Raw genomic sequence first — 56,399 nt, 5'->3', positions numbered from 1 at the left:
GACAGCCCTTGTGTCTGCCGATTAAAGGGGCTTCTTATTTGTTAGGCCATCTAGATGGCGTCGGGAAATCATTTTCAGATATTGAAGACCTGGAAGATACAATCTCTGAGCATGGGTATTCTGAATATATTTACCGTTTGAAAGTTGAGCTTCGAAAACTTTGGGAAAAACGAGATCAGTGGGAAGGTGAGGAAGAGTTTCAGCCTATTAATTTGATTGCCAAAGATTTATTTGCTGATGTTGGTGTAATCTTCACTAAAATGGAGGATGGGCAATCTCATATTGATGTACCATTTACGCCAGAAACTATGCCGGACCTTTAATTAATGGAAATTTATGAAGCCCATAGGCTTGTCTATCATTATACCTCGATAGAAGGCCTTGAAGGGATTTTAAGCTCAAACTCATTCTGGGCAACACATTACAAAGACCTAAACGACTATACCGAATGCAAATTATTTAAAGACTATGCGGCTCGAAAATTACTGCAGCCATTTTTAAAAGCTATAAAAGAAATTAAGAAAGACCTCACCTTTTCCAAGCAACAATTATTAAAAAGAAAAGGCATTTTTGCCATCGCAAAGCATGAAACAAATGCTCTTGTGAATGCAATTTACAATGTCAGCTTTGAGGGAATAGACGACAAGGGGAAATATGTGGACCCGTTTATTGTTTCATTTTGTTCGCACAAAAATGATGACAATTACACACAACAAAATGGTTTGTTGAGCCAGTGGCGTGGATATGCTGAAGGCGGTGGTGTAGCGATTGTTTTTGATACTAAAAAGCTAACAGAACTGATGTTTGCTGAAATTAGAACTCATGGTTACACCGCACACGGCTTTGGTGACGTTGTGTATCAAGGAGAAGAAGAGAAAGAATGCGAGGAATTTGGATCGTTTATTGAGATAATCGGAAGGCATACTGAATCTTACCTCAGAGGAGAAAACCCAAAGACGGGTCATTATTTTGGAAAATTTGTCGCCAACGCTACCCGTTATAAGCATCGGGCCTTTAAGGAAGAGCGAGAAGTCCGCTTAATGTTTTCACCTGTTACGGAAGATTTTATGAAATTGGAAGGTGAAACTGAAGAAGACTTCCCGTCGGGTTCAATGAAGCCAGTACTCACTCGTGATAGAGCTGGAAAAGAAATCAAATACATTTCAGTCTTTGGAACAAAAAGGCTTCCGGTAAAGAAGGTGATTGTTGGCCCATGTGCTGACCCGAAAGGAAACCTTGAGCGCGTCAAAAAGATCGTTGGAGAAAGGGCTCCCGTGATTCTTTCAGATACGCCTTTTATTCCATAGGTTACTTACCAAGATAGCTTTCAAGTTCTGACAAAACGTCATCAGCTTTTTCAATGGTCCAGTCGTAATTTCGTAGGACTACTTCAAGAAATTCAGCTTTGTCTTTGTTATCTCTGTGATCCCATTTGCCAGCATCCATTGCTTGATAATCAAGAGTGATGGAGTCTGCCATTGAATATAGTTCTGTCAATTTTTCAGGAATTGGCTTGGGTAAGTGTCCAATTGTTGTGATGTTCGCATAATAGACGCTTTTAGCGGGATCGTTGTGAGTATTGTATTTGGGGACTTCGTTAGTGCGACCAGCTTTTAGAGCATCAATAAACTCTTGAAGTGCTTCACGGTATTTATGGTGAATAACCTCGTTTCGTTTTGCTTTGATTTCAGCGTGCAGTGAGGCTGCTAAGCCTTTCAGCATTCGATTATGTTTCTTTGTTTCTCGTCTTGATATGAAGAGATTTGTCATAACGCTGGCGACGACACCACCTCCAAGAATCTTCAAGATATCATCAGATAAAAAGTCCATAACGTCTCCACGGTCCCTGTCTAAACAGTTTTTTCTATTGCTACCTATTTGCTACCTAAAAAGAAAAAGGACTTAACTGAAAATCAGCTAAGTCCTTGATCTATATGGTCGGGACAGCGGGATTCGAACCCACGACCCCTACACCCCCAGTGTAGTGCGCTACCAGACTGCGCTATGTCCCGACGATGTTTGTGGCGGCAATATATAGAGGGCTTTCCGGCGATGCAATGGTTAGTTTGCAAAAGTTTTCACTTTTTATGCCGCGCTCTCAATTTTGTCTTTCAAGGCTTTCAGCTCGTTTAAGACATCTTCAAGTTTGTTGCGCTGTGTGGAGCTGAGGGCGCGTTTGACAATGATCTGAGGTTCCGGGGCATCCGGGGCGAGAATGGGTTCCGGTTCGGGCAGGTCGTTCAGTTCTTCGTAATCATGTGTCGCAAGCGGTTGAAAGTAGGAAGCCCCGCCTGTGCTTTCCTCAATCTCAATCTCATCCTCAGAAATAGCTTCAAGGCTTTGTTCTGCTTCCTGTTCGTCTGGTATTTGCCCCATATTTTCCGCCGGACTATCAAACAGACTGGCTTGTTGGCTGACGGGGGCGACTTGTGCGCGCAACTGTACGGAGACGGATGTCCTTTCCCCTTCAGCAGATGCCGGAGTTTGTGGTTCCGGCGTTTCTGAGGCGTCCTCAGATGTCGTCACGCTGCCTTCGTTGATAAAGCTGCGAGCACCTTCTTCGCGCATGAGTTTTTGGACACCTTTAATGGTGTAGCCTTCATCATGCAACAATGTCTGTAAACGGCGCAGCAATGCGACATCGTCGGGGCGGTAATAACGTCGACCGCCCGCGCGTTTCAGCGGTTTGATTTGTGGAAACTTGCTTTCCCAAAAACGCAACACATGGGTTGCCAATCCGAGTTCCTTGGCGACTTCGCTAATCGTGCGGAACGCATCGTTCGATTTGGTCATCTCTCAACTATGCGCTTTCGGCGGCATTATTGGTTTTCGTTAATACGGGCCTTGAGCACCTGAGAGGGGCGGAAGACGAGTACTTTGCGTGGCAGGATCGGAACTTCTTCACCTGTTTTCGGGTTGCGCCCGATACGTTCACCTTTGGAACGGACGGAAAAGCTGCCGAAGGAGGAGATTTTTACCGTTTCATCGTTCGCCAATGTATCTGCGATCATATCCAGAACAGATTCAAGCAGGTCCGCAGATTCATTACGAGACAAACCAACTTCTTGATAAACAGCCTCGGTCAATTGGGCGCGGGTAATGGTCTTTTCACTCATTGGGGGTCCTCGCAAAGTTGGAATAGACAGACTTAAACGGTACCTTAGGACGATTAATCCGTCAATATCAAAGGTTTGCGTAGTTGATTTTAATTTATGCCGCCTACCAGCGAATGAGGGCGGAACCCCAGGTCAAACCACCGCCCATTGCTTCGATAATCAGCAGATCTCCGCGCTTTATGCGGCCATCACGGACGGCTTCGTCCAGTGCAAGCGGGATGGATGCGGCGGAGGTATTGGCGTGCTTATCAACCGTGACAACCACCTTGTTCGGGTCCACTTTCAGCTTTTTCGCCGTGCCGTCCAAAATACGCTTGTTGGCCTGATGGGGAACAATCCAGTCAATATCATCCGCCGTCAGGTCATTAGCGGCCAGTGCTTCCTTGACGACTTCGGCCAAATTGACAACGGCATGACGAAAGACTTCTTTGCCTGCCATGCGAACATACCCCGTGGTCTGGGTGCTGGACGGTCCGCCATCGACCATCAAAATATCCTGATAACGCCCATCGGAATGCAGGTGCGTAGACAAAATACCGGAAGATTCGGCTGTTTCTTCTTCGGCGCGCAGGATAACAGCCCCTGCCCCATCGCCAAATAAAACGCAGGTGGTGCGGTCTTCCCAATCCAGCAGACGTGTAAAACTTTCAGCCCCAATCACCAGTGCCGTTTTGGCCTGTTTGGTTTTCAGGAAGCTGTCAGCAGTTGCCAGAGCATACATAAAGCCGGAACAAACCGCCTGTACATCCATTGCAAATCCGTGGGTCAGGCCAAGCTGGGCCTGTACTTTGGTCGCGGTTGAAGGAAAGGTATTATCCGGTGTGGTCGTGCCCAGAACGATCAGGTCGATATCTTGAACATCAATCCCGGCATGTTCAATAGCGTTCAGGGCAGCTTTACGGGCGAGATCGGATGTTAGTTCACCATCGGTAACCATGTGACGCTGTTTGATGCCTGTACGTGCGGTAATCCAGTCGTCACTTGTGTCGACAAATTTTGCAAGATCGTCGTTTGTTACGATTTTTTCCGGAAGGTAAGAGCCGCATCCGAGGATTCTAGAACGTAAAGCCATGTGAAAGTCGCCACCAAATGTTATGAATCGTTGCCGCTGTGGGCATCCATGAGACGCTCCAGATCTTCCTTTATCAGGTCGTTGAAGCCGTGATGCACCAGATCATGTGCGACTTGGACGGCATTTGCAAACCCTAAAGCGTCTGTACCGCCATGACTTTTCACGCAAATTCCATTCAAGCCGAGGAACATTGCACCATTATAGCGGCGCGGGTCCATCTTTTTCTTGAAGTTCATAAGCGCAGGTTTTGCGATGGTTGCCCCTAATTTTCCAAGGAAACTACCGGTAAGTGCATCCTTCAGGAAAAAACCGAGAAGTTGGGCCGTGCCTTCAATGGTTTTTAAGGCAACGTTTCCCGTAAAACCGTCTGTCACGATCACGTCAACCGTCCCCAGACCAATGTCGTCACCTTCGACGAAACCGTAAAAATCGATGTTTAATTTGGTGTTTCGCAAAATGGCGTGGGCTTGCTTGACCGAATCATTGCCTTTGAGGTCTTCTTCCCCAATGTTGAGGATACCGACTTTCGGTTTGGCTAATCCCAGCACGTTACGTGCATAGACTTCGCCCATTACGGCAAATTGAGTCAGGTTGTCTGCATCGCATTCAACGTTTGCGCCCAAGTCAAGCATAACCGACCCGCCGGTGCGATGTGGCAAGTACGTTGCAATTGCAGGGCGATCAATACCGGGAAGTGTGCGCAGAACAAATTTTGCCATTGCCATAAGCGCACCGGTGTTGCCAGCAGAAACAATTCCGGCAGCTTCCCCCTTTTTGACGGCATTAATTGCCAGACGCATGGATGAATTGCGGCGGTTACGAAGGGCAACGGCCGGTTTATCATCATTCGTCACGACTTCGTCAGTATGGATCACTGTCGAAATTGCTTTGACGTCAGGGTATTGATTCAACAAAGGCTCCAACTGACGTTCATCACCCACGAGGAGAAAACGAACACCAGGGAGCTTTGTCTTGCAGATGCTTAAGCCTTTGACGACCATATCGGGTGCATCATCGCCGCCCATGGCGTCAATGGCTAGCGTCATTACGTTTGACAAGAGGGTAATCCTTCCTTCGAAGCGTATTATACGGCTTCGACGTCAGTAACCTCACGACCATCGTAGTGGCCGCATTCAGAACAAACGTGGTGTGGGCGTTTCAATTCACCGCAGTTCGGGCATTCGTTGTACACAGATGCTTTGAGAGAATCATGTGAACGACGCATGTTGCGACGGGATGTGGAAACTTTCTTCTTAGGAACAGCCATTATTCTGTACTCTTTAATATAAGCTCGACAACGAGGGAGCGGTTATTTAAACGAAAGTGTCATATAGAGCAAGCCTAAATGGCGCTATTTGTCACTTTTATTTTTCAATTCGGCTAAAACGGCAAAAGGATTGTTCGATTCAATCTCTTCTTCCGTGATTTCAGGCCCGACACCAAATTCGGTATAGGCCGTGCCATCTGCACGGGGAAAGGGATCGATTTCCAAACCCAGTTCCTCTGCCATCGCCGCGCCGAGGTCTATCACACCATCGATGATGGGATCAAGCTCCTCTGTGGCATCAATTTCAATTTCCACCTCTTTTTCTTTATCCGGCGGCGTAATCGAGCTGTCGTAGATACGCTGAAAGTCAAGGTTAATAACGGTTTCAATCGGTGCAAAGGTTGCAACACATTCCTGCGTGATTTTTGCCTGTGCCTGAAAATCGCAGGCAATTTTTTTTCCGCTCAAGCGTTTTAAGGTGGCGGTTCCTTTGAAAAACGCAATATTTTTTAAATCGAAACGTTCTTTAAGACCTGACAATTCATCCGCATTGGCTTCAATGTGAATTTTCTTGGGATTGGGTCCAAGCTTATCAGCTTGAAAGATATAGGTGAAATCTTGCGTATTCATGCGTTTTTATCTCCGACAGGCGCGGGGCCGAAGGATACATTGCCTTTTAAAAGCTCGTCAATGGAGGTATTTTCAAGGTTTTTTGCTTCACAACGCAGGTATTGCGCCATTTTTTCAAGCGATTCGTCACTTACCGGCGTTTTGCGATAAAGGTTGCGATCCAAGGCGGCTTTCAACATGGCGTTATCGTTTTCAGCCAATCCCTCTTCATATACCGTAATGCGACCATAGAAAGCCTCCGCCATCTTGGGGACGCGTCTGGCCAGTCCCATGTCGCCCACGCCTAATTCACGCAGGTTCTGGTCCATATCGGCAAACATGAGATCATATAGGGATTGCAGGAACTTTTCGGTGCGTTCCTGTTCGGTTTTTAATCGCCGCATGACAACGAACGTATGCAGGACGATCATATCGTAGCGCCCTTCCACGGTATCGGCGACTTCGAGATGCAGATAAAAGTCGGGATTGCGCGATTGATTGATAATCGAGACATAAAGCTTTTGTACTTCTTCGGCAAAAGCGGGCTTGGTTTTAAACAGTTTGGAAAAGATCACGATGCGCCGGGCTCCAATAAAACTTGATCATCGGGTTTTATAAGATATTGTAGGGGCTCTTATCAAAGTGAAAATCAAGGTTTGTGAGTTGCGATGTTGAAAAAGGTTCGCTCAAATACTGTTTTTGGTCTAGGTGCCTTGCTGGGGGCAGCGCTTATGCTTAATGCCTGTGGGGCGCAATATGCAACGCGGGGCAACCTTCCGACAGAACAACGCCTGTCTGAAGTGATCCCCGGTGAAGTGCATGCGCGTGATGTTGCTGAAATTCTTGGCACGCCTTCTACCTTTTCTACATTTGGGGGTGAATCCTGGTATTATATCAGCGAACGTGTCGAATATTTCGCCTTTTTAGAACCAAAAATTCTCGACCGGAAAGTGATTCGCGTCCAGTTCAGTAAAGATGGGACTGTTGAAAAAGTTGATGAACGTGACAATCAGCACACGCGCGACATTCAGTTTGTCGAACGTACCACCCCGACAGCGGGCAATGAACTGTCCTTCTTTGAACAGATTTTCGGCAACTTGGGTCGCTTCAATAAAGGTGAATAAAAATGGTATCAGCCGGGGTTATCTGCAACGGACTGGATCAGGACGTCGGAGACAACTTTGCTGTCCTCTTCCCCCAAAACTTTATATGTGATGCGTTTAAGACGTCTTTTCAGGGCCGCGATATCCAATTTATCTTTGTTACGTAATAGACGGGGCATGAAGACATAAAGGTCACGCAGATAAGCATCTTCCAGACGGACCATCTTCGCTTTGACAACTTCTTCTTGCCCCAGGGAGACTTCAAGGGCGAATTGCACTTGAATGCTGCCGGCAACGCGCTCCCCTTGGAACATGGGGATGGTAAACGGTTTAATGGCGACTGTGGTTGTTGTCGTCTTTTTTTCCAGCTCGATCTGTTCTTGCGTTTTTTGTGGCGCGTCCTTTGGTTCAAACGGCCCAAGTTTGAGGAAATAGAGCGCCCCAACGGTGCCCCCGGCCACAACAACTAACAAGACCAAGAAGAGAATAGCTTTTTTCATTCATTTTGCCCAAAATACCCGATTAACAGATTGTTATTATCGTCGTCCGATATGCAGATTGCAAGGTCGGCGCTTAGAAATGACGATATCCTTTTTTCAAATCAGTAAGTTGCGTGCCGTCTTCTTTGATAAGACAGGTCTGTTTTTTATCTGTTATTCTGCCGATCACACTGATTTTTGTGGCACTATTTTGTGCAATTTCGACCAACTCGTTCTGCCTGTTTTGCGCGATGGAAAAAAGGAGTTCATAATCATCCCCGCCATTCAATATGAATGAAAGTAAAGTAGAATCCTTTTGCAAGGCGCTTTGTGCTGCCGTGCTCAGCGGGATATCGTTGATATGAATATCGGCTGTGACGTTCATATGTTCGAAGTCTGTCATCAGGCCATCCGATATATCCAGACAGGTGTGGGCGACTCCGACAAGCTGTTGCCCGAGTTCTACACGCGGCGTTGGGCATAGATATCGTTTATGGAGTATGCCTGTCGGATCCTCCAGCTTACCTTGGGCAACCAAAAGACCGAGGGCGCCATCGCCAATGGTTCCGCTGACACACAACAAATCACCGATGCCTGCGCCTTGTCTGGACAGGGATTTACCCTGCTCTATCTCGCCAATTGCGCTGAGGCTAAGGGTTAAAGGGCCTGTTGTCCGTGTTGTGTCCCCGCCCAGCAGGTGAATACCATAACGGTCTTGCATATCGCCAAGGCCGCCTGCAAAGGCGCGGATCCAATCGGTTTCTATCGTGTCGGGATAAGAGGCATTGAGCGTATAATAACGCGGCGTTGCCCCCATTGCGGCAAGGTCGGATAAATTCACGGCGAGCAGTTTATGGGCAATATCGCGCGGATTGTCATTGGCAAAGAAATGAACACCGGCAATCAACGTGTCCGTTGTAATGACATTTTCATAACCTGCCTGATGGGAGAATACGGCTGCGTCATTTTTTAACGCAAAAGCTCCTTCGACCTTTTCAGCCAAAGGAGCCATAATTTGCGCAATCTGTTCGAATTCACCCAGCACTCTTTAGGCTTTCTTGAAGTCGTCCGGGCGCAATGTTTTTGCCAGACGGTCCAACACGCCATTTACAAAGCCCGGTTCCGGTCCTTCAAAGAAGGCATGGGCGACATCGACATATTGTGTAATGACAACGCGCGGCGGGACATCAAGACGAATATAAAGCTCGTAAATGCCGCTCATCAGGATGATGCGAACAATGGCTTCCAATCGGTCAATGGTCCATTCCTGAGACAAAGCGCCTGAAAGCATTTCTTCCAGTTCATCATGACGTTTGGAGACACCGCGCACAAGATCACTGAATAACTGTTTGTCCGGTTCTGCCAAGGGGCTGGAATCACGATCTTCGTCACCGTCTTCTTGCGGTGTATCCCATCGGGTGCGCAGAAACGCAATGAGGACATCATCGACATTACTGTCGGACAGTTCCACTTCGTAAAGGGCCTGAATGGCGGCCAGTCGTGCGGAACTTCTTTTGACGGATTTATTCTTTTTCATCGGGGACGATGTCCTTATCTGGGCAACAGGTGAAGTTGTTTTTTCAATTCGATCATTTTCAGGCAGGCCCGTGCCGCTTTACCGCCAACATCTTTTTGGTCGCGATACGCGCGTGCGAGGGCCTGATCCCGGTTTTCACAGGTAATCATGCCAAAACCATGTGCGAGGTTATGTTTAACGCTTAAATCCATCAGGGCGCGTGAGGTTTCATCCACCACCACATCATAATGGGTCGTTTCACCACGGATGACGCAGCCTAAGCTGATAAAACCGGTGTAACGGGCACCGGCGGCCCCCATTTCCATTGCACGAATAGCGTAGGAAAACGCGGAAGGAAGTTCAAACACGCCAGGAACCTGATATCGTTTCAGTTCATACCCCTTCCCTTCGAATTCTTTTTCGACGGAGGCATAAAGCGCATCTGCGATATCATCATAGAAACGGGCTTCAGCGACAAAAATACGCGGGGTTTCCATTTAGTCCTCCAATTGCGGGATAGGTTGTTGATCAACGATGGACAGGCCATAACCTTCCAGGCCGATGATGTTTTTGCGGGCAGAGTTACTCAGGAGAATCATATCGCTAATCCCGAGATCGAGCAAGATTTGTGCACCTGTCCCGTAATCACGTAATTGCCCGGCTGATTTACTGCCTGTGGCGTGGGCTTCCACCCGTTCGGAAAGTGAGGCACGTTGGGGTTCACGTAACAAAACAATGACACCGCGCCCAACATCTGAAATATGTTGCATGGCGTTGTGCAGTTCTTTTGCCTTGTTGGCCGCGCAATCACCCAGCACATCATCCAGAACGTTAAGGGCGTGCATGCGAACAAGAACCGGTTCATCCGTTGTAATGTCGCCTTTAATCAGGGCGACGTGTTCGGCATATTCAACGTTGTTTGTGTAAACACACATATCGAACTCGCCGCCGTAGATGCTGTTGAGTTTTGTTTCGTTTTTCTTTTCGATAATGCGATCATGTTTGCGACGATAGGCAATCAGGTCGGCAATCGTTGCAATCTTCAGATCCAATTTTTTGGCATATTCGACCAAATCCGGCATCCGCGCCATTGTACCGTCATCGTTCATAATTTCGCAAATCACACCAGACGGGTTGAGACCTGCCAGACGGGCCACATCGACGGAGGCCTCGGTATGACCGGCACGAACCAGTACGCCGCCATCACGGGCGCGCAACGGAAAGACGTGGCCCGGTGTGGCAATATCGGCACGCGATGATTGTTCGGCAATGGCAACGCCAACAGTTAAGGCACGATCTGCGGCGGAAATACCCGTGGAGACCCCTTCGCGGGCCTCAATCGAAATGGTAAAGGCTGTTTCGTGACGCGATGCATTGTGCGTGGTCATCAACGGCAGGCCGAGATGGTCGATGCGTTCGCCCGTCATGGCAAGGCAAATCAGGCCACGACCATGTTTTGCCATAAAATTAATGGCATCTGCATCGGCTTTTTCCGCCGGAATGACGAGGTCACCTTCATTTTCGCGATCTTCATCATCCACGAGAATGAACATACGTCCATTTTTGGCATCTTCGATAATTTCTTCGATGCTGGACAGGTATTGGCTATATTCGCTCACTTTATTCATCGTCCTTTTCGAGCAAGCGCGCCACGTAGCGAGCCAGCATATCTATTTCCAAATTGACAAAGTCACCGACCTTGGATTTGCCAAAGGTTGTTACTTGCAGGGTATGGGGAATGATATTGATGCCGAAGACGTCATCTTCAACCTCATTTACCGTCAAAGATACGCCGTTTAGCGTAACTGAACCCTTGGGCGCAATGAAATTCTTTAATTCTTTGGGCGCTTTGAACTTAAATCGGTGTGAATCACCTTCTTGTTCAATGGCGATAATTTCAGCAACACCATCAACATGACCGGAGACAATATGCCCCCCTAATTCGTCGCCAACCTTGCAGGCGCGTTCGAAATTGACAGGCATGTCAACGGTCCACGATCCCATCGTGGTTTTGGAAACCGATTCAGCCGAGGCGGTAATGGCAAACCAGTTTGTTCCCTTTTCAATTACCGTCATGCAAGCGCCATTACAGGCGATCGAGGCACCGATATCAACTGTGTTCAGGTCATAAGCCGTTTCAAATTCAAATCGCGTGTCACCGTTTTTTTCAATGGTCTTTACACGACCGAGATCGGTAATAATGCCAGTAAACATGACGTTAAATCTTTCTTTCTTTTTCAGGTAATATCTAAATCGCGACGGCGATACAGTTCAACCAGATCACCGCCGGAGGAAAAACTGTCGGTGCGATCAAAAAAGGGCGTGTCTTCCAAATGATCCACCCCAAAGGCTTGTGTCGCCGGAATACCGTCATGGCCCATAATGCGTGGCGCGTGCATCCATGACAGTCGGTCAATCAAGCGGCGGCGCAACATGGCGGCGGCCAGATGACTGCCGCCTTCGACCAAGACGCGGGTCAGGCCCCGTTTTGCCAGTTCTTCGGCAACCCACGACAAGGTAATGCCGCCGTCCATTTCGCTCACGTCATCCGGTGTAATCATTTCAATCCCGGCTTCACGGTAGGCTTCAGCGCGAATATCATCCTGATCCCCCAGCGTAATCATCCATGTGGGAATGTCCTGAGCCTGTATCACCAGATTGCTGGTCAAAGGCAGACGCATGCGTCGATCTACCACAATGCGGACCGGAGAATGGTTTTCCAGACCGGGTAAACGGCAGGTTAGTTGCGGGTTATCTTCTGTTGCCGTTCCAATGCCGACCATAATGGCATCGTGATTGGCGCGCAAAAGATGGCCTTGCTGGCGTGTCGGCGCTTCGGTAATCCACTGACTTTCCCCGGTATGAACAGCGATGCGACCATCCAGAGATGTCGCCATTTTCATGGTAAAAAGTGGACGGTTTTTGAGGATACGCAGGAAGAAACCTTCGTTGATTTCCAATGCTTCTTGTCGGCAGATGTTTTGCGTAACTTCAATACCTGCGGCTTTCAACATCTTAATACCGTTACCGGATACCCGTTCATCCGGGTCTTCCAGGGCAATAACAACGCGGGCGATACCTGCATCAATTAAAGCCTGTGCACAAGGGGGCGTTTGACCATAATGGGCACAAGGTTCAAGCGTGACATAGGCCGTTGCACCTTGTGCAGAATCACCAGCGCGCGCCAGTGCTTCTGTCTCGGCATGGGGGCGGCCACCGGGTTGTGTCCAGCCGCGTCCAACAACCGTATTGTCTTTGACAATGACGCAACCTACCGCCGGGTTCGGCCAAACATTTCCGAGCCCGCGCGTTGCGAGATTCAATGCGGATTTCATAAAGGCTTCGTCATCGCATCGTGCGATGGGGCCTTTATTTTTTATGTGTTCCCAAATTCTCGACAAAGTCCTCGAAGTCCTTTGCTTCACGGAAATCTTTATAAACGGATGCAAATCTAACGTAGGCTACTTTATCCAATTCCAGCAAAACGTCCATCACCTTTTCACCAATGGCGTTGGATTGGATTTCTGTCTCGCCGGATGTTTCCAACTGACGCTGGATAGAGCTGACAATACGTTCAATTTGATCTTCTTCGACCGGGCGTTTGCGCAATGAAATTCTGATGGAGCTGAGAATCTTCTCGCGATCGAATGGTGTTTTGCTGCCATCACGTTTCACGACCATCAGTTCGCGCAGTTGCACCCGTTCAAAGGTGGTAAAGCGCGATGCACATTCCGGGCAATAACGGCGACGACGGATGGCTGCGCTGTCCTCGGTGGGACGCGAGTCTTTGACTTGAGTATCCTGATTACCGCAAAAAGGACAGCGCATGATCCGTTTTCCTTAGAAGTCTTTGTAGACCGGGAATTTGGCGCAAAGTTCACCGACTTTGGCGCGTACTTCCTGTTCAACACCTTGATTGTTATCTTCACCGTTTGCGGCAAGACCGTCAAGAACATCGCTGATCAGGTTCCCGATCTGCTTGAACTCTTCTTCCTTGAAGCCGCGTGTGGTGCCTGCAGGGGTCCCCAAACGAACACCAGATGTCACCATCGGTTTTTCCGGGTCAAACGGAATGCCGTTTTTGTTACAGGTAATGCCCGCACGTTCCAGTGCCGCATCCGCCATTTTGCCCGTGACGCCTTTGGGGCGCAGGTCAACCAGCATCAAGTGGGTGTCTGTTCCGCCTGTGACGATATCACAGCCACGTTCAACCAATGTTGCCGCCAGAACTTTGGCATTGGCAACCACTTGGGCCGCGTAGTCTTTAAATTCGGGACGCAAAGCTTCACCAAAGGCAACAGCCTTGGCTGCAATCACGTGCATCAACGGGCCGCCTTGCAAGCCGGGGAAAACAGCCGAGTTGATCTTTTTGCCCAGATCGACATTGTTGGACAGGATCATGCCGCCACGCGGACCGCGCAGGGTTTTGTGGGTTGTTGTTGTCACAACATCGGCAAACGGAAGCGGGCTTGGGTGAACGCCACCGGCAACCAGACCGGCAAAGTGCGCCATATCCACCATCAACAAGGCACCGACTTTATCAGCGATTTCGCGGAAACGGGCAAAATTGATTTGGCGCGGAATGGCGGAACCGCCAGCGATAATCAGTTTCGGGTTGTTTTCGATAGCCATTTTTTCAACGGCATCATAATCAATATCTTGCGTTTCGCGTGAGACATCATATTGAACCGCATTGAACCACTTACCGGACTGTGCAGGTGGTGCACCGTGTGTCAAGTGACCGCCGGACGCCAATGTCATGCCCATAATGGTGTCGCCCGGTTGCAGCAAGGCCTGAAATACAGCACCATTTGCCTGCGCACCAGAGTGCGGCTGAACGTTTACATATTCACAGTTAAACAGTTTTTTCGCCCGCTCAATGGCGAGGTCTTCGGAAATATCCACATACTCGCAACCACCATAGTAGCGACGCCCCGGATAACCTTCAGCATATTTGTTTGTCAAAACCGAACCCTGAGCCTCGATCACAGCGCGTGACACGATGTTTTCAGAAGCGATCAATTCGATCTGGTCCTGTTGACGACCCAGTTCTTTACGCATGGAAGCGTAGATTTCAGGGTCCGATTCAGCCAATGTGGCTGTAAAGAAGTTTTCAAAAGACATGGGCATGAGCCTTTCTTGGGAGGGGGCCGTAATTAAACGGGCGGGTTGGATAATTTCTCGACGCGCCGCGCGTGGCGACCGCCTTCAAATTCGGTATTGAGGAAGACATTCATCGCATCCAGTGCCGTTGCAACACCGATCATGCGATCACCAAAGGCAATGACATTGGCATCATTATGTTCGCGGCACATCCGTGCGCCCAATGCATCATGGATCAGGGCACAGCGGACTTCGGGGAAACGATTGACGGCAATTGAAATACCGATGCCGGATCCACACACGACAATACCGCGTTCGGCTTGACCATCCTTGATGGCTTGAGCCAATTTGTAGGCATAATCGGGGTAATCGACAGAATCGGTCGTGTTGCAACCGAGGTCCAGGATATCAAAGCCCTGTTTTTTCAGTTCTTCCACAAGGGTAGATTTCAGTCCAAAACCGCCGTGATCGCAAGCGATTGCAATTATTTTCGATGCCATGATCCGTCATCCTCATCAATGGTCGATAGTTGGGCGATTATGTAGCACAGCCGATATAGCTTAGACAACGAAAAAGCCCGGTGCATTTCAGTTGTTTGCTCGGGGCTTTACGTTGTTTTCGCTCTTTAGGAACGGCCTTCCCGGCGTTTTTTGGTCAGGATATATTCCAGTTTGCGTTTGGCATTGTTTTTAAGGGTGGCTTCACCCATCGAAAGCAGGCCGGTTGCCATTGCTTCCTGACCACTATCGGGATCAATGGCGTGAACACGCAGATATTTGCCGTAAACGCGCATTTCGTAATACACATGGGAAAGCGTAACGCGGTCATTCATTATGTGGATACCATATGAGAACTTAAAGAATGTTATCTCTAATGTAATGATGTTCTGTTTTTACACAATCCCCTTTTGCGCTTAAGCCTGTCTCGCCGTTGGGGAGGATAGACGCGCCCTTTGCCCCAACGGGATGTTTTCGCAGAGCTGTTTGTAAAACAAGGTCATGTCGGCCAGTTTTTCAATTCGTTGCGTGCTGTCTTCGCGTATGGTGTCGATCAGGTGATGCATATTTTTACAAATGGTATTGGCTGGTTTGCTTGGGTCTTGGTCAATCCGTATAGATAAATCCTGTAAGGAGTTTTCAATACAATCCAGCAGGTAGTTAGGGTCATAGCCTTCCGGGTTGTCCGGTGTCAGGCGATCCATAAGCCACGCCAGTTGTACAAGGTGGCGTTCCAGTTTGATTTCGTTGAATTTACAAAGGCTGTCATGGATGGCGTGTTCCAGATCTTCCGGCCTCGCGCCATTTAAAACTTTGGCTGCAAGGGTGTTGGGGACTTCAAAAACAGGGGCGCTTTCACCGTTTGGGTTTTGATAGTTCATCCGGTCGGGGCCGACATAATCGTGGGTGACAATAAACTTGCGCCCGTAATGACACAGGGCTTTTATTGCATTCGAGATTTTTTCGATGGAAATCGGTTTTAAAAGAACATGGTCGCATCCGGCATGTAACAAAGCATCCCGGTTTTGCGGGGATTTATTTTGGGTTAAGACGATGATGGATAAAAATGGATTTTTACAGTCAATTCCATGCCGTATATCATGGATAAAACCTGCGACTTCTCGCCCGCCAAAAGCCGCGTCAAGGATCAGCAGGTCGTATCTGTTCTTTTTAATTTGTTCGCGCAATTGAAAGAGCGTGCTGACATCACAAATTTCCTTGAAGCCCAAACCGAAAAGGCCACCGCGCAAACTGTTTCTTGTTTGCGGGTTCGGGTCTGCAAAAATGAAGTTTACATTGGCAAATTTTTGTTGCGACAGGTCGCTTTTGGGTGAGGCGGATTGTATGGACTTCCCCTGCATCTTCTTGATTTTTTCATAAAGGTTGACCGTATGGTCTGACGTTTGACGCAGGCGGGCAATAACGGTTTTAATCAGCGAGTAAAGGAAAGGGTCAACGGATTGGAGTTTGTTTTCAAAGGATGTCTTGCTAATGGCAAGAACGATTGTTTCTTCTTGTGCGGTGACGGTTGCGGAACGCGGTGCCTCTGACACAATGGCCATTTCACCGACGATACCGCCTTTTTTTACCAATGCGATGGGGATGTCGGCGCCACTTGGGCCGCGTTTTGAGATTTTGACACTGCCTTCACGAATAATATAGGCAAAGTCAGCCTGTTCGCCTTCCTGAAACAAGGTGGTGTTGGGCTTGTATGTTATGGTTTTAAATGATTCCGTACTCATTGACTTATTCCTGTATGCCAATGTGAGATAAATGTTGTTTTAGGCGCAGTTATTTATAAGTATTAATTGTATATATGATTTGTTTTAACAGTTTTAAATACCCCTATTTGGGTGATATGACTCCAAATCTGAGGTTTTGACCGAAAAATTATGAAAAGACATACATCGGTGTGTAAATGAAAAAGGGAGCGTTTGATCAACGCTCCCTTTTTTAGTCGTTAGGCAAAAGTTGTTTTACATGTTACGGCGATATTGACCACCCACTTCAAACAGGGCTTCTGAAATTTGACCCATAGAGCAATAACGCACTGCCTCCATGAGGACTTCAAACATATTGCCGTTGGCACGTGCTGTGTCTTTCAATTTTTCCAGCACTTTCTGACCTTGTTCGGCATTACGGGTCTGGAAGTCTTTCAGACGTGTAATCTGGCTTTCTTTCTCTTCTGTGGTTGAACGGGCCAGATCGGGTGTGACCGGGTCTTGTTCTTGCGGATTAAGAAAAGTGTTCACACCGATGATCGGCAAAGAGCCATCGTGTTTCTTCATTTCGTAATACAAAGATTCATCTTGGATCTTACCGCGCTGATAACCGGTTTCCATCGCACCCAGAACGCCGCCACGCTCGGAAATACGTTCGAATTCACGCAGGACGGCTTCCTCGACCAGATCGGTCAGTTCCTCGATGATGAAGGCCCCTTGGTTCGGGTTCTCGTTTTTCGCAAGACCGAATTCCTGGTTGATGATCATCTGAATGGCCAAAGCCCGACGCACAGACTCTTCTGTCGGTGTGGTGAAGGCTTCGTCATAGGCGTTGGTATGCAGGCTGTTACAGTTATCATAAGTCGCCAGCAAAGCTTGCAGGGTTGTCCGGATATCGTTGAAATCCATTTCCTGTGCGTGCAGCGAACGACCAGACGTCTGAATGTGGTATTTCAGTTTTTGTGAACGTTCGTTTGCCCCGTATTTGAAACGCATGGCCGTTGACCAGATGCGGCGCGCCACACGGCCCAGAACGGTGTATTCCGGATCCATCCCGTTGGAGAAGAAGTAAGACAGGTTCGGTGCGAAATCATCAATGTTCATCCCGCGTGCCAGATAGCTTTCGGCAAAGGTAAAGCCGTTGGACAGCGTAAAGGCCAATTGTGAAATCGGGTTCGCGCCTGCTTCGGCAATATGATAGCCGGAGATGGAGACGGAATAGAAGTTACGCACGTTGTGGTCCACAAAGTACTGCTGAATATCGCCCATCATTTTCAAGGCAAATTCAGTCGAGAAAATACAGGTATTTTGCCCTTGGTCTTCTTTCAAGATATCAGCCTGAACGGTTCCACGGGTATTTGCCAGCGCCCATGTCTTGATCTTTTCAATCTCTTCATCGGTCGGAATGCGACCATTGTCTTTTTCGAATTTTTCAAGTTGTTGATCAATGGCTGTGTTCAGGAACATCGCCAAAATCATCGGGGCAGGACCATTGATGGTCATGGAAACAGACGTGCTCGGGGCCGTCAAATCAAAGCCGCCATAAAGGACTTTCATGTCGTCCAGTGTGGCAACGGAAACGCCGGAGTTACCGATTTTACCGTAAATGTCGGGGCGGTGATCCGGGTCCTGACCATACAGGGTTACAGAGTCAAAAGCCGTGGAAAGGCGTTTTGCATCAGAATGTTGTGAGAGATACTTAAAGCGGCGGTTTGTGCGGAAAGGATCCCCCTCACCTGCGAACATACGGGTCGGGTCTTCGCCTTCACGTTTGAAGGCAAACACACCGGCAGTGTAAGGGAAGCTACCCGGAACGTTTTCTTTCAGCAACCATTTCAGGATTTCGCCTTCATCTTCAAATTGCGGCAAAGAGACCTTCGGTACTTTCAGACCGGACAGGCTTTCGTATTTCAAGGCTGTGCGGATTTCCTTGTCACGAATTTTGACAACATATTCGTCACCGGAATAATTTTCTTTAACAGTCGGCCAGATTTCCAACAGTTTGTGGCAACGTCCGTCCAGTGCTTGATCGCGTTCTTTGATCAGCTTGCGAATGGCTTTTTTGCCTTTTTCACCGGCTTCATCCAGCATGCGTACGGTTTCGCGCAATTGCTGGCGTTCGCGGGCAATTTTGGATTGTTTGGCAATTTCACTGTGATAACCACGCACGGTATCGGCAATCTCTGCCAGATAACGGCGACGTTCCGGCGGAACGATGGCCGTTTTCGGGGAAGAGTGACGAATGCCCGGCGCTTCTTTCAGTGTGGTTTTCAACTTGCCAAGTTTTTTCGCCTGCAACTGGGTGACCAGTTCATAATAAAGGGCGGTCACACCTTCGTCGTTAAAACGCGAGGCAATCGTCCCGATAACCGGCATATCTTCTGGTTTTGAATGGAACTGTTCACGGTTGCGCATGACCTGTTTGGCCACATCGCGCAAGGCATCCATTGCCCCGTTGCGGTCAAACTTGTTGATCGCAATGATTTCAGCAAAATCAAGCATGTCGATTTTTTCAAGCTGGGAGGCGGCACCGAATTCCGGCGTCATCACGTACATGGGGAAATCAACATAAGGCACAATACCTGCATCGCCCTGCCCGATCCCCGGTGTTTCAACGATCACAAGGTCGAAGCCTGCCATTTTACAGGCATTGACGATGGAGGTCATGCTCGGCGGGACTTCTGCTTTGTTGTCGCGGGTTGCGATGGAACGCACATAGATATTGTCGGCGTTGTTTGCGTTCATGCGGATGCGGTCACCCAACAAGGCACCACCGGTTTTGCGGCGTGTCGGATCAATGGCGAGAACGGCGATTTTAGGTTCGCTGGAATACATGCGGAAACGGCGGATCAATTCATCGGTCAAGGATGATTTACCGGCACCGCCCGTTCCTGTAATGCCCAGAACGGGAACCTTACCAGACAGTTTTTCACCGCCTTCGTCGATATCTTTCTTCAATTTCGCGTCAAGTTGATCGTTCTCCAGCGCGGTAATGACACGCGCGAGATCCAGTTTGTCGCCTTTTTTCAATTTTGCGAGACTGTTTGGGCAGGAAATATCTTTTGCCGGTGCATAATCCGCACGCTTGACCATATCCTGGATCATACCTTCAAGGCCCATTTTACGACCATCTTCCGGCGAATAGATTTTTTCAACGCCGTGGCTCATCAAATCCTTGATTTCATCGGTAACGATAACACCGCCGCCGCCGCCAAAGACCTTAATGTGACCAGCGCCGCGTTCTTTGAGCAGATCAATCATATATTTAAAATATTCGACATGCCCGCCCTGATAGGAACTAACCGCAATGCCTTGTACATCTTCCTGAATGGCCGCTGTAACGATTTCGTCCACAGAACGGTTATGCCCCAGATGAATGACTTCTGCCCCGCAAGATTGCAGGATACGGCGCATGATGTTGATTGATGCATCGTGTCCGTCAAACAGACTTGCAGCTGTTACAAAACGGACCGGGTTTTTCAATTTGTAAGCCTTCTTGTTTGTTTTAGCGTTACCGTCTGGCATGCCGTCCTCCAAAATTTGTCGTGAAATAAATCGGTACTCGAATGCCGATTTATTCGTTTTTAAAACGCCCTAACTTCATAAAGGTAGGACGTTGCAAAAAGCCAACAGGTTTTTACCTGTAGGCCTTAATATTCTAATGACGTTTACGTAAACGTAAAGCAAAATTCGTCGCAGGTAAAGAAATAATTTCATTGGAAATCGACGAAGGTGATCTTTGCATATGAATTGTAGGTATAAGTCCCTAAGTTTTTTAATGGAATTGACACACGTCATGTTTATGGACTGTGGGCAACTATAAAGTTATGGGTGGACAAAAATGTTACATGGGGGTTGAGGTATGCGGCTATCGGCTAAATTGCCTAGTGTTATTGTGGGCTTGTCGGTTATTGCGGTCTGCATTGCGGGTGTTATTTCGTTTGTGCGCTCAGAACAGGCGCTGGAAACGGCTGCATTTGAAAAACTGGAAGCGGTGCAGCGGGGGCGCTTCGATGAACTGGAAGCATTTCTGAAATCTGTGGAAGATGATGTCCATATCACGACAGCCAGCGATATGACCATCAAGGCACTGAATAACCTGCAACGCGGTTTTTATGGTTTTGATACCCCTGAAGTCGCCGCAAAGGAATTGGCAAAGTTTTATGTAACGGAAAATCCGCAAACCGACAAAAGTATGCTGGATGATGCCGGTGACGGGTCCAGCTATAGCCGCGCCCATGAACATTATCATCCTTGGTTCCGTGAATTTCAAAAATCACGCGGCTATGAAGATGTCCTTTTGTTAAATGATGAAGGCAGCGTTGTTTATAGCGTCAAAAAAGGCAAGGAGTTTGCAACAAATGTTGTCAAAGGTCCGTGGAAGGGTACGGACCTTGCCACAGCCTTTAATGCCGTAAAAGATAAAGAACGTGGTGTGATTTATTTTTCAGACATTCGTGTATATGAAGCAGCCGATAATACGCCAGCCAGCTTTTTAGCCAGCCCCATGTTTGATAAGCGCAATAACTTTATGGGCGTTATGATCCTGCGCCTGCCGATTTCACGCATTAACGATATTATGCAAGCCTCTGCCGGGATGGGAAAGACGGGTGAAGCCTATCTGGTCGGGAAAGACAAGATGATGCGCAGTGACTCCCGTTTTTCCAAAGACGCAACGATTTTGAAGAAAAAAGTTGATACAGTGGCTGTCGATAAGGCGTTGGCGGGCAAGTCAGGCTTAACGCTGGTCACTTATAATGACGGGCAGCAGGCTTTGTCTGCTTATGGACCGATTGATTTTCAGGGGGTGCGCTGGGCGGCCTTGGCTGAAATCACAATGGCAGAAGTGGATGAACCTGTTGGTGAATTACGCAATATCCTGATGTTGATGGTTTTAGGGTTAGTGGTGGTGGTCGGTGTGGTTGGTATCTTGATTGCCCGTACGATTACCCGCCCGGTGGGGGCGATGACATCGGTGATGCATGAACTGGCCAATGATAACCTGAAAATAGACGTTCCCTTTACCGATAAAACCGATGAAATCGGTGAGATGGCGACATCGGTTAATCATTTTAAAGAGCAAATGATTCGGGTCCGTGAACTGGAACAGGCACAGGAAGAACAGAAAAAGCAAGCTGAAGCCCAACGACGCGCGGCCATGATCCAGATGGCAAATAGCTTTGAAGACAGTGTTGGTTCCATCGTTGAAACCGTTACGGCGGCTGCTACGCAATTACAAGCCTCTGCCAGTCAGATGTCGGCTACGGCCAGTGAAACCAGCGCACAAGCGACAGCCGTTGCCAGCGCGTCTGAAGAAGCCGCTGCCAATGTGGAAACAGTCGCTGCCGCTGCGGAAGAGCTGGCAGCATCCGAAGGTGAAATTTCCAGACACGTTCACCGATCTTCTGAAGTCGCTGATTTTGCAGCCTCTCAAGCAGAGCAAACCAAGAAAACCGTTGAGGATATGGTTGAGGAAGTCGGCAAGATCGGGGCCGTTGTTAAATTGATCTCGGACATTGCCGAACAAACCAATATGTTGGCGTTGAATGCAACGATTGAAGCTGCGCGTGCCGGTGATGCGGGCAAGGGATTTGCGGTGGTGGCGCAAGAAGTCAAAACACTTGCCAATCAAACGGGACAAGCAACAGAAGAAATTGCCAAACAAATTGGTGAAATTCAGAACGTAACTCATAAGGCAGCCGAAGCCATTGAGCAAATTAGCACGACCATTACTGAGATCGATGAAATTGCCAGTGCGATTGAAACCTCTGTAGAAGAACAAAACCGTGCAACGTCTGAAATTGCGGAAAATGTTGATCAGGCATCACGGGGCACTCAAGAAGTATCCTGCAATATCCAGTCTGTGCAACAGGCGGCCAGTGAAACAGGTATGGCGGCGACACAAATTTCGGACTCCTCATCCGATCTTTCGCGACAGGCGGAGTTCTTGCGTGAAGAGGTGAACAAATTTCTCAGTGAAGTTCGTAGTGAAAAAGATGAACGTAAATTAATCCAATGGGATGAGAACCTACGCACCGGTGATGCCGAAATAGATAGTGAACATATCGCCTTTGTCGATTTGTTGAATAACTATTATTCCAAGATGATGACGGGTGATGGTACGCGCGTGGTTGAAGACACAATGGAACGTTTTGCCGCCCTGTCTCGTGATCATATGGAACATGAAGAAGCCATGATGGACAAATACGCATTCCCGAAAGCGGATCAGCATAAAACATCACATCGGGATTTCTTGAATAAGTTTTTGGAGATTAAAGAAGGCCATGAGGCTGGTAAGGATATTAGTATTGATTTCCTTGAATACCTCTCCGGCTGGCTGAAAGACCATTTCCTGAATGCCGATAAGGAGTTGGTCCGCTACGTTCAAAATCATAGTTGAGGCGTGCGAATCAGCTTTCTTCAAGCCGATAAGAATATAATTAAGGCTTTCCTTTCATCGTGTTTTGCCTTTTGGCCCGTTGGAAGGAAAGCCTTATTTCTTTGAACTGTCTTGTATATTCAATAAGTCTAAAACTTATAAAGTTGCGTCTTGTTGGTTGTTTTGCATTCCGGTCTTGACGCTTGATATGTGAAATGGTCTGTTGTTGCCCAATATGTTACCAATTCAAAGGGGAATAACACCAATGACTGATAAGAAACTTCACCCGGAAACACTGGCGCTGCATGCAGGCTATCGTAATGATCCGACTGCCAAATCCGTTGCCGTTCCGATTCATCAGACAACCTCTTATCAGTTTGATAGCGCAGAACATGCTGCCAACCTGTTCGCTTTGAAAGAGTTTGGCAACATCTACACACGGATTATGAACCCGACAACGGACGTGCTGGAACAACGCCTTGCCGCGCTTGAAGGTGGTGTTGCTGCGCTGTGCGTGGCATCCGGGCAATCTGCTGCCACTTTCTCAATCTTTAACCTATGTCAGGCAGGTGACAACTTTGTGACCTCTACCGATCTTTATGGGGGCACGTGGAACCTGTTTGCCAACACGTTTAAGCAAATGGGCATTGAAGCCCGTTTTGTGGACCCGAGTGACCCGGAAGCTTTCCGCAAGGCAACGGATGAAAAAACACGTTGCTATTTCGCAGAAACCCTGCCGAACCCGAAATTGAACGTATTTCCGATTAAGGAAGTGGCTGATATTGGTCGTGAATTGGGTGTACCGTTGATCGTTGATAATACGGCTGCCCCGATGATTTGCCGCCCGCTGGATCATGGTGCGGCGATTGTGATGTATTCCACCACCAAATATATTGCCGGACATGGAACATCTGTTGGCGGGGCGATTATCGATGGCGGTAATTTTGATTGGGAAGCTCAAGGTGATCGTTTCCCTACTCTCAACCAACCTGATGCATCCTACCACGGTGCGATTTGGACGGAAGCTGTTAAGCCGTTGGGGCCGATTGCCTATATCATCCGTGCCCGTGTGACGTTGTTGCGTGATCTTGGTTCGGCTGCCAGCCCGTTCAACGCATGGCAAACCATTCAAGGTTTGGAAACCATGCCGCTGCGTATGCGCCAACATTGTGAAAATGCGTTGAAGGTCGTGGACTTTCTGAAAAAGCATCCGAAGGTCGCAAGCGTCAACCACCCGTCCGTTCAGGAAGGGGAAGCGAAACGCCGGGCAGATACCTATTTGCAAGGTGGTTATAGTTCCCTGATTGGTTTTGAATTGAAAGACGGTCTGGATGCGGGGCGTAACTTTATCGATTCATTGGAGCTTTTGTACCATGTGGCCAATATCGGGGATGCGCGTTCCCTCGCCATTCATCCGGCGTCAACCACACACAGCCAGATGACAGCGGATGAACAGGCAAGCGCAGGTGTGACACCGGGTTATGTGCGTTTGTCTATTGGTATTGAACATGCTGACGATATTATTGCCGATATCGCACAAGCGTTGGATAAAGCGTAACAAAGAGTTACACTTTGCCATAATTTAAGCATAAACGCCGGGCTATATAACGTCCGGCGTTTATGTTATCTGCACAATCTGTAAAAGGATCGGATTGAGTAGACTTTCTTTTAGGGGGAAACCGTTTTGTCACGTCCGCAATTTCTCACTTCTGAATCTTTGCCGCGCACCCGTATGCGCCGCAATCGTCAGTTCGATTGGTCGCGTCGCCTCGTGCGTGAAAATACGCTGAGTGTCGATGATCTGGTTTGGCCTGTATTTGTTCTGGATGGTGAAAAACGCCGCGAGACAGTGGCCTCCATGCCCGGTGTGGAACGTTTGTCGATTGACCTGTTGGTTGATGCGGTTGGTGAGGCCTATGAACTGGGCATTCCCGCTGTGGAACTCTTTCCTTACACGGATGAAAACTTGAAAACGCCCGATGGTAAGGAAGCGGTTAATCCGAATAACCTTGTCTGTCGTGCGGTGCGCGCCATTAAAGCGAAATATCCCGATCTCGGCATTTATACAGATATCGCGCTGGATCCATATAATAGTGACGGCCATGACGGTCTGGTCAAAGACGGTTGCGTGTTAAACGATGAAACCGTTGAAATCCTGTGTCAACAGGCGATCAATCAGGCAATGGCAGGCTGTGATGTTGTCGCCCCGTCCGATATGATGGATGGGCGCATGGGAGCGATCCGTGACGCACTTGATGCGGCTGGTTTCCAAAATGTTATGATGATGTCCTATGCAGCCAAGTATGCCTCAGCCTTTTATGGGCCTTTCCGTGATGCTGTCGGGTCATCCGGTGCGCTGGGCAAAGGGGATAAAAAAACCTATCAGATGGACCCCGCCAATACGGACGAAGCCATTCGGGAAACCGCACTGGATATTGCAGAAGGGTCCGATATGGTGATGGTCAAGCCGGGGATGCCTTATTTGGATATCGTACATCGTATCAAGGAAGCGTTTGGTGTGCCTGTTTCCGTTTATCATGTCAGTGGTGAATATTCGATGATGAAAGCGGCGGTTCAAAATGGCTGGCTGGATAATGACCGCGCTGTTTTGGAAAGCCTGATGTGCTTTAAACGTGCCGGTGCAGATGTTATCTTTACCTACTGCGCGGTTGAAGCGGCAAAGCTTCTGGCAAAATAAGTCTTCTTATGTGCAATAAAAAACGCCGTATCTTTTAAGGATACGGCGTTTTTTTAATCTTTGTTGATTAGATCAGGATGCTTTGTGTTCTGACGTTTGAATATCCAGCATACGATCCACATCAAGAACAACCATCAATTGCCCATCAAGGCGATAGACGCCGGAGGCAAATTCGCGCCAGATCGGGTCCAGCGTGGATGGGTTGCGTTCATAATTTTTTTCATCAAGGCTGAGGACTTCGCCCACATTGTCGACCAGCAAGCTGTAAAGTTCATTAACATGTTCAACAGTCACCCCCATGCTTTGTCCTTTGTCGGCGCGTTTGGGCAGGCCAAGGCGGACGCGCACATCAATCACAGTGACAATACGACCACGCAGGTTGATCGATCCTGCGACCTCTTTCGGGGCCAATGGGATGAAGGCGATATGGTCGGGCATTAAAATGTCCTGAACTTTCAAAACAGGAATGCCGAACAATTGATCAGCAATTTTAAATGTTACGTAATCTTCCAAACCATCGCCTTTGATAAGGTCTGTGGATTGCGCATCGTTTGTCGTCACAAGCTGATTCATATTTTGTCTCCGGCCACTAAAGCATTACGGCGTTGGGATGGATTTTTATCCAAACCTTTATTCCAAAGCGATTTAACGATCAATTTACACGAAAGTCTACCTTGGAGTTAAGCCAAATAATTGATTTTTTCGAGTTATTTTGAAAATTAACCTGCCAACCACCGTTTGACAAGGTCGATTTGATCGCCTTCCATCAAGGTGGGAGCATGTCCAACCTGAGGGATTTCAACGAGTTCAGCATCTGGGCCCCGTCTCAACATTTCCTCTGCGGTCTCTTTTGAAAGCAGATCGGAATTTTCACCTCGCAAAATTAAAACCGGACATTGAATAGCCTCCCAAACAGACCAAAGGTTGACATCGGCAGGTTCTGCAGCTTTGAAAGGAACCGAAATTGCCGGGTCGTAATGCAGGACAAACTGACCGTCTTCGTTTTTTCTGGAGCTATGTTGTGCCAAATGATGCCACATGGAATCGGTAAGTTTTCCAAAAGGTTCGTGGATTTGACGCAAATGTTTCTCGACACTTTCCAACGTGGGGAAACTCATATCAAGTCCCAGATAGCTCCCAAGGAAGGAGATCGATTCCTTTGTGACAAAAGGTCCGACATCATTTACAATCAGGCGTTGGATAGGGCTGTTGACTTGGGCGGCGAGCATCATGCCGATTAACCCGCCCATTGAGGTGCCGATCCAGTCGATTTGTTCTTCACCGATTTTTGCCATTAAGGCCGCCATATCACTGAGATAGGTCGGAAAACCGTAATCATGCGGGTTGACCAACCAATCACTTTGACCGCGCCCGGCCATATCGGGACAGATAACTTGATGATTGTCGCACAGGCTTTGTGCCAGAAAATCAAAATCGCGGCTGTTGCGTGTCAAACCGTGAACACAAAAAACCGTTCGACCGGCTTCGCTAAATCCCCATTGTGTATAGGCGATACGGTGAAAGCCGTGTGGGCCGAGGCTGAGAAAGCTGTTTTGTTGCATGAGAGTTCATCCTTATGTGCAAACAATTTGCCTTATCTTGCAAACTTGATAGTTTGTTCGTCAAACAATTTTAGAACGTGCGGAGAAAATAAAGACAATGACTGACCCGATTTTAGTCCAACGCGATGGTGAAACGGTAACAATTACCTTAAATAATCCCGATAAACGCAATGCCTTGACCAAACCGGCATGGCAGCAGTTAGGCGATGTGATCGAAGATTTATCCGCAGATGATACTTTGCGCTGCCTGATATTGCGCGGTGCGGGCGATGAAGCTTTTGCCGCCGGTGCCGATATATCGGAATTTCCAGAACAAAGGTCCAGCGCAGCGCAGGCGAAGGCATATGGCGAGGTTGTCACACGTACCGTTCAGGCGATTGAAGAATGTCAGCACCCGACCATTGCCATGATCAAGGGGGCCTGCACGGGGGGTGGTTTGGAAATCGCTTGTGCCTGTGATATGCGCATTGCGGGTGAAAGTGCGCGTTTTGGTGTGCCGATTAATCGCTTGGGTCATACGTTGGCCTATCCTGAACTGGATGCGATCTTACGCCTTGTCAGCCCGGCTGTGATGCTGGAACTGCTGCTGGAGGGCCGTGTTATAGATGCGCCCCATGCCCTGCGTGTCGGGTTGATTAACCGGATTGTGGAAGACTGGGAAGTCGAAGAAGAAACCCGCCTGTGTGCGGAACGTATTTCAAAAGGGGCACCGTTGGCAGCCCGTTTACATAAAAAGATGGTCCGTCGATTAAAGCAGCCGCAACCATTGAGCCAAGAAGAACTGGACGAAGCTTTTTCAACATGCGATTCTGAAGATTATCAGAATGGTTTCAAGGCCTTTATGGACAAAACAAAACCTGTCTTCAAGGCACGTTGATTAAAACGTTTTATAGCCACCTTTATAATATAATAAAGGTCCGCCGTTTTCTTCCATTTCAATGCGGGTGACTTCACCAACGAAAATGGTGTGGTCGCCCCCGATATGGGCTTCGGCCCGTTTGCATTCCAAAACGGCAAGTGTCCCTTTCAGGCTGGGGCAACCGTTTTCACCAAACCCCCATTCAACTTGATCGAACTTATTCTCTTCACGACCAGCAAACAGGTTGGAGACTTTTTCCTGTGTTTCAGACAGAATGCAGATATTAAAATGATCTTGTGTCAGGAAAAAATCGCTTAAGGGGCTGTCGGTTTTCAGGGAAAAAAGGACCAGCGGCGGTTCCAGAGAAACAGAGGCAAAGGAATTGATTGTCACGCCAATCGGGTTCCCATCGTGGCACAGGGTTGTCACAACCGTAATCCCGGTTGCAAAATTTCCGAGTGCGTCTCTAAACTCTCTTGGATCGATACTCATTTCTTTATACTTCTTTATCGTGTAAGTGTCACTTGGAAGCATTCAATAGAGATTGAAGGAAGCTGCGTCAATAACTTGTTTATTTATCTCTTGCGACCTAATTGTATATATATGAGAACGAAATGTCGAAAACGAAGGAAAAAGAATGACTGAAATTCGACCTGTAACACCGTCTGCGCGGTGGCAAGAGACGCGCGCCAACCGAAAAGCGGAAGGCCCAGACCCGATTGAAAGTCCTGAATATTATGAGGGTATTTCCGTCAAACGGATTATCGCATATGTGATTGATTTCATTATATGTGCAAGCCTAGGGTTGGTTGGGGCCGTTGTTGCGAGTATCGCCGGGATTATGTCATTCGGTTTGCTATTCGGTCCCTTAATGGCGATTTTGGCACTGATCCCGATCCTTTATCATACATTTTTAATTGCTTCGCCCCAAAGTGCGACATACGGCATGCGTTTTGTCGGCATTCGTGTCTATCGTCTGGATGGTGGGCAGCCGGAAATATTGCAGGCTTTTATCCAAACGGCGGTTTTTTTCTTTACAGCACCGCCAACGTCATTTTTGATTCTGATTGTCAGTCTTTTCAATACCAAAAGACGCTGCTTACATGATATGTTAGCAGGAACGTTGGTGTTGAATAACGTTGAACATAATTAAACAGTAAAGCTGGGTGTCATGCGTCAGGACCGGGTCAAACCCAAAGTCTTTTTCTATACGACCTCTCCCCTTGCCTGTCCGTATCTGGATGGGCAGGTGGAACGACGTATTGTGACGGAACTGAGCGGTAAGGACGCAGATGCCTTGCACAATGCCTTATCCAAAGGTGGTTTTCGACGCAGCCATTTTATGGCCTATTCGCCGGTGTGTCCCAACTGTTCTGCCTGTATTCCGGTGCGTGTTGATGCTGCGCAATTTGTCTTTTCTAAAAACCAGCGGCGCAGTGCAAAACGTTTTTCTCATTTGCAGGCGCAGTTTTGTGAACCGATAGCGACACAAGAACAATTCCAGCTATTTGAAAAATACCAACATGGGCGCCATACCGATGGGGATATGGCATCTATGGACTTTTTTGATTATCGTTCAATGGTCGAAGAAACACCTGTTGAAACATCCATTGTCGAGTTTCGCGACCAAGGGAAGCTGGTTGCCGCGTTATTGTTGGATCATCTGGATGACGGTATATCTGCGGTTTATAGCTTTTTCTCCAACGATAATGCCTATAGTGGAGTCGGAAACTATATGGTGCTTTGGTGCATTCAGCATGTTCGGGAAAATGCCCTGCCCTATGTCTATCTTGGTTACTTGATTAAAGAGTGTCGTAAAATGTCGTACAAGCAACGTTACACACCTCTGGAAGGCTGTGTTGACGGGCTTTGGGTAGCGCTGGATACCGACTAATACCTAGAAAAAATTAATTAATGCAAGGGACTAAGTAATACTTGGTAGCTGCTTTTCATTGCATCTCATTTGCATCTCCCGTAACATTATTTCTCATTGGTTTGATAATACCGATGTTCGGGATCAATCCCGAGCTCTTATTTGTAATGTGATTAGGGAGGTTTTCACATGAAGCGTCGTGATTTTCTCGCCGGAGCTGCTTCCGGCGTCGCGGTTGGTGCAGCGGCTGCAGTTTCTTCGCCTGCAATCGCCAGCGGTAAACGTACACTGAAAATGGTTACAACCTGGCCGAAAAATTTTCCCGGCCTGGGTACAGGTGCTGCACGTGCTGCGAAACGTATCACGGACATGACAGACGGTCAGTTGACCGTTAAATTGTTTGCAGCCGGTGAATTGGTACCGGCTCTTGAAGCGTTTGATGCTGTTTCCAGTGGGACAGCCGATATGTACCACGGTGCAGAATACTATTGGCAAGGTAAACACAAGGCATTCAACTTCTTCACTGCTGTGCCGTTTGGTCTGACAGCGGGTGAAATGGATGCATGGATCCATCATGCAGGCGGTCAGGAACTGTGGGACGAACTGGCAGCCGGCTTTAACGTAAAACCGTTTGCTTGTGGTAACACAGGCGTTCAGATGGGTGGTTGGTTTAATAAAGAAATCAATACAGTAGAAGACCTGAAAGGTCTGAAAATCCGTATGCCGGGTCTGGGTGGCGAAGTTCTGCGTAAATTGGGCGCAGCGGCGATCACACTACCGGGCGGCGAAATCTTCCCGTCCCTTCAGTCCGGTGCGATTGACGCAACGGAATGGGTTGGTCCGTGGAACGATTTGGCATTTGGTTTCTATAAAACAACCAAATTCTACTACTACCCGGGTTTTCACGAGCCGGGCTCTACACTGTCTTGCGGTGTGAATCTGGATGTCTGGAAGTCTTTGTCACCGATGCATCAGGAAATCGTTCGTAATGCAACGATGGCTGAAAACAACTACATGATGGCTGAATTCAATGCCCGTAACGGTGACAGCCTTGATGTATTGTTGAATAAGCATGGTGTCCAATTGCGTAAATTCTCTGATGATGTTATGACCAAAATTGGTGAAGCGTCCGGTGAAGTTATGCGCGAAGTGGCTGCCAGCGATGAAATGACAGGCAAGGTCTTCAAACATTTTGCTGACTTCCGTAAGAAAGCAATGCGTTGGTCTGATATGTCTGAGAACGCGTACTGGGATTCCCGTCGCTTGCCGTTCAAATACGATTGATGATGAACAAAATGATGGATCGGATTTATTTCGATCCATCATTTTTCATCCAATAACTAAGAAAAGTCATAAATTTTTATGATGATACACACTCTCTTTTTAAAAGGAGAAGAGCCTTGGGGTTTCTTGTGGCTTTAATGCGTTTCATCGATGGATTGAATCAGACGATCGGTAAAACTGTCGCTTGGTTGGCCGTGATTATGGTAATCACCCAGTTTTCTGTCGTAGTGTTGCGTTACGTTTTCGGCTTTGGTTCCATTATGATGCAGGAATCAGTCGTCTATATGCATTCCTTCCTTTTTATGATCGGTGCCGGTTATACCCTGTTGCACAATGGGCACGTCAGGGTCGATGTTTTTTACCGGGAAGCCAGCATTCATAAAAAGGCCGTGATTGATATTTTCGGCGTTGTCTTCCTACTGTTACCCGTTTGCATCTTGATCGCAGATTCCTCATGGAAATATGTCTACCAGTCCTGGTCGATTATGGAAGGTTCTGTCGAGACAAGCGGTATTCAGGCTTTGTTTATCTTAAAATCCGTTATTTTGGTATTCTGTTTTCTGCTTGCCTTACAAGGTATTGGGCTGGCGTTGCGCTCGTTCCTGATCTTAAAGGGCGTCGTGGTACCGGAAGAAGAACATGAATTACACGAGGTGCCCTGATTATGGAAATCGCTGAAATTTTATGCCTTGCCATGTTCGTCGTGACATGCGGCTTTCTGATGCTGGGGTTCCCTGTTGCCTTTACCTTGGCGGGGACAAGTATTTTCTTCGCGGCGATGGGCGTTGCTACGGATGTTTTTACCTGGTCCCTATTTGGGGCGCTGCCCTCGCGTATCTTTGGCAACGCCATGACGAACGAGGTTCTAATCGCCGTCCCCTTATTTATTTTCATGGGGGTTATGTTAGAACGTTCCAAGGTTGCTGAAGAATTGCTGGACAGCATGGGAATGTTGTTTGGAACCATGCGCGGCGGTCTTGGTGTCTCTGTCTCTATCGTTGGGGCTTTGTTGGCGGCATCGACGGGGATTGTGGGGGCTACGGTTGTGACAATGGGTTTGTTGTCTTTGCCGACCATGTTGAAGCGCGGTTATAACCCGTCACTGGCTTGTGGTTCCATTTGTGCCGCCGGAACTTTGGGGCAGATCATTCCGCCTTCTATTGTTTTGGTTCTGTTGGGCGATCAGATTTCAAACGCCTATTCCGATGCGCAACGTGCTATGGGGAACTACTCGCCAGAACCTGTTTCAGTTGGGGATTTGTTTGCCGGTGCGTTGATCCCGGGACTGGGCTTGGTTGGTATGTATATTATCTATCAATTGATTGTCGCGTGGTTAAAACCGGAAACATCACCGGCCATTCCGGATGAAGAACTGAATGTTGAAGGTTTGGGCAAACGTATCGCTCATGCCCTGATCCCACCAATTATTTTGATTGTGGCTGTCTTGGGGTCTATCTTGGCGGGCGTTGCAACACCGACCGAAGCCGCAGCGGTTGGTTCAATCGGTGCCTTGCTTCTGGCAGGGTTGCGTATTGATGAAAACCACGGTGTTCCGTTCTATGCGGCGGGTTTGTCTTTGGTCGTGATGCTTATTTTGACCAATACAATGGACTTACGCGTTGGCATGAACGAAATTAATCTCGCCAATATGTTCGGGATTGGGCTGTCCGTTGTTTGCTGTCTGGTTTTGGTGTACGGCCTGATCATGGCGTTGAAACGGGTCTGGGATGCGGAAATCCTGCAAACGGTTTGTCGTTCAACGATGGATATCACCTCAATGGTATTTGTGATCCTGATCGGGGCTTCCGTCTTTTCCTTGGTCTTCCGGGGCCTCGGCGGTGACGATATGGTTCACGAGATGTTGCACGACCTGCCGGGTGGTGTTGTCGGTGCCATGTTGGTTGTGATGGCCGTTATGTTTGTTCTGGGATTCTTCCTCGACTTTATCGAGATCACATTCGTGGTCGTGCCGATTGTGGCCCCAGTTCTGTTGATGATGGATTTGAACCCGGTCTGGTTGGGTGTGATGATGGCGATGAACCTGCAAACATCGTTCCTGACACCGCCTTTCGGCTTTGCCCTGTTCTATTTGCGTGGTGTTGCCCCGAAAGAGGTCTCAACGATGCAAATCTATAAAGGTGTCGTCCCGTTCATTCTTATTCAGATGATCGGGCTTGGCCTGCTGGCGCTGTTCCCGGGGTTGGCAACCTGGTTGCCAACGGTGATCTTCGGATAAGATCAGCCGGATTAGAAAAAAGGGCTCCTGAAGAATTTCAGGGGCCCTTATACATTAAGAGGCAGAAAGATTTGTTATGATCTTTCTGCCTCTTTTTTTGATTCTTTGTGATGCTTGCTTAGCTGGCGGCTTCCAACATGGGTTTGCCTTCGCGGTGTTCTTCCGGCTGGATGCCAAGGCGCTCAAACATGTTGCGGTCGCTAGAAACGCTTTGGTTACCAGCGGTGAGCAACTTGTCACCATAGAACATGGAGTTTGCACCGGCAAAGAAGCACAGGGCTTGTAATTCTTCGCTCATTTCCTCGCGCCCGGCAGACAGACGAACGTAGGATGCGGGCATAACGAGACGGGCAACGGCGATGGTTCTGACAAAATCAAAATCGTCGATTTTGGCTTTGGCTTCAAACGGTGTGCCTTCGATCGGGATCAGCATGTTAATCGGCACACTTTCCGGATGCTTGGGCAGGTTTGCCAAGGTTACCATCATGGACGCACGATCTGTGCGCGTTTCGCCCATGCCAATGATACCGCCTGTGCACAGTTTAATGCCATTGTCTCGGCAGCGATCCAATGTGGCGAGACGATCATCAAATGTACGTGTGCTGACAACCTTGTCGTAATACTCACGGGACGTGTCGATGTTATGGTTATAATAATCCAGACCGGCTTCTTTCAGCTGTTCTGTCTGTTTATCCGATAACATGCCCAATGTCATACAGGTGTCCATCCCCAGATCTTTAACAGATTTGACCATATTCAGAATTTCCGGCATGTCGCGATCTTTGGGGGAACTCCAGGCCGCGCCCATACAAAAACGGGTTGCACCGCCTTCTTTAGCGGCTTTGGCGGCTTCGATGACATCGGCAGACGGGATCATCTTTTCCGCTTTTAATTCCGCTTCATGGTGGGCAGATTGAGAACAGTAATTGCAATCTTCTGCACAACCGCCTGTTTTGATGTTTAACAGCGTACTAAGCTGTACACGGTTCGGATCGAAATTTTGGCGATGAACGCTTTGCGCATGAAAGAGAAGATCGTTGAAAGGAAGGGCAAAAAGCGCTTCGACTTCTTCCAAGGTCCAGTCATTGCGCGGCGTAGCAGAAATAGTGGGGGTCATGTTCTTTTTTCCATAATACCTGAGTGGCGCACCACGTTATTTGAATACCTAGATATACCAGCCGAAAACAGTTTTCAAGATAAATCGGTATTCGAATGCCGATTTATTTTTTGTGGGTATATCAGGCTTTGGCGTCTCTGTTTTACCAGAGGCGCCATTTTTTATTGGTGATCAAAACCTTAGGTGAATTTGTTATTGCGCGGGAACCCGGTGGGTGCCAAGCGCCCTGCCCCGGCCCGTTTACCGATCCACGGCAGCAGATCGGTCACGGTGCGGGTGCGTTCGCTATCCCCGCCCATTTGCCAACTGAGGCCATCTTCCAGATTAAAGGTTGTGACATCGGACATACCGCCATCGCGGTATTTTTGCAAAATGACACCGCGACCACGGGCCATATTGGGCAATTCCTCGGTTTTAAAGATCAGAATTTTGCGGTTATCCCCAACCACGGCAATGGCATTGCCTGTAAGAGGCAAGCATATTTTAGCTTTCTCCCCGTCTTGCAGGTTGAGAATTTGTTTCCCGTTTTTGGTTTGGGCGGCGACATCTTTTTCCTGAATGGCAAAACCGCGCCCAGCACTTGAGGCCAACAAGATTTGGCGTTCCGGTTGGTGAATGAACATATCGACAATCTCGTTTTCATTGCCCATATCAACCATCAGGCGGATGGGTTCCCCCTGCCCGCGTCCCGGCGGCAGCTTGTCGCATCCGATGGTGAAAAAACGACCATTTGTTGCAAAGACCAAAAGCTTATCCGTTGTGTAGCCTTTCAGAATAAAGCGTTCTTTGTCGCCATCTTTATATTTCATGGCGGCTTCGTCGTTGTTGTGCCCTTTAAAGGCACGGATCCAGCCTTTTTGCGAACAGACAATGGTGACAGGTTCGCGTTCAATGAAGGCTTCGAAATTGACAATATCTGCACTGGGGGCATCACCAAAGTTGGTGCGGCGTTTCCCCAGTTCGGTTTTTTGACCGAATTTTTTCTTGGTTTCACGAATTTCATCGGAAATACGCGCCCATTGTAATGTTTCGTCACCAAGCAGAATTTGTAAACCATCGCGTTCTGCACTGAGTTGATCGTGTTCGGTCTTGATTTCCATTTCTTCAAGCTTACGAAGCGAACGTAGACGCATGTTTAAAATGGCTTCGGCTTGCACATCTGTCAGCTTGAAGGTCGATATAAGGTCTTCTTTGGGATGATCTTCTTCGCGGATAATACGAATGACTTCATCCAGATTGAGGAAAGCAATCAAGTAGCCTTCCAAAATTTCCAGCCTGTGTTCGATTTTTTGTAAACGATAATTGGAACGACGTTGCAAGACGACGCGGCGGTGATCCAAAAAGGCCTGCAAGACTTCGCGCAAATCCATGACGCGCGGGGTCTGGTCTGCGTCAAGAACGTTCATATTCAATCCGAAACGAACCTCGAAATCCGTTAGTTTGAATAACTGTTCCATCAGAATTTCGGCTTCAACGGTCCGGTTACGCGGTTCCAGTACAACGCGCACTTCTTCAGTGGACTCGTCGCGAATGTCGGCCAGCAAAGGCAGTTTTTTCGCAATCAGAAGCTCGGCTACTTTTTCAATCAGTTTGGATTTTTGGACCTGATAGGGAATATCGGTAATGACGATTTGATACATGCCGTGGGAAAGTTCTTCTTTTTCCCATTTTGCCCGAATACGGAACGAGCCTTTCCCCTTGGTGTAGGTTTCGATGATGCTGGCACGTTCTTCGACTAATACGCCACCGGTCGGGAAATCGGGCCCGGGGATAAGGTCGACCAATTTTTCGATACTGGCATTGGGGAATTTGATCAAATGTAATAGGCCGTCACAAAGTTCACCTGCGTTGTGCGGGGGAATGTTTGTGGCCATGCCGACCGCGATTCCGCTGGATCCGTTCGCCAGCAAGTTTGGAAAAGCTGCGGGCAGGACACAGGGTTCTTCTTCTTCCCCGTCATAGGTATCGCGAAAATCAACAGAATCTTCGTCAATTCCGCTCAGCAAGGCCATTGCAACCTCGGTCAGGCGGGCTTCGGTATAACGCATGGCGGCGGCATTATCGCCGTCGATGTTACCGAAGTTTCCTTGACCATCGACCAAGGGGTAACGCACGGCAAAGTCCTGTGCGAGACGAACCATCGCATCATAAACGGCACTGTCGCCATGCGGGTGATATTTACCGATGACGTCCCCGACCACGCGGGCACATTTTTTAAAGCCTTTCTGTGGGTCCAGTTTGAGTTGGCGCATGGCAAATAACAAGCGCCGGTGAACGGGCTTGAGACCATCGCGCACATCGGGCAGAGAGCGCGACATAATAGTGGACATGGCATAGGCGAGATAACGCTCGCCTAAGGCATCGGCTAATCGCGTTTCGCGAATATCGCCTGCTGGGTTTGTATTGGTCATTGGTCCTCGAAAATGAAGGAAAAAATTTGATCAAATAGATTTGGCCCTAGTTTAACCATCTATTTCATTCGGTCAATAAATCGCGTACGTGCCGAGGGAATCTTCTTGTTCATCGGGGCAAGAACGCAGCGGTCCAAAAAGTGTCCGGTGATGGTAAAAGCGCTGAGAAGGTCTTTTTTCGTTGGTTTTATCTCATCTACAAGTAGATGATGAGGTAAAGGGAAAAGCTTGTTTTTATAAGGTTCCCCTGCATCGCGGCTGACGGCCCGTCCGGTTTTGGGGGAAATGTAAATTAAATCGCCTGTTTGCCCTGTGGCTGCACATGAAGTTAAGTCCAATCCAAAACCAAGCTCATTCAAAAGACCTAATTCCCATCTTTGATAGATTTCAGGCCATAAACGGGACTGATCCAGCATATCCAGCAAGATCAACGTGGCGTCGAACAAGCCCTCAACGGGTTGACGATCTGCAAGGCAGGTTTCACACATGGCGCAGACAACATTTAGGTATGTTAGTTTTTCACGCGAATGCAGGGCTTTGGCGCTATAGGATTCTTCCAGTTCAAGGGTGAATTGCCCCAGATGTTCATCCAATCGCCCTTTCCATTCCAAATGCAGCAAGTTGCCGGGTTGAACGATTGCCGATAACCGTTTTCCCGCCCCGCCACGTACCAGTCCGTTATGGCGGCCATGCTGGCGCGTTAAAACAGATAGAATAATGCTGTTTTCGCCATGTTTTCGTGTGGAGAGAACGATGCCGAGGTCGGACCAGATCATTGTCGTAAGGCCAAAAAAGAAAAAAAGTTAAAAAACACTATGGGAACATGGCCTATGATTTCATATGATGGAAGCTTAAAGTGATGAAATTCAGTAAACGGGGTGAAGAACGTGTCTGCATTTTCCGGCTTGACCGATCAAGCGCAAGAAAATGATCATGCCACAAACGGCGTTGATTCCAATGAGGATAAAGCAACGCACGCTCCTATTCCCATTGCTGTTTCCTTGTCTTTAGCGGCTGCCATTCGCGCCCATAAGAAAGGGAAAATGGAAAAAGCGGTTCAGATCTACAGTGATATTCTGCGAAAGTTCCCTGATCATGCGGATGCAAATTACCTGTTGGGCGTTGCCGCGTTTGAACGGGGGTTGAAAATGGATGCGGTTGCCATGATCGAACGCGCGATTGAGGCAGACCCGCATAACGCGGCTTATTTTGGTAAACTCGGTGAAATCCTCACCTTATTGGGGCGTTCTGAACGGGCAAATGCGGCGTATGAACGCGCCGCTGACCTTGCCCCGGATGACGTACGTTTTCATATCGGGCGGGCGCAACTGTTGGAACGCAATGGCGACATTCAGGGGGCTGTTCAGCAATATCGCTATATTTTAGAAAAATGGCCAGATTCGTTTGAAGCCTTTTATCGGTCCGGGGCCATTGAAGCCCGTCTTGGCAACCGGGATCAAGCGCGTGAACATGTAAAGAAAGCCCTTGAAATCAAAGCGGATTATGCCGAGGCGCATTTGCTTTATGCCTTGTTAATTTTGGCTGTCGGGGATACGCAACGTGCGCGTAAACATTTTCTTTTGGCTTCAGAACACAGCAAAGGGCGAAATGATATTCATATGAAATCGGCTGCAAAATTGATGCAGTTGAAGGATTGGAATGGTGCCCTTGTTGTTTTGCGCCGCGAAACCAAGTTGGATGGAAATCATGCAGAAGCCTATCTTATGATGGGGGACTGCCTGTCTAGCAAAGAAGAATATGACGGTGCGATTTTAAGTTACGAACGCGCCCTTGAAAACCGTCCTATGCTGGCCAAAGCGCATGCGCGGCGTGGCTTGGCCTTACTCAATCTCGCGCAGATACAGGAAGCGCGCCAAGCCTGCCAAAAAGCCGTACAGATTGATGCAGGTGATTGGGAAAGCCTATGTGCCCTTGGTGTTGTTATGCGTGAAGATAACGACATTCTGGATGCGATTGAGTGTTTGGGAAAGGCCGCAAAACTCGCCCCGATGGAGGTTCGCCCCTGCCTGGAATTGGCGTTAGCCTATCAGGATGATTTAAATGCCAAACGTGCTTTGAAGTATATTTTAAAAGCACAGGACTTAGCCCCGAAAGATGCGGAAGTTGATTTCCGTAAAGCCCAGATTTTGTTGCAAAACGGGGATTGGGCCGAGGGTTGGACAGCCTATGAAAGTCGCATTCAACTACCCCATTATCATTGTGTCTTACCCAGGGGGGGCGATGATGCGCCTTTATGGGATGGACAACCGGCTAAAAACAAAAGAATAGTTTTATACACCGAAGGTGGTTTTAGCGAGGCGATTCAATTTGCCCGCTTTGTCCCTTTGGTGAAGAAATATGTCGGGGAAGTTTATCTCGCCTGTCCCAAAAATTTGGCCCGCTTGTTTGCGCCATTGGATGGTCTGGACGGCGTTGTGCCGCAAGATACGCCCTTGCCCCGCCATGATATTCGGGCTTCTGTAAATAGTTTACCGGGCTTACTCGGGCTTCGTTCACCCGATGATTTACCTGCCTTTACACCTTATCTGAAAGCTGCGGAGCGTGATGTAGCGCAATGGCAGGATCGCTTGATTAAAGAGGCAGAGGGCACAAAGGTTGGCCTTGTGTGGCAAGGGGATCGCCAGTATCGCAAGGATCCGCGCCGCTCCCCTGGAATTTGGCCGTTTTCACGTCTGTTTTACATGCGCAATATCGATTTTTTCAGCTTGCAGGTGGGGGACGGCGCAGATGTTCTGACGGACCCGCAGCTTTCCAAAGTCGTGCGCAATTACGGTTTGGATTTGCTGGATTTTGCCGACACCGCCGCCCTGATCGAAGCACTGGATTTGGTTATAACCTGTGATACGGCCGTTGGGCATTTGGCCGGGGCGATGGGCAAACCTGTCTGGATGGTGTTACCTTATGCGGTTGATTGGCGTTGGGGCTTGCCTGTTGCGGGCGAAGCTGTCACAAGTCTGTGGTATCCGTCTGTGAAACTGTACCGTCAATCGGCGCATGGGGATTGGGCGGATGTTTTTGCCCGTTTAGGGCTGGAACTGGATCGTTTTACTACTCAACAATAAGATAACATAAGGAATAAGGCTGTGGGACGTCAGACACCTGTCGATATGGTCATCAAAAAACTACGCAAAAAACTGGGGCCGGACCCGCTTCTTTGTAACGAGGAGCACCGCATCCAAGTGACCGATGAAGACAACGGTTGCCTTTTTGCCAGCGTTGAACACGATTTGGAACCCAATTGTACGTGGTTGGGGCTTTATTCAGAAGAACTGGAAATGGATTTTGATGTCAAGATCGATGAAAGATCAGGCAAGATACTTAAAGATAAGAAGATCAAAGCAGTGAACGAAATGATTAAGTTCACTGGTGTAGACGTATTTGTCGATACGCTGGCTGAGAAAATTCTTGCCTTTAATGAAGAACTTCGCAGCAGCCGTTAATAACCTGTCAGACCTGTAAAGGCAGCAATAATCAATAAACCGGAAGTGAGAATGGGGAAAAAGACATATCCCCAGCTCAACGCCATAGTCATTTTGAACAGGCGGCTGTCCGTACATTTCTTATGCAGGAAAATACCAAGGGTGCCGATAAGGACAGCTAATATAGGCAGTTCAAAAAAAGTACTGGTGTAGATATCAAACAACCCGTAATCCCATCTCATTTGTTCGGGGGTAAGCCACAAGGTCAGGCTTAACAGCCAAACAGCGGACATCAAAACAGCAGAAATGGGAAAGAAAATCATAAGCTTAATATGGTTTACGCGTTGTAATCCAACCCCCAGTAATTGAAACGTTCCGGGTCGTCCCCCCATTTGTCACGCACTTTGACAAACAGGAACAGGTGAACACGACACTCCAGAATTTCCTCAAGCTGTTTTCGGGCGTTTGCGCCAATCGCTTTGATCTGTTGACCGCCCTTACCCAGAATGATTTTCTTCTGACCATCGCGGGCAACATAGATGATTTGTTCGATTTTGACGCTGCCGTCTTTCTTTTCTTCCCATGTTTCCGTTTCAACGGTGGTTGAATAGGGAAGTTCTTGGCGCAGTTTAAGATATAGCTGTTCTCGGGTGATCTCGGCCGCCAAAAGACGTTCCGGCATATCAGAAACTTGATCTTCCGGGAAAAGCCACGGACTTTTTGGAAGCTTCTCTGCGATAAAATCAACAAAATGATCCAAACCGTCCCCTTTGATGGCGGAAACCATAAAGGTATCTGTGAAGATGCCTTCATCATTCAATTTTTGCGTCAATTCCAGCAAGGTCGCTTTGTCCACCAGATCAATCTTGTTGATAATCAGGATGGCTTTGCGTTTCTGTTCTTTCAACGTATCGATAATGCTTTGTGTTTCGTGGCTGATCCCGCGTTTGGCATCAATCAATAAAACGATGTGGTCGGCATCGGCTGCCCCGCCCCATGCGGCGGCAACCATTGCGCGGTCCAAACGGCGTTTCGGGGCAAAAATCCCCGGTGTATCCACAAAAATGATCTGGCTGTCACCGCGCATCATAATGCCCAATACGCGGGTGCGTGTGGTTTGCACCTTTGGGGAGACGATGGAAACTTTTGTGCCGACCATATGGTTGATCGCGGTGGATTTACCGGCATTCGGGGCGCCAACAAAGGCGACGAAACCGGCACGTTGATTGGCAAAATCGTTTTGCTCTGTCATTTATTTTGATCCAAAAGTACATCTAAAAGGGCACCGGCAGCAGCCTGTTCGGCTTTGCGTTTCGAGGTGCCTTGTGCGCGTTGTGGTGTATGGTTTAAAACCCTGACTTCAATTTCAAAAACAGGGGCATGTGCGGGACCGGTTTGCTCGACGATTTTATAGGCAGGCAGCGGCAAGCCACGGCCTTGCGCCCATTCTTGCAAGGCGGTTTTATTGTCTTGCGGTGGCGTCAGGTCTTCTTCGACCAGTTCGGCCCAAAAACGTGATATAAAGGTTTGCGCCGCATCAAACCCACCGTCTGTGAAAATGGCACCGATGACGGCTTCGCATGTATTGGCGAGTATGGCGGGATTTTCACGCCCCCCGCCTGCTGCTTCGGCCGGAAGCATATCAATATATTCACCCAGTGAAATGGTCTCTGCAACGCGGGCCAAGGCTTCGCGACGGACCAAGGCGGTGTGACGGCGTGCCAAGTCCCCTTCCCTGTCTTTAGGGAAGCGATTAAAAAGCATGTCGGCGACGACGAGGCCGACAACGCGGTCTCCTAAAAATTCGAGACGTTCGTTATCGACGCTTTGTCCGTCTTTTTTACGACGATGTGTGCTGGAATGAACGAGGGCCAGTTTTAAAGTGGCCCTGTCGTTAAAGGCGTAGCCTATCGTGTCTTCAAGCTGTGCCGGGTCAAGCATATGTTATTCAATACCTGTAAAGAGGCGGGAAAAGCGAATAGCAGACAAATCCCAGATCGGTTCCAATGTATCTTTAGAATAAAAGAGAAACTCTGCACGACCAACCAGATTTTTCGCCGGGATAAAGCCGACTTCGGCAATCCAGCGGCTATCTTGTGAGTGGTCCCGGTTATCCCCCATTGCAAAATAATGTTGTGGCGGGACGGTATAGACCGGTGTGTTATCGTTCCAACGCCAGTTATCGCTGGCTTCTGCAATCAGGTGTTTCACCCCATTGGGAAGGGTTTCCATATATTTGGTTGTCCGTTGAACGCTGCCATATTGATCGCGGGAAACGAATTCCCCGATTTTTTCGCGTTTGACGGCTTCGCCGTTGATATGGAGAATACCGTTGATCACCTGAATTTTATCACCCGGCAAACCAACGATGCGTTTGATATAGTCTTTAGACGTATTGGTCGGCAATTTGAAAACGGCGACATCACCGCGTTCCGGCTGACTTTCAAAAATGCGTCCGTCAAACAGGTTGACACCAAGAGGTAAGGAATAGGTGCTATATCCATAAGAAAACTTGGATACGAACAGGTAGTCTCCGATCAAAAGTGTCGGTTTCATTGAGCCGGATGGGATGTTGAAAGGTTCGTAGGCGATGGTGCGGATGCCCAAGGCAAGAACAATTGCCCAAAAGACTGTTTTAATCGTATCCATGAATAAGCTTTTATGTCTCGTTAAATTTGAGGGAAGATGAATCCAACCTTATGGGTAACTTGTCAAGCATCATCTGCCTTTGCAAGGGCAGAAATAATGACGATGGCATGGGCCATAGGGTATTCATCCGTTAAGGAAATGTCGATTTGGGCTGTCATGCCTTCGGGGATCAATTTATCCAAACGTTCTTTTGCCCCACCGCGCAAAGTCAGGGTTGGCTTGCCGGAAGGCAGGTTGTCATTGACGAGGTCGCGCCAGAAAACCCCCTCTCGAAAGCCTGTGCCCAGAGCCTTGGAGGCAGCTTCTTTTGCAGCATAGCGCATGGCAAAACCATTTGCGACATGGGCACGCTTTTGTACTTTTTGAATTTCTTCCGGGGCATAGACCCGTTCAATAAAACGATCCCCAAATTTTTCCAGAGTTTTTTCGATGCGCCGGATATCAATAAGATCCGTCCCAATACCGATGATCATTTTTGCAGACCCAGACGGGCTTCGTTCATCAGGCTGCGCATTTTTTCCATTGCTTCGGCCAAACCACAGAAGATAGCTTCACCAATCAGGAAATGTCCGATGTTGAGTTCAACAATATTTGGGATTTCGGCAATGGGTTTAACGGTGTCGAAGGTCAAGCCATGACCGGCGTGACATTCCAGCCCCAATTCATCGGCATAGGCTGCGGCCTTGATGATGCGGGTTAATTCACGATCACGTGCCGCCCCTGTTTCATCGCAATACGCCCCTGTATGGAGTTCAATCACGGGTGCGCCGAGTTTTTTGGCCGCTTCCAACTGTGCCGGGTCGGCCTCGATAAAAAGGGAGACCCGCATACCGGCATCGGATAGTTTGGCCACAATCGGTTTTAGATGATCAAATTGCCCCTTCGCATCCAATCCGCCTTCGGTGGTGCGTTCTTCACGTTTTTCCGGCACGATGCAGGCGGCATGCGGACGATGGCGCAACGCAATGGAAACCATTTCATCGGTTGCGGCCATTTCAAAATTAAGCGGTAGATTAATCTCGTTCGTTAGCCGGGTTATGTCATTATCTGAAATATGGCGGCGATCTTCGCGCAAATGGGCTGTGATACCATCGGCACCTGCGCTTGCCGCCAATTGGGCCGCACGTACCGGGTCGGGAAACGAGCCGCCACGGGCGTTTCGAATAGTTGCAACGTGGTCGATATTGACGCCCAGACGCAATTTATTGGTCATCATGGGAATGTCCTTTGAACGTAGATTTTTGTGCAATGGCGTGTTTTTTGACACGACGAGCATGATAACGCTGAACCATGATTTTAATCGGAAAGAAAAATAAAATCCAGACAACAACAAAACTGGGAAGCCCGCCTATAAACATAGGCCAAAGCACAGGCCATGCAATTTTACCGACATAGGCGAGGTCGAGGCTTTTAACCGCTGTCATCAGGTTTTCGAAGAAACTGAGAAAATCCAGATCATTTGCAGCATGAACATCCCCTGCCCCCATCCATAAGCCCAAGCGATAAATGCCAACCCAGATGAAGGGAAAAGTCCAGGGGTTTCCGACCAATGTACCGATCCACGAGGCCAGCAGATTACCGCGTATCAGCCATGCAAACAACGCCCCGCCTGCCAGATGAAGGCCAACAAAGGGCGTAAAGGAAATGGCGGCCCCACAGGCAAAACCGGCTGCGATGCTGTATGGTGTTCCGGGTAAGCGGGCGACACGGTGCCCGACATATTTAGAGGATCGTTTCCATCCGATCGAAGGCCAGAAAAAACCTGATATCCGTTGCAGAATGGAGGGCTTGTTGCGACGTCGAAACATATCCGCCCCTAGCTTCTGGAACGTTCAACGGAATTGATTTCCGGTGTGGCGCGCAGGGCGGCAATGATATTGGTCAGGTGGCGGACATCGTCCACTTCCACATCAATGATCATTTCGAAAAATTCTTGCGTACGGTTCATAATTTTAAGGTTGTGAATATTACCGTTATTTTTGGCAATAACCATAGACAGTGCGCCCAGCGCCCCTTTATCATTCATAACCATCAGCTTCATGCGTCCTACGTGTTTGGCCGAAATATCGTGCTGTGACATATCCCATGATACATCCAACCAGCGTTCCGGTTCGTTTTGGAATTGCATGAGGCTATCACAATCAATTGTATGAATTGTGACACCGCGCCCGGTTGTTACGATGCCGACGATCCGGTCCCCCGGCAGGGGGTGACAGCAGCCCGCAAAATGCATTGCCATTCCCGGAATAAGCCCGCGAATGGGGACCGAGTCCGCAGAGGGTTTATCTTTGTGGGAGCGAACCGGAATTTTGGTCGATGTTGTTGTTTTCTTGGCTTTTATACCGGGGAAAACAGCTTCGACGACTTCGCGTGCCGGGGTGTGACCGCTGCCGACTTCGGCGATTAAGTCTTCTGCATCTGTAACGTTAAACTTTTTAAGGACGCCGTGTAGTGCTTTTTCAGAATATTGATAGTCTTCCTGCTTGAAGGCGCGTTGCAGCATGATTTTGCCAAGAGCAAGATATTCGTCGCGTTGTTGCAGGCGGATATAGCGTCGAATACAGGCGCGTGCTTTGCCAGTAACCACAAAACGTTCCCATGTTGGGGACGGTTGCGGGACTTTAGACGTGATAATTTCGACCTGATCACCGTTTTGTAATTCTGTACGCAAGGGAACAATGCGACGATTGATTTTTGCACCAACGCAGCGATTACCTATTTCCGTATGAACAGCATAGGCAAAATCAACGGGTGTGGCCCCGCGTGGCAAGTTGATCAAGTCGCCCTTTGGTGAAAAACAGAAGACCTGATCCTGAAACATACTTAATTTTGTGTGTTCCAAAAATTCTTCGGGATCATCCGCACTGTCCAAAATATCCAGCAATTCACGTAGCCAGCGATACTGGCGCCCTTCGGTCATCTGGCTGTTTGAACCACCCTGTGCTTTGTAATGCCAGTGGGCAGCCACACCGTATTCGGCAATTTCATGCATTTCGCGGGTGCGGATTTGAATTTCGATACGATGATGGTCCGGTCCAAAAACACCGGTATGCAGGGATTGATATCCGTTTGGTTTTGGTGTGGATAGATAATCTTTAAAACGACCAGGAACGACCGAATATTTACCGTGGATAATACCAAGCGTGCGATAACAGTCTTCGACACTATCAACAATGATACGAAAGGCCATGATATCGCAAAGTTGTTCAAAACCAACATCTTGGCGCTGCATTTTGCGCCAGATAGAATAAGGGGCCTTTTCGCGCCCGGTGATATCGGCGTCGATATCCTGTTCTTTTACGGTATCACGCAGTTCTTTGAGAATACGCCCGACCAAGCCGCCGCCTTGTTCGCGCAGGAATTCCAGCCGTGTGATAATGGAATCACGGGCTTCCGGGTTCAACTGGGCAAAGGACATATCCTGCAATTCGTCCTTAATTTCATGCATGCCGATCCGTTCTGCCAACGGGGCGTAAATTTCCATTGTTTCGGCAGCGATACGACGGCGTTTTTCCTCTTTTTTAATGAAGTGGATCGTACGCATGTTGTGCAGGCGATCAGCAAGTTTGACCAGCAGGACGCGAATGTCATCGGACATGGCGATGACCAGCTTGCGCAGGTTTTCTGCCTGTTTGGTATGCGAAGACTGTAACTCGATCTGCGTCAGCTTGGTAACGCCGGACACTAGGCGCGATACCCGTTCACCGAAGGCATTTTCAATATCTTTTTGTGTGACTTCGGTGTCTTCAACGGTGTCGTGCAGCAACGCTGTAATGATGGTGTCCGTATCCATCCGGTAATCGGTCAGGATACCGGCGACTTCCAGCGGGTGCATGAAATAAGGGTCGCCCGAGGCACGTTTTTGTGAACCGTGTGCCTTCATGGCAAAAACATAAGCGCGGTTGAGGGCATCCTCATCCGCGCTTGGATCATAGGCCTTGACCCGCTCAACCAGCTCATATTGACGGATCATGGGGTCTTTTCCTTAGTCTTCGTCGTCGATTTCAACTTCGTCTTGGAAAGCAAAGGCACCAGCCGCATCCAATGTGGCGCTATCGTCTTGTGCGTTCAAGGCATCCGCCAAAGCATCTGCGCTTTCTTCGATTTCGTTTGCATTATCTTCCGCATCGTCTTCGTCACGAGACGGGGCCATGCGCTGTGAACCACGGATCAGAGACTCTTTCAATTCAGGAATTGAAATGGTTTCATCAGCGATTTCACGCAAGGAGACGACCGGGTTTTTATCGTTGTCACGATCTACAGTCAGTTCTGCACCAGCGGAAATATCACGTGTGCGCTGTGCTGCGGACATCACCAACTCAAAGCGGTTCGGGATCTTAACGATACAATCTTCTACGGTAACGCGAGCCATTAAGTCGTCACTCCAAAATATATAAAAATGCGAAGGGCGCAAAATATAGCGCCGATACCTGTTAAATCAAGCCTATTCTTGCTTGATCGGGCGAATAATCTGATCTTTTGGCAATTGTGCCACCAGATCTGAAAGGTTTGATTTCAGTTTCGGGTGTATCCATTGCGGGTTGAGGTCTGTCAATGGTAAAAGAACAAAGGCCCGTTCATGCATGCGTGGATGGGGTACACAAAACGGTTTGTCTTCGATTTTCCCCTCATCTTCAATAATTTGGGTGTGATAGGCGATTAGGTCAAGGTCTAGAACGCGCGGCGCATTGGCTTCTGATCGGACCCGCCCAAATTCATGTTCGATTTTTAAAAGCTGCTTTAACACATCACGGGCCTTCAAGTCCGTTTCAATCGCAACAACACCGTTTACGTACCAAGGTTGATCCGACATAGGGACGGGCGCACTTTCATACCAGCGCGAAACTTTGACAATGCGTAGGCCAAAGTCGCAAAGACGCGTGATACAGGCATTTAGCGTGTCGACCGGGCTGCCGTGAATGGGGGATGGCAAATTTGCGCCAAGTCCGATGTAAATCATGTGATAAATCCTTGCGAAAAAAGAGATTTCGCGTAATATGGTAGGCGTTTTTATAGTGTTGCCGTTATATTTTGGCAATGAATTTATACTTTAACAATTGGAAATAAAGATGATTTTTTATCCTCAAGAACGTATGGGTTTATTTATTGATGGTTCCAACCTTTATGCCGCTGCCCGCGCCCTGAATTTCGACATTGATTACAAACGCCTTTTAGAAGTCTTTGCCAGTAAAGGGCATCTTATTCGGGCATTTTATTACACAGCCTTGGTCGAAGATCAGGAATATTCACCGATTCGCCCGCTTGTCGACTGGCTCGACTATAACGGTTATACGATGGTCACAAAACCGACCAAGGAATTTACCGATGCGCAGGGACGTCGTAAAATTAAAGGCAATATGGACATTGAACTGGCCATTGATGTTATGGAAATGGCCGAACATCTTGATCATATTGTTATTTTCTCCGGTGATGGCGATTTTCGACGTCTTGTTGATGCTGTTCAGCGCAAAGGTGTGCGGGTTACTGTGGTCAGCACGGTTCGGTCCAACCCGCCGATGGTTGCCGATGAATTGCGCCGTCAAGCCGATAACTTTATTGAACTGAGCGATTTGGAAGATACCATTACGCGACCGCTTGGGGGCGGTTCTTCTCAACCGACCTTCGATGACGATTATATCGACGACGAGGAAGAAGCAGACTACGACGAGTAAGTTACAATGACTTTTAGCGCCCCTTCCATGCCGGAACACGATTGTGGGTTCTGCCCGCGTTTGGTTGAATTTCGTGAAAGTAATCGTGAAAAATTCCCGGATTTTTTCAATGGCCCTGTGCCCTCATTCGGTCCGCTTGAGGCGCAGTTGTTGGTTGTTGGTTTGGCACCCGGATTGAAGGGGGCCAATTGTACAGGGCGCCCCTTTACCGGGGATTATGCGGGCGACCTGCTTTACCCCACGCTGAAAACATTCGGCTTTGCGCACGGTGATTATGGCGCGCGCCCGGATGATGGTTTTGAACTGCACAATTGTCGGATTACCAATGCCGTGCGCTGCGTCCCACCACAGAATAAAACCATTGCATCTGAGGAACGGGCCTGTCGCCCCTTCTTGATTGATGAAATGGGAGCCATGAAGAACTTGCGTGTTCTTGTGGCCTTGGGCGGTGTGGCACACAATGCGGTGATACAGACATTGGGACTAAAAAAATCGCAGTGGAAATTCGGTCATAACATACGTCACGACCTTGGGGGTGGTTTGCCTGTCCTGTTCAACAGCTATCACTGTTCGCGCTACAACACGAATACAGGCCGTTTGACACAAGAGATGTTTCACGATGTATTTCGTTCTGTCTGTGCAGAATTAAACGCTTAATCTAAGGGGAAAATAAATGGAAATCGTATGTCTTGATCTTGAAGGGGTTTTGATCCCGGAAATCTGGGTTAATTTTGCAGAAAAAACCGGGATCGAAGCCTTGAAACGGACGACACGTGATGAACCGGATTACGATGTTCTCATGCGGTATCGTCTGGATATTCTGGATCAGCATGGTTTGAAGATGAAAGACATCCAGGATGTCATTGACAGTCTTGGCCCGCTGGACGGTGCACGTGATTTTTTGGGGAAGTTACGCGAAGACTTTCAAGTGGTTATTCTGTCGGACACCTTCTATGAATTTGCGGAACCTTTGATGCGTCAATTGGATTTGCCGACCCTGTTCTGCCACCGTTTGATCGTTGATGAAAATGATCGGGTTGCGGATTACAAATTGCGCCTGAGCGACCATAAACGCAAAGCAGTTGAGGCCTTTAAAAAGCTGAATTTCTATACCATTGCAGCCGGTGATTCCTATAACGATACAACCATGTTGGGCGAAGCGGATACCGGCATTTTGTTCAGCGCGCCGGATAATGTGATTGCCGAGTTTCCGCAATTTAAAACAGCCTTCAAATATGATGAATTGATGGCTCACATCCGTACAGCGAGCCCACGTTTTGGCTGAAATTATTAATTTAAGGCAAAAACGAAAGCAAAAGGCGCGCACCGATAAAGAAAAACAGGCCGAAGAAAATCGCGTGAAATTTGGGCGCACAAAAGAGCAAAAGAAAAAAGAGGCATTTGAAGCAGATAAGTTGCGTAAAAACGTAGATGACGCAAAACGCGAGGACGAATAGGCCTCATATGATCATTTAAAAAAAACGCTCCCTCAAATCCGGGGAGCGTTTTTTTTGTGTCTGATGTTTTTTTCGGCTTATTCGGATTTGTCCGGGTCGAGCATTTTGTGCATATGGACGATCACATATTTGGTGTGTGCTTCGTCAACGCGGGCCTGACTGGCACCACGCCATGCATTCAATGCAGCTTCGTAGCTGGGGAAAATGCCGACGATATCAAGATTGTCAGGATCGACGAAATCATTGGTTTGCGGATCGGCAACTTCACCGCCAAAAACCAAATGAAGCAGAGGCTTCTCCATAGAGCTTTCCTTTTCAAGTAAAAGTAACAAACAACGAGATTTTCAATAAATATACGCATGCGATATGTGTATTTCAATCAGTTATTTCAATAAATATTTGGTATTACCAAGAAAAAGGTAATACCGGATAGTTATTACATGTATTTATAATTTATTTTCATTGTTTTTATTTAAAAAATTTCAGTGTACGCAAATATAGGCAGGTAATCACGTTCTTGTGATCCGTTGTGATTCCCCTTCTACATCAAAAATGTGAGACAAACTATTTATCGGCATTGTTCAACACGCCGCTTTTATATGTTTCTATTTTAATCTGGAGGTTTCCAATATGTCCGTCATTAGCAAAAAACAAGTGATCAATGGTGTGGCCTGTGCCGTTATGGTTGGTGCGATGAGTGCCGCTGTCGTTTCCCCTGTACAAGCTGCATCTGTCAGCGGTGCGTTTGAAGTTGCCGGCAATCCTTGTGCTGCAAAAAATCCGTGCGCTGCGAACCCCTGTGCAGCTAAGAACCCATGCGCGGTGAAAAACCCGTGTGCTGCAAAGAATTCTTGCGCGGCGAAAAATCCCTGTGCAGCCAAGAACCCGTGTGCCGCTAAAAAGAAAATGTAATCAGCCTGCCCCTGTTGCACAGATGGCTCTGTATGAATTAAAATGCCCCAGCTTAAATGTGGCCGGGGCATTTTTCTGTTTTATGGGTTTGCAGCCTAATATTTCTCACGCATGAGACGGGCTTTATCACGTTTCCAGTCGCGGTCCTTGATGCTGTCGCGCTTGTCGTGACTTTGTTTCCCTTTACCGATTCCGATGGCAACTTTGGCGATACCACGATCATTAAAATGAATGTGTAAAGGAACCAGTGTATACCCCTTCTGTGTTGACATGCCGAGGAGCTTATCCAGCTCCCGTCTATGAACCAGTAATTTGCGCATGCGTTTGGGTTCGTGGTTGAACCGATTGCCGCCTTCATATTCCGGGATGTTGGCGTTAATGAGGTAAAGCTCACCGTTTTTTTCGGCAGCGTACGATTCTTGAATACTGGCCCGGCCATTGCGCAGGGATTTAACTTCCGTACCGGTCAGAACCATGCCGCATTCAATAATATCTTCGATAAAATAGTTATGGCGCGCCTTGCGGTTTTGTGCCGCAATGCGCGCCGAGAAGTCGTCTTTTTTGTTTTTAGAAGCCATCTTCTTAGATCATATCAAGATCGGCCAATGCCTTGCGCACGCGTTCTTTGCTGGTTTCGGCAATTTCGACCAGCGGCAAACGTGTTTCTGAAGAACAACGGCCCATCAGTTCGGCGGCATATTTGACCGGACCGGGGCTGCTTTCACAGAACATGGCATTGTGCAGCGGCAACAGTTTGAACTGAATGTCCATTGCTGTTTTTATGTCGCCTTCACGCCATGCGCGTTGCATATCGGCACAGAGTTTTGGGGCAATATTGGCGGTAACGGAGATACAGCCCGTACCACCTGCGGACAGGAACTGAACAGCCGTTGCATCTTCGCCGGATAATTGGCAGAAATCAGCACCACAAGCCAGATAGGTGTTGAGAGGACGTGTCAAATCGCCCGTTGCATCCTTCACGCCAACGATATTGGGAAGCTTTGACAGTTCAGCCATTGTTTCCACGGACATATCAATGATGGAACGACCAGGGATGTTATAAATAACGATGGGCAGATCAACTGCATCATGGATCGCTTTATAATGTGCAATCAAACCAGCTTGTGTCGGCTTGTTATAATAAGGTGTCACAACAAGGCCCGCAGCCGCGCCCGCCTTTTTCGCATGTTTCTGCAAGCTGATGGCTTCGGCCGTGTTGTTTGAACCGGTACCGGCAATAACCGGTACGCGTCCCTTGGCCGCTTCAAGACACAGTTCGACAACGCGATGGTGTTCTTGGTGGCTGAGAGTCGGTGATTCACCTGTGGTGCCGACCGGGACGAGTGCATCAGACCCTTGCTCGATCTGCCATTCAACGTGATCCTGGAACGCTTGTTCGTCGATCTGAGCGTTTTTGAACGGCGTGATCAGGGCAGGAATAGAACCCTGAAACATGTTTATCTCCTTGGAATGTGCGAGAAATTCCTCGACACACAAAATTATATTACTTTTAGAATTGGGGAACATAGCTCTTTCATTGTCAATGGGCAAGAATTCTAAATTAAAAAAGTATGTCACAACCCTTGCTAGGTAGGTTGCGGCCTTTTAAAGTGTGTGTTCAAGCAACGAACGTGAGAAGGTATCGTTGCAGGAAATAACATGGAATAGGAAGGCTCGTGGCTTTGCGTCGACTAGACCGATTAGGCAGAACATTTTTTGTATGTGCGCTTGTTTTATGGGGGCTTGGATCGTTGCATATGGCAACGGCAAAGCCTTTATCCGATCCCGATTACAAGATTGCGAAAGAAGCTTTCGCACAGGCTAAAAAGAAAAAATGGAAAGCCGCGCTTAACCGTGCGGTCAAGGCTGATAACCCGTTACCGGCGAAATTCATTCGCTGGATGCAGATTGTGGATCCGGTGAAAGATGTTCCTTTTCAGGAAATTGCAGCTTTTATCGCGCATAATTCCGATTGGCCGCGCCAATCCACATTGCAACGTCGTGCAGAAGAAGCCATGTCGGAAGCCATTCCGCCAGAATCGGTCATTCAATGGTTTAATGGTCGTCAACCGCTTAGTGCAAACGGTCATATTCGACTGTCAGCCGCTTTGTCCCAATTGGGACGAAAGCAAGAGGCCCGCGAACAAATTCGCAAATCGTGGCGGGACGTGAATTTTGGACGCCACCAGCAAAAAGATTTTTACAAACGCTATAAATCCGAACTGCGCTATGAAGATCATATCGCACGTCTGGACCGTTTGTTATGGCAAGGCCGATATTATACCGCCCGCCGTATGTTGGGATATGTCAAAAAAGACTGGCAGCATTTGGCTGAGGCACGTCTGGCTTTGCGTAAAATGCGTGGCGGTGTGGACCGGGCTATTGCCCGTGTGCCGGATGAATTGAAAGATCATCCGGGCCTTCTGTTTGAACGCATGCGTTGGCGCCGGATTAAAGGACGTGAGGAAGACGCACGTGCGTTGTTGTTTGAGGCCCCCGATGTTGTCCCCTACCCTGAGGTTTGGTGGAAACAGCGATCCATTATGGCCCGCAGTGCTGTGCGTGATGGGTATTACAGCGAAGCCTATCGGATGGTGCAGAATCACGGCTTAACCGAAGGCGCCGATTATGCGGATGCAGAATGGATTGCCGGTTGGATTAAGTTACGTTTTCTACAAGAACCCGAAGTGGCGCTTACGCATTTTGAAAATTTGTACGAGGCCGTGCAATACCCGATTAGCAAAGCACGAGGTGCCTATTGGATTGCACGTACGATGGAAAGCTTGAAACGCACAGAAGAAGCCAAAAAATGGTATGAGACAGCGGCGCTTCACCCTACGGCCTATTATGGTCAATTGGCAGGAGAGCGTATGAACAAGCGCATTCAGGTCGAATTGAATGAAAAAGCCAAGCCGAACCGTCAGGAACGGATTTTCTTCCATCAAAGTGATTTGGTTGATGTTGTCAGCTTCCTAAAACGTATGGGGGAACGCGACCTCATGCGCCACTTTATCTATCAACTGAATACCATGAGTACAACGGCGGGCTGGCGCACGCTGGTGGCCGAGTTGGCAATTGATGCCGGGCGACCTGATCTGGCTGTTTATGTCGGAAAAAAAGCCCTGCGCGAGGGACACGGTGTTATTGAAGCAGCTTATCCCTTGCTTGATCAAAAGCTTATGAGGAAAACACCGGAATCCGCTTTGGTACACAGTATTGTGCGTCAGGAAAGTGCATTTTATGAGCGTGCAACCAGTCGGGCTGGCGCACGCGGGTTGATGCAATTGATGCCACGCACAGCACACCGTCTGGCGAAACAGAAAAATTATAAATATTCTCGTCAAAAACTAACCACTCATCCCAAGCTGAATGTGTGGCTGGGCAGCGAGTATCTGGATGATCTTTTAAAGAAATTCAAAGGATCCTATGTGCTGACCTTGTCCTCCTACAATGCCGGCCCCTATCGCACACGGCAATGGATCCGCGAGTTTGGTGATCCGCGTACCGATGACCATGATTATGTGATAGATTGGGTTGAGCAAATACCTTTTAGTGAAACGCGCAATTATGTACAGCGTGTGCTAGAAAACTTGCAGGTATATCGCTATCGATTAAAATCCAAAGAGATTGCGACTTCTTTGGAGGGTGATCTGCAACGTAAGAAGTGATTTGAGAGACGTGCGATGACGCAACCGTTAAAAAATATAGAAGTTTGTATATTCGATGCTTATGGCACTTTATTTGATGTTGCGGCCTCTGCACGTCGATGTGCCAGTGATATCGGTGATAACTGGCTGGATTTTTCCGCGTTATGGCGAAAGAAGCAAGTGGAGTACACTTGGTTACGCACCATGATGGGCGATTTTCAGGATTTCTGGCATGTGACCGGTGATGCGCTGGATTTCACGATGGAAACCTTCAATATGCACGACCCGGCTTTGCGTGCAAAATTGATGGAATTGTATTTGAAGCTTGATGCCTACCCGGAAGTTGGCAAAATACTGAAAAATCTAAAAGATAGAAATATTAAAACGGTTATTTTATCGAATGGGTCACGCACCATGTTGACCAGTGCTGTGCGCAAGGCCGGACTTTATCATTTGCTGGATGGTGTTTATTCTGCCGATGAAGTCGGGGTTTTTAAGGTTGATCCGGGCATTTATGAATTCGTGTGCAGCCAATTGGACATTGATCCGTCGCAAGGATGTTTTTTATCGGCAAATTCATGGGATGCCGCCGGTGCGGCAGCTTTCGGTTTTCAAGTGATCTGGGTGAACCGTTTTGGCCAGAAACAGGAAAAACTCGGTCCGAATGCCGAGCCTCAATTCGAAATGAGATCTTTGGACCAATTACCCGCCTTGATTTCAGGTTTTTATGAATAAATATAACGAAAAAGAAATCAGTGCGGCAGATGGACTGCGTTTGTATGTGCGTGACTATCGCGAAACCGATCACACAAAACGCCCCATCCTGTGTCTGTCCGGTCTGACACGAAATTCACAGGATTTCGAAAATATTGCAGATTATTTAAATCGTTTGGGCCATCGGGTGGTGACGTTCGATTATCGCGGACGTGGAAAATCTGAATATGATGCCAATTGGGAAAACTATAACCCGGCGGTTTATGTGTCCGATATTTTTAATGTCGCCTCTGCTTTAGGTCTTCATAACTGCCATTTAATCGGGACGTCACTAGGCGGTTTGCTGAGTATGGCGATGTGTGTTGTGTCTCCCGGTTTGGTCCATAGCGTGATTTTAAATGATGTTGGCCCGGACCTTGATGAAACCGGTGTGGAAAAAATTATTGCCTATACCGGTGATGGTGAAAGCGTAACCGATCTGGAGGGTGCCGTTCAGAAGCTGAAAAAGCACTATAAAGATGAACATGGCTTTGTGGACGCAGACTGGCACCGGATTGCCCAAAAAACCTATAAACTGGATAAAGGGCGCTATGTGCCGAGTTGGGATGTCAAAATTGCAGATAGCCTGCGCGAAAGTACGACCCATGATCAAAAACAGGATTTATGGCCTTATTTTTATGCTTTGGCCGATCGTCCCGTTTTATTAATCCGTGGTGAGGTTTCCAGTGTTTTTAAACGGGAAGCATATCAACGGATGTTGGAAAGCCTGCCCCGTATCACAGGAATTGAGGTGAAAAATGTGGGGCACGCGCCAACGTTGGATGAAGAAGAGGTTCGACAGGCTGTTTTGAACTTTATCTCTGCGTAAAATAAAAAGACCGCTTCATTTAAAAAGCAGCGGTGTTAATTGTCAAGCGCCGCTGCATAATGTTGTCTCATTCTTGCATTTAAAATACCGATCATCTTTCTGATGACGGCGACGACTGCCACTTTTCCCGGTTTTCCT

At 48.2% G+C, this 56,399-nt stretch carries 62 protein-coding genes, 1 tRNA gene and 1 pseudogene (1 of these 64 running past the window's edge); 22 read left to right on the top strand and 42 right to left on the bottom strand.

Features of this window, described 5'->3' with window-relative positions; all coding sequences use genetic code 11:
* Both IEW74_RS13260 and IEW74_RS13255 read left to right on the top strand, forming a co-directional pair.
* Positions 1-323 carry the end of a hypothetical protein gene (locus IEW74_RS13260; protein WP_188666029.1) on the top strand. Its footprint begins 688 nt before the window's first position, so the window shows 323 of its 1,011 coding nt (coding positions 689-1,011); its start codon lies off the left edge, out of view; its stop codon occupies positions 321-323.
* 3 nt (positions 324-326) lie between these two features.
* The gene (locus IEW74_RS13255; RefSeq protein ID WP_188666027.1) at positions 327-1,307 is read left to right on the top strand and encodes a DUF2971 domain-containing protein; all 981 of its coding nucleotides are present in this window, start codon (positions 327-329) and stop codon (positions 1,305-1,307) included.
* Position 1,308: 1 nt separating this feature from the next.
* Here the strand turns inward: IEW74_RS13255 and IEW74_RS13250 are convergent, their stop codons facing one another.
* From IEW74_RS13250 to IEW74_RS13210, 9 genes are all read right to left on the bottom strand, one after another.
* The gene (locus IEW74_RS13250) at positions 1,309-1,830 is read right to left on the bottom strand and encodes a hypothetical protein (protein ID WP_188666024.1); all 522 of its coding nucleotides are present in this window, start codon (positions 1,828-1,830) and stop codon (positions 1,309-1,311) included.
* A gap of 105 nt (positions 1,831-1,935) precedes the next feature.
* Positions 1,936-2,012: transfer RNA gene (locus IEW74_RS13245), tRNA-Pro, on the bottom strand.
* Between the two features lie 73 nt (positions 2,013-2,085).
* Positions 2,086-2,793, bottom strand: coding sequence for a MerR family transcriptional regulator (locus tag IEW74_RS13240; RefSeq protein ID WP_188666022.1), 708 nt, complete (start codon positions 2,791-2,793; stop codon positions 2,086-2,088).
* Positions 2,794-2,819: 26 nt separating this feature from the next.
* A complete protein-coding gene (locus IEW74_RS13235) occupies positions 2,820-3,116 on the bottom strand; it encodes an integration host factor subunit alpha (protein ID WP_188666020.1) in 297 nt (98 codons plus the stop codon).
* Between the two features lie 103 nt (positions 3,117-3,219).
* Positions 3,220-4,188: a beta-ketoacyl-ACP synthase III gene (locus tag IEW74_RS13230; protein WP_188666018.1), complete on the bottom strand. Its 969-nt coding sequence runs from the start codon at positions 4,186-4,188 to the stop codon at positions 3,220-3,222.
* A 20-nt stretch (positions 4,189-4,208) separates the two neighbouring features.
* Positions 4,209-5,246: a phosphate acyltransferase PlsX gene (plsX, locus tag IEW74_RS13225; protein ID WP_188666016.1), complete on the bottom strand. Its 1,038-nt coding sequence runs from the start codon at positions 5,244-5,246 to the stop codon at positions 4,209-4,211.
* 26 nt (positions 5,247-5,272) lie between these two features.
* Positions 5,273-5,455 (bottom strand): 50S ribosomal protein L32, encoded by a 183-nt coding sequence (gene rpmF / locus IEW74_RS13220; RefSeq protein WP_083222825.1) that lies wholly within the window; start codon positions 5,453-5,455, stop codon positions 5,273-5,275.
* A gap of 84 nt (positions 5,456-5,539) precedes the next feature.
* Entirely contained in the window at positions 5,540-6,085 is a 546-nt protein-coding gene (locus IEW74_RS13215) for a YceD family protein (protein WP_188666015.1), read from the bottom strand.
* A complete protein-coding gene (locus tag IEW74_RS13210; RefSeq protein WP_229734356.1) occupies positions 6,082-6,639 on the bottom strand; it encodes a ubiquinol-cytochrome C chaperone family protein in 558 nt (185 codons plus the stop codon). The genes IEW74_RS13215 and IEW74_RS13210 overlap by 4 nt, the downstream gene beginning before the upstream one ends.
* Positions 6,640-6,732: 93 nt before the next feature.
* Between IEW74_RS13210 and IEW74_RS13205 the strand changes: the two genes are divergently transcribed.
* Positions 6,733-7,188 (top strand): outer membrane protein assembly factor BamE, encoded by a 456-nt coding sequence (locus tag IEW74_RS13205; protein WP_188666013.1) that lies wholly within the window; start codon positions 6,733-6,735, stop codon positions 7,186-7,188.
* Between the two features lie 8 nt (positions 7,189-7,196).
* Here the strand turns inward: IEW74_RS13205 and IEW74_RS13200 are convergent, their stop codons facing one another.
* From IEW74_RS13200 to icmF, 13 genes are all read right to left on the bottom strand, one after another.
* Positions 7,197-7,667 carry a hypothetical protein gene (locus tag IEW74_RS13200; protein ID WP_188666012.1) on the bottom strand — a complete coding sequence of 157 codons (471 nt, stop codon included), beginning with the start codon at positions 7,665-7,667 and terminating at the stop codon, positions 7,197-7,199.
* A 73-nt stretch (positions 7,668-7,740) separates the two neighbouring features.
* On the bottom strand, positions 7,741-8,691 hold the full coding sequence (thiL, locus tag IEW74_RS13195) for a thiamine-phosphate kinase (protein WP_188666011.1): 951 nt from the start codon (positions 8,689-8,691) through the stop codon (positions 7,741-7,743).
* A 3-nt stretch (positions 8,692-8,694) separates the two neighbouring features.
* Positions 8,695-9,183 (bottom strand): transcription antitermination factor NusB, encoded by a 489-nt coding sequence (gene nusB / locus IEW74_RS13190; RefSeq protein ID WP_188666010.1) that lies wholly within the window; start codon positions 9,181-9,183, stop codon positions 8,695-8,697.
* 14 nt (positions 9,184-9,197) lie between these two features.
* Positions 9,198-9,659, bottom strand: a complete 462-nt coding sequence (gene ribH / locus IEW74_RS13185; protein WP_188666009.1) for a 6,7-dimethyl-8-ribityllumazine synthase — start codon at positions 9,657-9,659, stop codon at positions 9,198-9,200.
* The gene (gene ribB, locus IEW74_RS13180) at positions 9,660-10,790 is read right to left on the bottom strand and encodes a 3,4-dihydroxy-2-butanone-4-phosphate synthase (protein WP_188666008.1); all 1,131 of its coding nucleotides are present in this window, start codon (positions 10,788-10,790) and stop codon (positions 9,660-9,662) included.
* Positions 10,783-11,376, bottom strand: a complete 594-nt coding sequence (locus IEW74_RS13175) for a riboflavin synthase (protein ID WP_188666007.1) — start codon at positions 11,374-11,376, stop codon at positions 10,783-10,785. Before IEW74_RS13175 ends, ribB begins: the two co-directional genes overlap by 8 nt.
* Before the next feature lie 23 nt (positions 11,377-11,399).
* Positions 11,400-12,563, bottom strand: a complete 1,164-nt coding sequence (gene ribD / locus IEW74_RS13170) for a bifunctional diaminohydroxyphosphoribosylaminopyrimidine deaminase/5-amino-6-(5-phosphoribosylamino)uracil reductase RibD (RefSeq protein WP_373283812.1) — start codon at positions 12,561-12,563, stop codon at positions 11,400-11,402.
* The gene (gene nrdR / locus IEW74_RS13165) at positions 12,532-12,990 is read right to left on the bottom strand and encodes a transcriptional regulator NrdR (RefSeq protein ID WP_188666003.1); all 459 of its coding nucleotides are present in this window, start codon (positions 12,988-12,990) and stop codon (positions 12,532-12,534) included. Before nrdR ends, ribD begins: the two co-directional genes overlap by 32 nt.
* Before the next feature lie 12 nt (positions 12,991-13,002).
* Positions 13,003-14,286: a serine hydroxymethyltransferase gene (glyA, locus tag IEW74_RS13160; RefSeq protein ID WP_188666048.1), complete on the bottom strand. Its 1,284-nt coding sequence runs from the start codon at positions 14,284-14,286 to the stop codon at positions 13,003-13,005.
* A gap of 32 nt (positions 14,287-14,318) precedes the next feature.
* Complete coding sequence (gene rpiB / locus IEW74_RS13155; protein ID WP_188666000.1) at positions 14,319-14,765, bottom strand: ribose 5-phosphate isomerase B; 447 nt, start codon at positions 14,763-14,765, stop codon at positions 14,319-14,321.
* Positions 14,766-14,890: 125 nt separating this feature from the next.
* Entirely contained in the window at positions 14,891-15,097 is a 207-nt protein-coding gene (locus tag IEW74_RS13150; RefSeq protein WP_188665998.1) for a DUF6898 family protein, read from the bottom strand.
* 81 nt (positions 15,098-15,178) lie between these two features.
* Complete coding sequence (locus tag IEW74_RS13145; protein WP_188665996.1) at positions 15,179-16,504, bottom strand: cyclic nucleotide-binding domain-containing protein; 1,326 nt, start codon at positions 16,502-16,504, stop codon at positions 15,179-15,181.
* Between the two features lie 234 nt (positions 16,505-16,738).
* A complete protein-coding gene (gene icmF / locus IEW74_RS13140) occupies positions 16,739-20,008 on the bottom strand; it encodes a fused isobutyryl-CoA mutase/GTPase IcmF (RefSeq protein WP_188665993.1) in 3,270 nt (1,089 codons plus the stop codon).
* A gap of 337 nt (positions 20,009-20,345) precedes the next feature.
* Between icmF and IEW74_RS13135 the strand changes: the two genes are divergently transcribed.
* The 3 genes from IEW74_RS13135 (at position 20,346) to hemB (ending at position 25,560) form a co-directional block, all read left to right on the top strand.
* On the top strand, positions 20,346-22,883 hold the full coding sequence (locus IEW74_RS13135; protein ID WP_188665990.1) for a bacteriohemerythrin: 2,538 nt from the start codon (positions 20,346-20,348) through the stop codon (positions 22,881-22,883).
* 244 nt (positions 22,884-23,127) lie between these two features.
* Positions 23,128-24,420: an O-acetylhomoserine aminocarboxypropyltransferase/cysteine synthase family protein gene (locus IEW74_RS13130; protein ID WP_188665988.1), complete on the top strand. Its 1,293-nt coding sequence runs from the start codon at positions 23,128-23,130 to the stop codon at positions 24,418-24,420.
* Positions 24,421-24,594: 174 nt separating this feature from the next.
* Positions 24,595-25,560, top strand: coding sequence for a porphobilinogen synthase (gene hemB / locus IEW74_RS13125; RefSeq protein ID WP_188666046.1), 966 nt, complete (start codon positions 24,595-24,597; stop codon positions 25,558-25,560).
* A gap of 72 nt (positions 25,561-25,632) precedes the next feature.
* On the opposite strand, the gene IEW74_RS13120 is transcribed toward hemB, so the two are convergent.
* A complete protein-coding gene (locus tag IEW74_RS13120; protein ID WP_188665986.1) occupies positions 25,633-26,133 on the bottom strand; it encodes a chemotaxis protein CheW in 501 nt (166 codons plus the stop codon).
* 146 nt (positions 26,134-26,279) lie between these two features.
* Positions 26,280-27,122 (bottom strand): alpha/beta fold hydrolase, encoded by an 843-nt coding sequence (locus IEW74_RS13115; protein WP_188665984.1) that lies wholly within the window; start codon positions 27,120-27,122, stop codon positions 26,280-26,282.
* 97 nt (positions 27,123-27,219) lie between these two features.
* On the opposite strand from IEW74_RS13115, the gene IEW74_RS13110 reads away from it, so the two are divergent.
* Complete coding sequence (locus IEW74_RS13110) at positions 27,220-27,999, top strand: enoyl-CoA hydratase-related protein (protein ID WP_188665981.1); 780 nt, start codon at positions 27,220-27,222, stop codon at positions 27,997-27,999.
* Here the strand turns inward: IEW74_RS13110 and IEW74_RS13105 are convergent, their stop codons facing one another.
* Positions 28,000-28,473, bottom strand: coding sequence for a flavin reductase family protein (locus IEW74_RS13105; RefSeq protein ID WP_188665979.1), 474 nt, complete (start codon positions 28,471-28,473; stop codon positions 28,000-28,002). It lies immediately after the preceding gene.
* Positions 28,474-28,618: 145 nt separating this feature from the next.
* Between IEW74_RS13105 and IEW74_RS13100 the strand changes: the two genes are divergently transcribed.
* The 5 genes from IEW74_RS13100 (at position 28,619) to IEW74_RS13080 (ending at position 33,374) form a co-directional block, all read left to right on the top strand.
* Positions 28,619-29,134: an RDD family protein gene (locus tag IEW74_RS13100; protein ID WP_188665978.1), complete on the top strand. Its 516-nt coding sequence runs from the start codon at positions 28,619-28,621 to the stop codon at positions 29,132-29,134.
* 18 nt (positions 29,135-29,152) lie between these two features.
* Positions 29,153-29,875 carry an arginyltransferase gene (locus IEW74_RS13095; protein WP_188665976.1) on the top strand — a complete coding sequence of 241 codons (723 nt, stop codon included), beginning with the start codon at positions 29,153-29,155 and terminating at the stop codon, positions 29,873-29,875.
* Positions 29,876-30,043: 168 nt separating this feature from the next.
* Complete coding sequence (locus tag IEW74_RS13090; RefSeq protein ID WP_188665974.1) at positions 30,044-31,138, top strand: TRAP transporter substrate-binding protein; 1,095 nt, start codon at positions 30,044-30,046, stop codon at positions 31,136-31,138.
* A 116-nt stretch (positions 31,139-31,254) separates the two neighbouring features.
* On the top strand, positions 31,255-31,800 hold the full coding sequence (locus IEW74_RS13085; RefSeq protein WP_229734355.1) for a TRAP transporter small permease subunit: 546 nt from the start codon (positions 31,255-31,257) through the stop codon (positions 31,798-31,800).
* Between the two features lie 2 nt (positions 31,801-31,802).
* Complete coding sequence (locus IEW74_RS13080) at positions 31,803-33,374, top strand: TRAP transporter large permease (RefSeq protein WP_188665972.1); 1,572 nt, start codon at positions 31,803-31,805, stop codon at positions 33,372-33,374.
* Positions 33,375-33,492: 118 nt separating this feature from the next.
* Here the strand turns inward: IEW74_RS13080 and bioB are convergent, their stop codons facing one another.
* The 3 genes from bioB to recO all read right to left on the bottom strand — a co-directional run bounded on the left by bioB (position 33,493) and on the right by recO (position 37,678).
* A complete protein-coding gene (gene bioB, locus IEW74_RS13075; protein WP_188665970.1) occupies positions 33,493-34,491 on the bottom strand; it encodes a biotin synthase BioB in 999 nt (332 codons plus the stop codon).
* 179 nt (positions 34,492-34,670) lie between these two features.
* On the bottom strand, positions 34,671-36,902 hold the full coding sequence (gene parC / locus IEW74_RS13070; RefSeq protein WP_188665968.1) for a DNA topoisomerase IV subunit A: 2,232 nt from the start codon (positions 36,900-36,902) through the stop codon (positions 34,671-34,673).
* Positions 36,903-36,961: 59 nt separating this feature from the next.
* Complete coding sequence (gene recO, locus IEW74_RS13065) at positions 36,962-37,678, bottom strand: DNA repair protein RecO (protein WP_188665966.1); 717 nt, start codon at positions 37,676-37,678, stop codon at positions 36,962-36,964.
* A gap of 111 nt (positions 37,679-37,789) precedes the next feature.
* Between recO and IEW74_RS13060 the strand changes: the two genes are divergently transcribed.
* Positions 37,790-39,985, top strand: coding sequence for a tetratricopeptide repeat protein (locus IEW74_RS13060; protein ID WP_188665964.1), 2,196 nt, complete (start codon positions 37,790-37,792; stop codon positions 39,983-39,985).
* Positions 39,986-40,006: 21 nt separating this feature from the next.
* Positions 40,007-40,363: a hypothetical protein gene (locus IEW74_RS13055; RefSeq protein ID WP_188665963.1), complete on the top strand. Its 357-nt coding sequence runs from the start codon at positions 40,007-40,009 to the stop codon at positions 40,361-40,363.
* Here the strand turns inward: IEW74_RS13055 and IEW74_RS13050 are convergent.
* The 10 genes from IEW74_RS13050 to folK all read right to left on the bottom strand — a co-directional run bounded on the left by IEW74_RS13050 (position 40,360) and on the right by folK (position 47,951).
* Positions 40,360-40,665: a hypothetical protein gene (locus IEW74_RS13050; RefSeq protein ID WP_188665961.1), complete on the bottom strand. Its 306-nt coding sequence runs from the start codon at positions 40,663-40,665 to the stop codon at positions 40,360-40,362. The genes IEW74_RS13055 and IEW74_RS13050 overlap by 4 nt on opposite strands.
* Before the next feature lie 14 nt (positions 40,666-40,679).
* Positions 40,680-41,594 (bottom strand): GTPase Era, encoded by a 915-nt coding sequence (gene era, locus IEW74_RS13045; protein ID WP_188665959.1) that lies wholly within the window; start codon positions 41,592-41,594, stop codon positions 40,680-40,682.
* A complete protein-coding gene (rnc, locus tag IEW74_RS13040; RefSeq protein WP_188665957.1) occupies positions 41,591-42,283 on the bottom strand; it encodes a ribonuclease III in 693 nt (230 codons plus the stop codon). Before rnc ends, era begins: the two co-directional genes overlap by 4 nt.
* A gap of 3 nt (positions 42,284-42,286) precedes the next feature.
* Positions 42,287-42,991 carry a signal peptidase I gene (gene lepB, locus IEW74_RS13035; protein WP_188665955.1) on the bottom strand — a complete coding sequence of 235 codons (705 nt, stop codon included), beginning with the start codon at positions 42,989-42,991 and terminating at the stop codon, positions 42,287-42,289.
* 62 nt (positions 42,992-43,053) lie between these two features.
* A complete protein-coding gene (gene acpS / locus IEW74_RS13030; RefSeq protein WP_188665953.1) occupies positions 43,054-43,464 on the bottom strand; it encodes a holo-ACP synthase in 411 nt (136 codons plus the stop codon).
* On the bottom strand, positions 43,461-44,204 hold the full coding sequence (locus tag IEW74_RS13025) for a pyridoxine 5'-phosphate synthase (protein WP_188666042.1): 744 nt from the start codon (positions 44,202-44,204) through the stop codon (positions 43,461-43,463). Before IEW74_RS13025 ends, acpS begins: the two co-directional genes overlap by 4 nt.
* Positions 44,194-44,799, bottom strand: coding sequence for a DUF2062 domain-containing protein (locus tag IEW74_RS13020; RefSeq protein ID WP_188665951.1), 606 nt, complete (start codon positions 44,797-44,799; stop codon positions 44,194-44,196). The genes IEW74_RS13025 and IEW74_RS13020 overlap by 11 nt, the downstream gene beginning before the upstream one ends.
* Positions 44,800-44,807: 8 nt before the next feature.
* The gene (locus tag IEW74_RS13015) at positions 44,808-46,964 is read right to left on the bottom strand and encodes a RelA/SpoT family protein (protein ID WP_188665949.1); all 2,157 of its coding nucleotides are present in this window, start codon (positions 46,962-46,964) and stop codon (positions 44,808-44,810) included.
* A 12-nt stretch (positions 46,965-46,976) separates the two neighbouring features.
* Positions 46,977-47,363, bottom strand: coding sequence for a DNA-directed RNA polymerase subunit omega (gene rpoZ / locus IEW74_RS13010; RefSeq protein ID WP_188665947.1), 387 nt, complete (start codon positions 47,361-47,363; stop codon positions 46,977-46,979).
* 72 nt (positions 47,364-47,435) lie between these two features.
* Positions 47,436-47,951 (bottom strand): 2-amino-4-hydroxy-6-hydroxymethyldihydropteridine diphosphokinase, encoded by a 516-nt coding sequence (folK, locus tag IEW74_RS13005; RefSeq protein ID WP_188665945.1) that lies wholly within the window; start codon positions 47,949-47,951, stop codon positions 47,436-47,438.
* Between the two features lie 109 nt (positions 47,952-48,060).
* On the opposite strand from folK, the gene IEW74_RS13000 reads away from it, so the two are divergent.
* From IEW74_RS13000 to IEW74_RS12985, 4 genes are read left to right on the top strand one after another with little or no spacing between them, the layout of a single operon-like run.
* On the top strand, positions 48,061-48,663 hold the full coding sequence (locus IEW74_RS13000) for a LabA-like NYN domain-containing protein (RefSeq protein ID WP_188665943.1): 603 nt from the start codon (positions 48,061-48,063) through the stop codon (positions 48,661-48,663).
* A 6-nt stretch (positions 48,664-48,669) separates the two neighbouring features.
* The gene (locus tag IEW74_RS12995) at positions 48,670-49,320 is read left to right on the top strand and encodes a uracil-DNA glycosylase (RefSeq protein WP_188665941.1); all 651 of its coding nucleotides are present in this window, start codon (positions 48,670-48,672) and stop codon (positions 49,318-49,320) included.
* A 16-nt stretch (positions 49,321-49,336) separates the two neighbouring features.
* The gene (gene thrH, locus IEW74_RS12990; protein ID WP_188665939.1) at positions 49,337-49,948 is read left to right on the top strand and encodes a bifunctional phosphoserine phosphatase/homoserine phosphotransferase ThrH; all 612 of its coding nucleotides are present in this window, start codon (positions 49,337-49,339) and stop codon (positions 49,946-49,948) included.
* Positions 49,941-50,120 (top strand): DUF4169 family protein, encoded by a 180-nt coding sequence (locus IEW74_RS12985; protein ID WP_188665937.1) that lies wholly within the window; start codon positions 49,941-49,943, stop codon positions 50,118-50,120. Before thrH ends, IEW74_RS12985 begins: the two co-directional genes overlap by 8 nt.
* Positions 50,121-50,197: 77 nt before the next feature.
* Here IEW74_RS12985 and IEW74_RS12980 read toward each other — a convergent pair whose 3' ends face one another.
* Entirely contained in the window at positions 50,198-50,422 is a 225-nt protein-coding gene (locus IEW74_RS12980; protein ID WP_188665935.1) for a DUF4170 domain-containing protein, read from the bottom strand.
* Between the two features lie 328 nt (positions 50,423-50,750).
* Here IEW74_RS12980 and IEW74_RS12975 point away from each other — a divergent pair, with 328 nt between their 5' ends.
* Positions 50,751-51,032: a hypothetical protein gene (locus IEW74_RS12975; RefSeq protein ID WP_188665933.1), complete on the top strand. Its 282-nt coding sequence runs from the start codon at positions 50,751-50,753 to the stop codon at positions 51,030-51,032.
* 95 nt (positions 51,033-51,127) lie between these two features.
* Here the strand turns inward: IEW74_RS12975 and smpB are convergent, their stop codons facing one another.
* Complete coding sequence (gene smpB / locus IEW74_RS12970) at positions 51,128-51,610, bottom strand: SsrA-binding protein SmpB (RefSeq protein ID WP_188665931.1); 483 nt, start codon at positions 51,608-51,610, stop codon at positions 51,128-51,130.
* Between the two features lie 4 nt (positions 51,611-51,614).
* On the bottom strand, positions 51,615-52,487 hold the full coding sequence (dapA, locus tag IEW74_RS12965) for a 4-hydroxy-tetrahydrodipicolinate synthase (RefSeq protein ID WP_188665921.1): 873 nt from the start codon (positions 52,485-52,487) through the stop codon (positions 51,615-51,617).
* A gap of 302 nt (positions 52,488-52,789) precedes the next feature.
* Here dapA and IEW74_RS12960 point away from each other — a divergent pair, with 302 nt between their 5' ends.
* From IEW74_RS12960 to IEW74_RS12950, 3 genes are read left to right on the top strand one after another with little or no spacing between them, the layout of a single operon-like run.
* Complete coding sequence (locus IEW74_RS12960; RefSeq protein ID WP_188665918.1) at positions 52,790-54,700, top strand: lytic transglycosylase domain-containing protein; 1,911 nt, start codon at positions 52,790-52,792, stop codon at positions 54,698-54,700.
* A gap of 15 nt (positions 54,701-54,715) precedes the next feature.
* Entirely contained in the window at positions 54,716-55,414 is a 699-nt protein-coding gene (locus IEW74_RS12955) for a haloacid dehalogenase type II (protein ID WP_188665907.1), read from the top strand.
* Positions 55,407-56,261: an alpha/beta fold hydrolase gene (locus tag IEW74_RS12950; RefSeq protein ID WP_188665905.1), complete on the top strand. Its 855-nt coding sequence runs from the start codon at positions 55,407-55,409 to the stop codon at positions 56,259-56,261. The genes IEW74_RS12955 and IEW74_RS12950 overlap by 8 nt, the downstream gene beginning before the upstream one ends.
* A 35-nt stretch (positions 56,262-56,296) precedes the next feature.
* Here the strand turns inward: IEW74_RS12950 and IEW74_RS12945 are convergent.
* Positions 56,297-56,399 (bottom strand): annotated as a pseudogene (locus tag IEW74_RS12945) (IS110 family transposase); the annotation flags it as partial.

It is taken from the genome of Terasakiella brassicae (assembly GCF_014641495.1).
In the GTDB taxonomy this organism is placed as follows: Bacteria; Pseudomonadota; Alphaproteobacteria; order Rhodospirillales; family Terasakiellaceae; genus Terasakiella; species Terasakiella brassicae.
This window is presented reverse-complemented; position numbering and strand designations above follow the sequence as displayed.

Bases quoted from the DNA above. Each gene is read 5' to 3' on its own strand.
- IEW74_RS13255 (WP_188666027.1), top strand. From the start codon at position 327: ATGGAAATTTATGAAGCCCATAGGCTTGTCTATCATTATACCTCGATA.
- IEW74_RS13250 (WP_188666024.1), bottom strand. From the start codon at position 1,830: ATGGACTTTTTATCTGATGATATCTTGAAGATTCTTGGAGGTGGTGTC.
- IEW74_RS13240 (WP_188666022.1), bottom strand. From the start codon at position 2,793: ATGACCAAATCGAACGATGCGTTCCGCACGATTAGCGAAGTCGCCAAG.
- IEW74_RS13235 (WP_188666020.1), bottom strand. From the start codon at position 3,116: ATGAGTGAAAAGACCATTACCCGCGCCCAATTGACCGAGGCTGTTTAT.
- IEW74_RS13230 (WP_188666018.1), bottom strand. From the start codon at position 4,188: ATGGCTTTACGTTCTAGAATCCTCGGATGCGGCTCTTACCTTCCGGAA.
- rpmF (WP_083222825.1), bottom strand. From the start codon at position 5,455: ATGGCTGTTCCTAAGAAGAAAGTTTCCACATCCCGTCGCAACATGCGT.
- IEW74_RS13215 (WP_188666015.1), bottom strand. From the start codon at position 6,085: ATGAATACGCAAGATTTCACCTATATCTTTCAAGCTGATAAGCTTGGA.
- IEW74_RS13205 (WP_188666013.1), top strand. From the start codon at position 6,733: ATGTTGAAAAAGGTTCGCTCAAATACTGTTTTTGGTCTAGGTGCCTTG.
- IEW74_RS13200 (WP_188666012.1), bottom strand. From the start codon at position 7,667: ATGAAAAAAGCTATTCTCTTCTTGGTCTTGTTAGTTGTTGTGGCCGGG.
- nusB (WP_188666010.1), bottom strand. From the start codon at position 9,183: ATGAAAAAGAATAAATCCGTCAAAAGAAGTTCCGCACGACTGGCCGCC.
- ribH (WP_188666009.1), bottom strand. From the start codon at position 9,659: ATGGAAACCCCGCGTATTTTTGTCGCTGAAGCCCGTTTCTATGATGAT.
- ribB (WP_188666008.1), bottom strand. From the start codon at position 10,790: ATGAATAAAGTGAGCGAATATAGCCAATACCTGTCCAGCATCGAAGAA.
- IEW74_RS13175 (WP_188666007.1), bottom strand. From the start codon at position 11,376: ATGTTTACTGGCATTATTACCGATCTCGGTCGTGTAAAGACCATTGAA.
- nrdR (WP_188666003.1), bottom strand. From the start codon at position 12,990: ATGCGCTGTCCTTTTTGCGGTAATCAGGATACTCAAGTCAAAGACTCG.
- glyA (WP_188666048.1), bottom strand. From the start codon at position 14,286: ATGTCTTTTGAAAACTTCTTTACAGCCACATTGGCTGAATCGGACCCT.
- rpiB (WP_188666000.1), bottom strand. From the start codon at position 14,765: ATGGCATCGAAAATAATTGCAATCGCTTGCGATCACGGCGGTTTTGGA.
- IEW74_RS13150 (WP_188665998.1), bottom strand. From the start codon at position 15,097: ATGAATGACCGCGTTACGCTTTCCCATGTGTATTACGAAATGCGCGTT.
- IEW74_RS13145 (WP_188665996.1), bottom strand. From the start codon at position 16,504: ATGAGTACGGAATCATTTAAAACCATAACATACAAGCCCAACACCACC.
- icmF (WP_188665993.1), bottom strand. From the start codon at position 20,008: ATGCCAGACGGTAACGCTAAAACAAACAAGAAGGCTTACAAATTGAAA.
- IEW74_RS13135 (WP_188665990.1), top strand. From the start codon at position 20,346: ATGCGGCTATCGGCTAAATTGCCTAGTGTTATTGTGGGCTTGTCGGTT.
- IEW74_RS13130 (WP_188665988.1), top strand. From the start codon at position 23,128: ATGACTGATAAGAAACTTCACCCGGAAACACTGGCGCTGCATGCAGGC.
- hemB (WP_188666046.1), top strand. From the start codon at position 24,595: ATGCGCCGCAATCGTCAGTTCGATTGGTCGCGTCGCCTCGTGCGTGAA.
- IEW74_RS13120 (WP_188665986.1), bottom strand. From the start codon at position 26,133: ATGAATCAGCTTGTGACGACAAACGATGCGCAATCCACAGACCTTATC.
- IEW74_RS13115 (WP_188665984.1), bottom strand. From the start codon at position 27,122: ATGCAACAAAACAGCTTTCTCAGCCTCGGCCCACACGGCTTTCACCGT.
- IEW74_RS13110 (WP_188665981.1), top strand. From the start codon at position 27,220: ATGACTGACCCGATTTTAGTCCAACGCGATGGTGAAACGGTAACAATT.
- IEW74_RS13105 (WP_188665979.1), bottom strand. From the start codon at position 28,473: ATGAGTATCGATCCAAGAGAGTTTAGAGACGCACTCGGAAATTTTGCA.
- IEW74_RS13100 (WP_188665978.1), top strand. From the start codon at position 28,619: ATGACTGAAATTCGACCTGTAACACCGTCTGCGCGGTGGCAAGAGACG.
- IEW74_RS13095 (WP_188665976.1), top strand. From the start codon at position 29,153: ATGCGTCAGGACCGGGTCAAACCCAAAGTCTTTTTCTATACGACCTCT.
- IEW74_RS13090 (WP_188665974.1), top strand. From the start codon at position 30,044: ATGAAGCGTCGTGATTTTCTCGCCGGAGCTGCTTCCGGCGTCGCGGTT.
- IEW74_RS13080 (WP_188665972.1), top strand. From the start codon at position 31,803: ATGGAAATCGCTGAAATTTTATGCCTTGCCATGTTCGTCGTGACATGC.
- bioB (WP_188665970.1), bottom strand. From the start codon at position 34,491: ATGACCCCCACTATTTCTGCTACGCCGCGCAATGACTGGACCTTGGAA.
- parC (WP_188665968.1), bottom strand. From the start codon at position 36,902: ATGACCAATACAAACCCAGCAGGCGATATTCGCGAAACGCGATTAGCC.
- recO (WP_188665966.1), bottom strand. From the start codon at position 37,678: ATGATCTGGTCCGACCTCGGCATCGTTCTCTCCACACGAAAACATGGC.
- IEW74_RS13050 (WP_188665961.1), bottom strand. From the start codon at position 40,665: ATGATTTTCTTTCCCATTTCTGCTGTTTTGATGTCCGCTGTTTGGCTG.
- era (WP_188665959.1), bottom strand. From the start codon at position 41,594: ATGACAGAGCAAAACGATTTTGCCAATCAACGTGCCGGTTTCGTCGCC.
- rnc (WP_188665957.1), bottom strand. From the start codon at position 42,283: ATGCTTGACCCGGCACAGCTTGAAGACACGATAGGCTACGCCTTTAAC.
- lepB (WP_188665955.1), bottom strand. From the start codon at position 42,991: ATGGATACGATTAAAACAGTCTTTTGGGCAATTGTTCTTGCCTTGGGC.
- acpS (WP_188665953.1), bottom strand. From the start codon at position 43,464: ATGATCATCGGTATTGGGACGGATCTTATTGATATCCGGCGCATCGAA.
- IEW74_RS13025 (WP_188666042.1), bottom strand. From the start codon at position 44,204: ATGACCAATAAATTGCGTCTGGGCGTCAATATCGACCACGTTGCAACT.
- IEW74_RS13020 (WP_188665951.1), bottom strand. From the start codon at position 44,799: ATGTTTCGACGTCGCAACAAGCCCTCCATTCTGCAACGGATATCAGGT.
- IEW74_RS13015 (WP_188665949.1), bottom strand. From the start codon at position 46,964: ATGATCCGTCAATATGAGCTGGTTGAGCGGGTCAAGGCCTATGATCCA.
- rpoZ (WP_188665947.1), bottom strand. From the start codon at position 47,363: ATGGCTCGCGTTACCGTAGAAGATTGTATCGTTAAGATCCCGAACCGC.
- folK (WP_188665945.1), bottom strand. From the start codon at position 47,951: ATGATTTACATCGGACTTGGCGCAAATTTGCCATCCCCCATTCACGGC.
- IEW74_RS13000 (WP_188665943.1), top strand. From the start codon at position 48,061: ATGATTTTTTATCCTCAAGAACGTATGGGTTTATTTATTGATGGTTCC.
- IEW74_RS12995 (WP_188665941.1), top strand. From the start codon at position 48,670: ATGACTTTTAGCGCCCCTTCCATGCCGGAACACGATTGTGGGTTCTGC.
- thrH (WP_188665939.1), top strand. From the start codon at position 49,337: ATGGAAATCGTATGTCTTGATCTTGAAGGGGTTTTGATCCCGGAAATC.
- IEW74_RS12980 (WP_188665935.1), bottom strand. From the start codon at position 50,422: ATGGAGAAGCCTCTGCTTCATTTGGTTTTTGGCGGTGAAGTTGCCGAT.
- IEW74_RS12975 (WP_188665933.1), top strand. From the start codon at position 50,751: ATGTCCGTCATTAGCAAAAAACAAGTGATCAATGGTGTGGCCTGTGCC.
- smpB (WP_188665931.1), bottom strand. From the start codon at position 51,610: ATGGCTTCTAAAAACAAAAAAGACGACTTCTCGGCGCGCATTGCGGCA.
- dapA (WP_188665921.1), bottom strand. From the start codon at position 52,487: ATGTTTCAGGGTTCTATTCCTGCCCTGATCACGCCGTTCAAAAACGCT.
- IEW74_RS12960 (WP_188665918.1), top strand. From the start codon at position 52,790: ATGGCAACGGCAAAGCCTTTATCCGATCCCGATTACAAGATTGCGAAA.
- IEW74_RS12955 (WP_188665907.1), top strand. From the start codon at position 54,716: ATGACGCAACCGTTAAAAAATATAGAAGTTTGTATATTCGATGCTTAT.
- IEW74_RS12950 (WP_188665905.1), top strand. From the start codon at position 55,407: ATGAATAAATATAACGAAAAAGAAATCAGTGCGGCAGATGGACTGCGT.